Raw genomic sequence first — 54,543 nt, 5'->3', positions numbered from 1 at the left:
GCGAGGAGCAGGCCGACCACGGCGTGCGTGGTGCCGGGCCCGCCGGACCCCTCGGCGTCCTCGGCCGCGAGGTCGACGGCGGAACCACCGCCGCCGGCCTTCACCGGGGCGACCGGTGAGGCGGGCGTGGACGGGGTGTGGCCGACCGGCATCGACACGGTGTGCCGGGCGTCCCCGCAGGTGACGGTGACGTCGTAGGCGCCGATCTCCAGCGAGGACCGGACGCGGCTCTCGCCGACGAGGGTGCCCTCGCCGTCGGTGACCGTGAGCTTGACGTCGCTGACGAACGCGGCCGAGACGGCGCTCGCCGTCTTCTCCGAGCAGCCCGTCATCCGCAGCGCCACGTCGCCGCCGGGGGCCGGCGAGGCGGGGTTGACCGAGAGGCCGCCCCCGTCCGCCGCGTGTGCGGCCGGTCCGAGCGCCGTGAAGGCGACCACCAGCCCTGTACAGAGAGTGACTTTCAGTGAGCCCATCGTGAACCTCCAGTTACCTGGAGCGTCCTCCTGGGTGACGGACCCCGCATCCTCAGCGGGGTCCCACTGCTCCGTCCGGGTTGTGTTCGCCTCCCGGGGGTTTTCAGATCCGCTCGACCAGGTCGGCGATGGAGTCGACGATCCGGGAGGGCCGGTACGGGAAGTTCTCCACCTGCTCGGGCCGGGTCAGGCCGGTGAGCACGAGGTACGTCTGCATCCCGGCCTCGATGCCGGCCAGGACGTCGGTGTCCATCCGGTCGCCGATCATGGCGCTGGTCTCGGAGTGGGCGCCGATCGCGTTCAGACCGGTGCGCATCATCAGGGGGTTGGGCTTGCCCGCGAAGTAGGGCTGCTTGCCGGTCGCCTTGGTGATGAGGGCGGCCACCGCGCCGGTGGCGGGGAGCGGGCCCTCGGTGGAGGGGCCGGTCTCGTCGGGGTTGGTGGCGATGAAGCGGGCGCCTTCGTTGATCAGCCGGACGGCCTTGGTCATCGCCTCGAAGGAGTAGGTGCGGGTCTCGCCGAGGACGACGTAGTCGGGCTCGTGGTCGGTGAGGATGTAGCCGATGTCGTGCAGGGCCGTGGTCAGACCGGCCTCGCCGATCACGTACGCCGAGCCGCCGGGACGCTGGTCGTCGAGGAACTGGGCGGTGGCCAGCGCCGAGGTCCAGATCGCCTCGATCGGCACCTCAAGGCCCATGCGCCGGAGCCGGGCGTGCAGGTCGCGCGGGGTGTAGATGGAGTTGTTGGTCAGTACCAGGAACGGCTTTCCCGATTCGCGCAGCTTCTTCAGGAAGGCGTCGGCGCCGGGAATCGGAACACCCTCGTGGATCAGGACACCGTCCATGTCGGTGAGCCACGACTCGATGGGCTTGCGGTCTGCCATGTGCGGACTCCAGGCGTACGTGCGGGATGAGCTGGGGCGCCGGAACCACGGCGTACCGACGCCCTCAGCCTAGTCAGGAAGTACTGACCTTGACCCCGTCGATCACCCGGTACCGGTTGTCGGCACCGGTGCTGACGAGAGACGCGTTCACCGGGCGTACCCGGGAGGGCGCGGTGTCGCCGGGTCAGTTGCCGGTGGCGGACTTCCAGTGGTCGACGTAGTCGGTGAGGTTCTTCTCTATGTCGTCCCAGTCGGGCTCGAAGACCTCGACGTCCTTGATCAGGGCGTTCAGGGCGATGGCGTCGGCGTCGACCGCCTTGACGTCCTGGCGGGCTGCGAAGCCGCCGCCGATCTCGCTGACCTGCTGCTGTGCCGTGCGGCTGAGCATGTAGTCCAGAAGCTTCCTGGCGTTCTCGGAATGCGGGGCGTCGGTGACCAGACCGGCCGCGTACGGCAGCGCGAACGTCGTCGGCTCGCCGCCCTCCTTCGCGGGGAACCAGATCCCGAGGTTGGGCATGTCCTTGGACTGTGCGTAGTTCATCTGCACATCGCCGTTGGCGACGAGCAGTTCGCCCTTGTCGACCTTGGGGGCGAGCTTGCCGGTGGAGGCGGAGGGGCCGACGTTGTTGGACTGGAGTGCGCCGAGGTAGTCCAGCGCGGCCTGTTCGCCGCCGAAGTCGTGCATCGCCTTGATGAGGACGGCGGTTCCGTCACCGGCGACACCGGGGGTGGAGTACTGGAGCCTGTCCTCGTACCGGGAGTCGAGCAGTTCCTCCCAGGTCGCCGGGGCCCGGTCCAGCTCCTTCTTGTTGTAGACGAACCCGAAGTAGTTGTTGACCACGGAGGTCCAGGTCCCGTCGGGGGACTTGTCGGCGCCGCCGACCTGGTCGGCGCCGGCGGGCACGTACTTCTGGAGCAGCCCCTTGGCGTCGGCCTGCTGGATGAACGGGGGCAGGGTGACCAGTACGTCGGCCTGCGGGTTGCTCTTCTCGCGGGCGGCGCGCTGCACCATCTCGCCGGAGCCGCCCTCCACGTACTCGACCTCGATGCCCGTCTCCTTCTCGAAGTCGGCGAAGATCCGGTCGTACCAGCCGTCGCCGTTCTCCCCCTTCAGGCCGTCAGCGCTGTAGACGGTGACGGTCTTCGCGTCGGCGGCGGAGTCTCCGCCGCAGGCGGTCAGCGTGGGAGCGGCGAGCAGCGCGAGGGCTACGGCGAGCGTGCGGCGGTGTCCGGGCGGGACGCTGCCGGACAGGACGCTGCCGGACGGGACGTTTCTGGGCATGGCGAGGCGAACTCCTTGCACGGTTGGGGTGGGCGGCCGGCCGGTGTGCCGGTCGGTCAGCGGTAGGAGGCTTGGGTGCGCACGCGGGACACGGCGAGCAGGACCAGCAGCGTCGCCGTCATCAGGACCACGGCGACGGCGGACCCGGTGAACAGGGCGCCGCGGTCGGTGGCCGCGTGGATCAGGACCGGAAGCGGGGTCCAGTCCGGCGGATAGAGCATCATCGTGGCGCTCAACTCCCCCATGGACAGGGCGAAGCAGAGGCCGGCGGCGGCGGACAGGGACGGCAGCAGCAGCGGAAGCCGTACCCGCCGCAGCACGTAGGAGGGGCTCGCCCCGAGGGAGGCGGCGGCCTGCTCGTAGGCGGGGTCGAGCCGGGTCAGCGCGGCCGACACCGACTGGTGGGCGAAGGCGGTGACCAGCACGGTGTGGGTGACGATCACGATCCACCGGGTGCCGTTGAGCAGCATCGGCGGCTGGGAGAAGGCGACCAGGACGGCCAGTCCGACGACCACGGAGGGCACCGCGAGCGGCAGCACGAACAGCGCGTCGAGCAGGCGGCGGCCGCGGCGGCCCAGGGCCTGTGCGCTCAGCGCGGCCCAGGTTCCGGCGGCGAGCGCGATCAGGCTCGCGGTGGCGGCCGTGACCAGGCTGGTGGTCAGCGCCTGGAGGGCCTCGCCTCGGGTAGCGGCCGCGTAGTGCTCGGTGGTGGGGCCGGAGGGCAGGACGCCGGACCAGTGGGTGGCGAAGGAGGCGGCGAGGACCACCAGCAGCGGCAGCGCGAACAGGGGCAGGAAGAGCAGGCCGAACAGCGCCCACACGGCCCACCTGGCTCCGCGGCTATGCACCAGCACGACGGCTCACCACCCGGTACAGGCCGTACAGGCCGACGGAGATCAGGACGTTGACGACGGCGACCACGCAGGCGCCCGGGTAGTCGGACTCCAGGATCGCCTTGCCGTAGACGAGGGCGGGCAGGGTCGTGACGCCCTTGGCGCCGGTGAAGAGCACGATGCCGAACTCGTTGAGGCAGAGCACCAGGACCAGTCCGGCGCCGGCCGCGAGGGAGGGCAGCGCCTCGGGCAGGATGATCCGCCGCACGATCCTGGGCGCCCGCGCGCCGAGGGAGGACGCCGCCTCCAGTTGCGCGGTGTCGAGCTGGGCGAACGCGGCGAGCAGCGGGCGCATCACGAACGGCGTGAAGTAGGTGATCTCGGCGAGCAGGACGCCCCAGGGCGTGGCCAGGAACCGGAAGGGCCCCTCGGCGGCGCCGGTGACGGACGTCCACGCCCCGTTCGCCATGCCGACGGTGCCGTAGACGAACAGCAGGGCGAGGGTGATGAGGAAGGAGGGGAAGGAGAGGAAGACGTCCACGAACCGGGAGACCGTCCGGGCCCCGGGGAACGGGACGAAGGCGATCACCAGGGCCAGCAGGAAGCCGAGGACCACGCATCCGGCGGTGGCGGCGAGCGCCAGCCAGACCGTGGTCCACAGTGCCTCACGGAAGGACTCGGAGGCGAGGACCTCGGTGTAGGGCGCGAGGGAGGTGCCGCCGGTGTCGGGCCGGAAGGACTGCCGGACGACGAGGGCGAGCGGGTAGAGGAAGAAGAGGGCGAGGAGCCCGACCGGGGGCAGCGCCCACAGCCAGGGCCGCATCCGGGCGGGGAGCGGGCGCACCCGGAGCGGGCGGTGCGGGGCGGGCCGCACCGCCGCGGGTTCAGCCGTCATCGCCGCGGGTTCAGCCGTCATCGCCGCTCACCCCCGCGGGCAGCAGTACGGCGTCCTCCGGGGCGAAGTGCACGGTGACCGGGTCGCCGAGGGCGGGCGGGTCGCGCAGTTCGCGCAGGTCGGCCATGACCCGGTGCCCGTCGACGTCGACGTGGAGGCGGTGCGTGGGGCCGCGCCACTGGAGTTCGGCGAGGGTGCCGCGCAGCCGGTTGGGGCCCTCCCCCAGCCCCACCAGGTGGGGCCGTACGCACAGGGTGGCCGCCGCTCCGGGCGCGATCCGCGCGGTGTCGACGTCGATCCCGGTCCCCGCGAAGGAGGCGCCGCCCGAAGTCACCTTCACCGGAAGCAGGTTGGCGTTGCCGACGAAGGAGGCGGTGAACTCGTCGGCCGGCGCCCGGTACAACTCCCGCGGGGTGCCGCAGGACTGGAGCCGGGCGCTGTCCATGACGGCGATCCGGTCGGCGAGGGTGAGCGCCTCGACCTGGTCGTGGGTGACGTACAGGAAGGAGACGTCGGGGAGTTCGCGGTGCAGGCGGGCCAGTTCGGCGAGCATGCCGGAGCGCAGGCGGGCGTCGAGCGCGGAGAGCGGTTCGTCCAGGAGCAGGACGGAGGGCCGCACGGCGAGGGCCCGCGCGATGGCGACGCGCTGCTGCTGGCCGCCGGACAGCTCCCGGGGGTGGCGGCGGGTGTAGGCGGCCATGCCGGTCATCTCCAGCGCCTCGGCGACCCGTTCGCGGAGCTCGGCGCGGGGCACCCGGCGGGCCTTGAGGCCGAAGGCGACGTTCTCCTCGACGCGCAGGTGCGGGAAGAGCGCGTACTGCTGGACGACCATGCCGATGCCGCGCCGGTGCGGGGGCAGGCCGGTGACGTCCCGGTCGCCGAGGAGGACCCGCCCCGCGGTGGGCCGTACGAATCCGGCGACCGCCCGCAGCGCGGTGGTCTTGCCGGATCCGGACGGCCCGAGCAGGGCCATCACCTCGCCGGGCGCGACGGTGAGGTCCAGGGAGTCGAGGACGACCTGGCCGTCGTAGGCGACGGTGACGCCGTCGAAGCGGATGCCGCTGTTCATGCGAGGAGGTCCGGCAACTGCGCGACGGAGTCGAGGACTTGGCCGGCGCCGGCCGCGCGGAGCGCCGCGCGGTCGTGGGCGCCGGTGAGGACACCGGCGACCAGGCCGGCGCCCGCGCGGACGCCGCTGAGCATGTCGTAGGAGGTGTCGCCGACAACGGCGGTCTGCCGGACGTCGTCCGCGGCGGCCGTGCGCAGGAAGGCGCTGAGCACCATGTCCGGGTACGGGCGTCCGCGGCCCCCCGCGTCGGCCGGGCACAGCGTCAGCGGGACCAGGTCCCGCCAGCCGAGCGCGTCGAGGATGGCGTCCTGGGTGGGGCGGGCGAATCCGGTGCTCAGGACCACGGTCCGGCCCTGGGCGGTGAGCTTCTCGATGGCCTCGCGGGCTCCGGGTACGGGCGCGATCCGGCCCTCGTCGACGAGGTGGGCGTAGGCCGCCTCGAAGGCGGTGTTGGCCGCCCGCGCCTTCGCCTCGTCGCCGAACAGGTGCCGGAAGACGGAGATCTTGGACTCGCCCATGGTGGCGCGGACGTGGTCGAGCATCGGGGCGGGGTCGGCGCCGAGGTGCCGCGCGGCGGCGGCGAACGCCTGCTCTACGAGGCCGCCGTCGGCGACGGTGGTACCGGCCATGTCGAGGACGACGAGCCGGATGTCGTGGGGGTCGTCGGGGTCGTGGGCGCGGTCTGGTTCGCGCGCGCGGTCTGGTTCGCGGATGCGCTGGGTGTCGTGGGTGTGGTTGGTCATGTCTGTCACCAGCCCAGTTCGTTCGCGGTGGTCTCGGCTATCGCGGGCGAGCAGGTCATGCCGCGCCCGCCGGGCCCGGTGACCAGCCACACCCCGTCGCGCACCTGCCGGCGGTGGACGACACGGGCGGGGTCGGTGCACTGGGCGTACACGCCCGCCCAGCGGCGCCGCACCTTGGGCAGCGGGCGGCCGAGGAAGGATTCGACGACCTCGGTGAGGTGGTCGTAGGGGTCTTCGAGGGTGTCGAAGGCGAAGGGGTGCTCGTACTCGTGGGTGTCCCCGATGGTCAGTCCGCCGTCGGCGCGCTGGACCATGAGCAGCTGCATCCGGTGCCGGGCGGCGGTCTCGGTCTGCGGCTGCCCGGCGCCGAGCGCGTCGAGGGCGCCGCCGCCGTAGGCCGGGTAGTAGCGGAAGCTGTCGGCGTCGGCGACCGAGGTGGTGAGCGGTTCGCCCAGCGGGTCGGTCTGCATCATCTGGAGGCGGACCCGGCGCACCGGCAGTCCGGGGCCGGCCAGTTCGCGGACGAGTCCGCCGAGCCAGGCGCCGGTGCACAGCACGACGACGTCGCCGCGGTGCACGTCGCCGTGGTCGTCGCGGACCGCGCCGGGGCCGGTGACCTCGCGGACCTCGCGGCCGGGCAGGAAGGTGTACCTCGGCGACCTCAGCAGCTCCTCGCGCAGGGCGAGTTGGGCGGTGCGGGGCTCCACGGCGGCGTCCCGCTCGCAGTACAGGGCGGCGGTGAACGTGCCGCGCAGGGCGGGGTTCAGGGCGCGGGCCTCGGCCGGGGTGAGCAGCTTGTGGCCGCGGGCGGCGGCGTCCGGCGCGGCGACCGCCGCCTCGGCGACGGCGAGTTCGAGGTCGCCGCGGACGGGCGTGAGGGAGCCGTTGGCCCGGAAGCCCAGCCCCGGCACCCGGGCGCCGATCTCCTCCCACAGTTCGCGGGCGCGCAGGGCGGTCCGCAGCTCCTCGCCCGCGGCACGGCCGCTGACCCAGATCTGGCCGAAGTTGCGCAGTGAGGCACCGCGGGCCTCCGCCTCGCGCTCGATCTGTACGACCTCATGGCCGCGTTCCACTGCCTGCCGGGCGTGCAGGGTGCCCACCACGCCCGCTCCGACGACTATCACTCTCACGACGGCAACGCTCCTCGGACTCGGGGAACCGGAATGGTCCGGCTACCAACGGGAGCGTGAACGACCCATCACGTTTGGGCTAGACCCGTTATCGTTTCGTGATTCTACAAGGCGGGTCAGAAGGGTGCTTTTCAGCCGATTGTCAGCCGCTCAGATGGGCGCTGAAGGAGAAGCGGTCGCCTCGGTAGAGGGTGCGGACGCGCTCCAGGGGCTCACCGGAGGTGTCCCGGGAGATCCGGTGGATCAGCAGCATCGGCAGGGCGGGCGGGGTGCCGATGAGCAGGGCCTCGCGGGGGGTCGCGAGCACGGTCTCGATGCGCTCGTCGGCGTCCCCGAAGGCGATGCCCTCGGAGTGGAGGTAGGCGTAGAAGGAGGAGTCGGGGTCGAAGGCGGTGTCCAGACGGGGCACCCGGGCGACCGCCACGTAGGTGCTCTCCAGGCCGACCCGCTCCTCGTCGGCGAGCAGGACGCGCTCCAGGTGCCAGACCGGTTCACCGCGGGTCAGCCCGGTCTCCGCGGCGAGCGCCTCGGGGCAGGGGAAGCGGTCGAGGGTGACGAGGGTACGGCCGGGGGTGCGGCCCTGCCTGCGGACGCCCTCGGTGTAGCTGGCGAGCGACAGCGGCTGCTCCAGCTTCGGCCCGGCCACCACGGTGCCGCGGCCCTGCCGGCGCAGCCTGCCCTCCAGCACCAGTTCGCGCAGCGCCTGCCGTACGGTCTCGCGGGCGACGTCGTACTCCTCGGAGAGGTCCCGCTCGGTGGGGATGGCGCTGCCCTCGGGAAGGTCCGCCAGCAGCCGGTCGATGCGCGCCTTGACCGCGTAGTACTTCGGGATGCGTCCGTGCTCGGGGATGCCGGAGCGGACGGGGGCGCCGGGAGCCTGGTCGTTCGGGTAGTCCACGCAAGGGATCGTCGCAGACCGGCCCGCCCGGTTCGGCGGCGCCTCCGCGGGAGCAGCGGCCGGTTCGGCGGCGCCTCCCCGGGGAGCAGCGCCCCGTTCAGCGGCGCCTCGGCAGAAGCAGCACCCGAGTCAACGACGCCTCCGCAGAAACAGCACCCGAGTCAACGACGCCTCCGCAGGAACAGCAGCGCGGAACCGGCGGCGACGAGCAGCGCGGCGACGGTCCCGGCGACGGCGGTGGGGGTACCGGTGCTGGCCAGTTCCTCCCCGGCGAAGTCCAGGGGCGGCGGGGTCGCCCCGGCGGAGGTACCCGGGTCCGCTCCCCCGGTGGCCTCGCCGTCCGGGGAGGTGGGCCGGGGTGCGGAGGTGGCGGCGGGTCCGGTGGCGGCGGGCTCGGTGGCCACGGGGTCCGTTCCGATGCCGAAGCGGTAGTCGCCGCTCTGACCGATCCACTCCCCGTCGTCGTCGTGGCGCTGCACCACGGCGGCGTTGACGGTGACGCGGTTGGGCGCGGCCTCGGAGGTCAGCGCGAGCCGGACCTTCACGCTGACGGTCTCTCGGGGACCCACGGTGAATCCGGGGAACCCCTCGAAGGGGCCGACGAGTTCGTCCTCGTCGGTGGTCTCGAAGCGGACCGGGTGGGCCCGGCCGCCGGCGTAGAACTCCAGTTGGGGCTGGTCGGGCTCCAGGGCGCGCCGCTCGTCGACGAGGACCACGACGGGGTGGACATCACGACAGGTCAGGCCGGTCTTGTTGGTGAGGTCGAGATACCAGGTGCCGTAACCGCCGCCGGGTTCGTAGCGGTCGGGGCCCCCGCGGATCTCGGTGCTTAACGGGAAGGTCCGGCCGTCGGAGCCGGTACAGGTGTCCCCCGGGTCGGCGGCGTGCGCCACGCCCGGCGCGCCGAGCAGGGCGAGGCCGAGGAGCAGAGGGGCGGCGGAATCAGACAGTCGCATGAACACATGACCATGCCGGAGGGGGTGGCCCCTCCGGGTCAGCCACCCCGTACGGCCCCGCAAGTCCCCTCGATCAGAGCAGCGGCAGCACCAGCAGGGGGCGCCGCCCCGTCACCCCTCGCCCCGCCCGAACAGCGGCGCCAGCAGCAACTGCGCCGCCCCCTCGGCGACCTCCCGCCCATCGCCCGGCGCCAGCCGTACCGGCACCGCGGCCTCCCCCGTCCGCCGGCCCCGTTCCGCCAGCACCGACGCCGCCCCGCCCACGAAGCACTCCGGCCGGGCCGCGACCGTACGGCCGCCCAGCAGCACCACGTCGATGTCCAGCAGCGCCACCAGGTTCGCGGCGCCGGTGCCCAGCACCCGGGCGGCCTCCTCGAAGTCCTCCCGGCCCACGGCGGCCAGGCACAGGGCCTCCACGCAGCCCCGGTTGCCGCAGTCGCAGACGGGACCGTCGAGCTGGAGGATCTGGTGCCCGAACTCCCCCGCCCCGGTCCGCGCCCCGCGGTGCACGACACCGCCGAGCACCAGCCCCCCGCCGAGCCCCGCCCCGAAGTGCAGATAGGCGAAGGACTCACCGACCCCGCCGACCGCGAGCCCGAGAGCGGCGGCGTTGGTGTCCTTGTCGACCACCACCGGCACCGCGAGGGCCCGCTCCAGCTCCGCGCGGAGCGGAAAGCCGTCCCAGTCGGGGAAACCGGTGACCCGGTGCAGCACCCCGCGGGCGTGGTCCAGCGGGCCGGGCAGGCCGACGCCGACCCCGAGCAGGGTGCCCAGCGGCCGGCCCGCGACCAGCGCGGTGACCTCGCGCACCACCCCCGCCACCACCGCGGGCTGGCCCGCGCCCAGGTCCAGCGGGGCGGACCGCTCGGCCACCACCGTCCCGGTCAGGTCCACCAGCACCGCCCGCAGCGCGTCCCGGTCCAGGTGCACGCCCACCGCGTGTCCGGCCCCGGGCACCAGGCGCAGGGCCGTGCGCGGCTTGCCGCCGGTGGACGCCCGCCGGCCCGCCTCGGCCGCGAGTCCGTCCGCCCGCAGCCGCGCGGTGATCTTGCTGACGGCCTGCGGGGTCAGCCCGATCCGCTCGGCCACCTCCAGCCGGCTGATCCCGTCCGGACCGGCCGCCCGCAGCAGGTCGAGGACGAGCGCGTCGTTGTGCCCGCGCAGCACCGGAAGGTTCACCCCCGCCGCGCCACTGATTCCCTTTGTACTGCTCACGCCCCCCATTCTGCCCTCCGCTTGCACTTTCGCAACAGCGTTGCGAAAGTAGGGGCATGACTGGCACTCCCCTCCGCACCGGCCTGATCGGCTACGGCCTCGCCGGCTCCGTCTTCCACGCCCCGCTGATCGCCGCCGCCGAGGGCCTCGTCCTCGACACGGTCGTCACCGCCAACCCGGAACGGCAGGAGCAGGCCCGCGCCGCGCACCCGGGCGTCCGGGTCGCCGCGACCGCCGACGAGCTGTTCGCCCGCGCCGACGAGCTCGACCTGGTCGTCATCGCGTCCCCGAACAAGACGCACGTCCCGCTGGCCACCGCCGCCCTCAAGGCCGGCCTGCCGGTCGTCGTGGACAAGCCGGTCGCCGGCACCGCCGCCGAGGCCCGTGACCTCGCCGCCCTCGCCGAGGAACGCGGACTGCTGCTGTCGGTCTTCCAGAACCGCCGCTGGGACAACGACTTCCTCACCCTGCGCAAGCTGATCGACGAGGGCGAGCTGGGCGACGTGTACCGGTTCGAGTCCCGCTTCGAGCGCTGGCGGCCCCAGCTCAAGGGCGGCTGGCGCGAGTCCGGCGACCCGGCCGAGATCGGCGGCCTCCTCTACGACCTCGGCAGCCACGTCGTCGACCAGGCGCTGGTCCTCTTCGGCCCCGCCGCCTCCGTCTACGCCGAGTCCGACGTCCGCCGCCCCGGCGCCGAGACCGACGACGACACCTTCATCGCGATCACGCACGCGAGCGGGGTCCGCTCCCACCTCTACGTCTCCGCCACCACCGCGCAGCTCGGCCCCCGCTTCCGGGTGCTCGGCTCGAAGGCGGGCTACGTCAAGCACGGCCTCGACCCCCAGGAGGCGGCCCTGCGCGAGGGCGAGCTGCCCGGCGACGGCTGGGGCACCGAGCCGGAGTCCCTGTGGGGCCGCGTCGGCGCCGGTGAGTCTCCGCTGACCGGCGAAGGCCGCGCCGAACCGACCCTGCCGGGCGACTACCCCGCGTACTATGCGGCCGTGGCCAGGGCCATCACCAGCGGCGGCGCCAACCCGGTGCCCGCCACTGAGGCGGCCGCCGCCCTCGACGTCCTGGAGGCGGCCCGCCGTTCGGCCCGCGACGGAGTGGTGGTGGCACTGTGACGCACAACACCGGGATCACCCCGAAGTTCACCCCGGAGATCACCCCGACCATCGAGGAGCTCCAGGCGCAGGAACACCGCCTGGTCTTCCGGGAGTTCACCCCCGACGACGCCTGGCGGCTCGGCTCGCTGCTGGTGGAGATGGCCCGCGAGCGCCAGGCCCCGGTCGCCGTCGACATCCACCGCGCCGGTCAGCAGCTCTTCCACGCCGCGCTGCCGGGCGCCACGCCCGACAACGACGCCTGGATCGCCCGCAAGCGCCGGGTCGTCGAGCGCTACCAGTCCTCGTCCTACCTGGTCGGTGCCCGTGCCCGTGCCAAGGGCACGACCTTCGAGGAGTCCGCCCGCCTCGATCCCGACACCTACGCGGCGCACGGCGGCTCCTTCCCGCTCACCGTGGAGGGCGTCGGCGTGATCGGCGCGATCACGGTCAGCGGGCTGCCGCAGCTGGAGGACCACCGGTTCGTGGTGGCGGCGCTGGAGGAGTACCTGGCGAAGGACGACCGGGCCTGACCGGGTCGTCGTCCGGAGCGGTGTGAGGTCCCCGGCCGTACGCCGGGGACCTCACCACACCCCTCTCACGCGTCCTTGAACTCCTGGCGCTGGCGCCCGAGTCCGTCGATCTCCAGCTCCACCACGTCCCCGGCCCGCAGGAACGGCTTGGGCTCCGGCTGCCCGAGCGCCACGCCCGCCGGCGTACCGGTGTTGATCACGTCCCCCGGGTACAGGGTCATGAACTGGCTGACGTAGCGGACGACTTCACCCACCGGGAAGATCTGCTCGGCGGTCGTGCCGTCCTGCTTCAACTCCCCGTTGACCCACAGCCGCAGCCGCAGGTCCTGCGGGTCGGGCACCTCGTCCGCGGTCACCAGCCAGGGGCCCAGCGGGTTGAACGTCTCGCAGTTCTTCCCCTTGTCCCAGGTCCCGCCCCGCTCGATCTGGAACTCCCGCTCCGACACGTCGTGCGCGACCGCGTACCCGGCGACATGCCCGAGCGCCGCCTCGGCCGACTCGACGTAGCGGGCCGTACGCCCGATGACGACGGCCAGCTCGACCTCCCAGTCGGTCTTCACCGAGCCGCGCGGGACGAGCACCGTGTCGTGCGGACCCACGACCGTGTCCGGTGCCTTGAAGAAGACGACCGGCTCGCCGGGCGGCTCGGCCCCCGTCTCGCGGGCGTGGTCGTGGTAGTTCAGCCCGATGCACACGATCTTGCCGATCCGCGCCAGCGGCGGCCCGACGCGCAGCCCCGCCGCGTCCAGGACCGGCAGCCCACCGGCCGTGGCACGGATCCGGGCGAGCGCCTCGTCGTCGGCGAGCAGCCCTCCGTCGATGTCCGGCACGACGCCCGACAGATCGCGCAGGACGCCCTCGGCGTCGAGCAGCGCGGGCCGCTCCGCTCCGGCCGTACCGACTCGCAGCAGCTTCATGGTCACAATCTCCCTCGATCGCGGGGGCGCCCGCCGACGGGTGCAGCCATCGGCGGACTTGGCCGATCCTCCAAGTTCGAGGTCCAGTCCGCAATACCCGGTTCACGTACTGGACCGCGGGTCACCGGTAGAACGCGGGTCACGGCAAGACCGCGGGTCGCCGATACAGCGCGGGTCACCGGTAGAACGCGGGGCACGGACGGCACGCGGGTCACCGGTAGAACGCGGGCACGGACGGCACGCGGGTCACCGATAGAGCGCGGCCCGTTCCACCGCGCTCCAGGTCGAGCTGGTGACCACGTACAGCGCGGCGGCGAGCGGTACGACGGCCACGGTGACCAGCGTGAAGAAGGAGATGAACGGCATCACCTTGGCGACCGCGCCGGCCCCCGGGGTGTCCAGGGGCGCGGAGCCGGCCAGGACCACCTTGCTGCGGCGGAAGTTGAACAGGGCGACCCCGAGGACGAGGAGGAACAGCGCCGGATACACGAACCCGGCCGCCCCGCCCAGGGCCAGGGCGTCGGTGAAACGGCCGCCGAGGGGCGCGGTGAACAGCTCGTGGGCGAGGAGTTCATTGGCACGGCCGCCGATCTCCTGGCTGGAGAAGAGGTGATACAGCAGGATGAAGGCGGGCGCCTGAAGCAGTCCGGGCAGGCACCCGGCGAGCGGCGACACCTTGTGCTCGGTGTGCAGTTCCAGCACGGCCCGCTGGAGCCGCTCGGGGTTCTTGGCGTGCTTGCGGCGCAGTTCGGCGAGTTGCGGCTGGAGCGCGGTGCGGGCCTTCTGCCCGCGGGCGGCGGCACGGGACAGCGGGTGCACGAGCAGCCGGACGAGCGCGGTGAACAGGACGATCGCGGCGGCGGCCGCCGAGCCGTGGAAGAGGGGCTGGAGCAGCTCGGCGAGCTGCTCGACAAGGCGCGCGAAAACGGACATGGGTGAGCCCTCCGGGGGTCCCGTCGTGCCGGATGAGGAAACAGCGGCATGACGACCCGCGCGAGGTCGGACAACGTGGAAGCGGTGCTTGCCCTGCTGTACGGCCCTACGCGGCGGTCGCCGGGAGGGCGCGTCCGGGGGCCCGGGGACGGGTGCGGCCCCTGGCGTCGGGGTCGCGCTGCGGGAGGAACGCGGTACGGCGGGCCCGGTCACGGATGGCCGTACGGACCCGGGTGGGCGGCACGGCGGGCGCGGAGCGCGCGGCGATCAGCGAACAGACGGCGAGCGCGGAACCGGCCGCGGCGGTGGCGGCCAGGGCGACGGTCGCGAAGAGGCCGCCGGATTCGAGCAGCAGGACGTCGAGGAGGACGGCGAGGAGGACGAGGACGGGCCGCAGTGCGGGCCAGCGCGCGAGGGTCACCATCGTGCCACCCCCTCCCCGTCCCGCATGTCGACTCGACCGTGGGTCCGTTATACCTCAACGCGGCCGCATGGAGCTGAGCGTCCCCCACACCACGAGGCGGTACCGGGAGGTGTACTCGGGCGTGCACGTGGTGAGGGTGATGTAGTACCCGGGCTCGCGGTAGCCGCGCCCGGGATGGACGAGACTGCGGGGCACGGCCCGGATGACCCCGGTGTCCCGCGCGGAGGTCTGCGCCAGCACCTGGTCGACGGTGTACGTGTACACGGCGGCCCCCGTCTCGACGACGATCTCGTCCCCCTCCCCGAGCCGGTCGAGCCGCCGGAAGGGCTCGCCGTGGGTGTTGCGGTGCCCGGCGAGGGCGAAGTTGCCGGGCCGGCCGGGCTGTTGGGTGCGCGGGTAGTGGCCGACGTACCCCTGGTCGAGGACCCCGCCCCTGCTGACTCCCTCGGCGACCGGGACGCGCAGGCCGAGGGCGGGGACGGAGAGGATGGCGTAGGCGAGGGAGCGGTCGGGCGGGGTGTCCGGGGCCGTGGGCCGACCGGCCGGACGCCGGGAGGGTTCCGGGGCGGGGTCCGGCCGATCCGGCTGCGGCCCCGGCTCCTCGGAAGGGCCGGTGGCCGCCCACTCCCGTTCCAGCGCGGCGACCCCGCGGCCGGCCTCCGCCCTGGCCTCGCGGTTGGTCCACCACAGCTGGTGGACGACGAGGAGCAGCAGGACGAGCCCGACGGTGACGAGCAGTTCGCCGCCGGTCCACAGCACCCGCCGGCCGAGGGCGCGCCGCCGCCGGGTCCCGTACCGGACGACGCGGGCTCGGCGCATCACGGACGCCTCCTTCACGGACGCCTCCTTCACGGTCGCCCCGGCGCTCCGCGGGAGCCCGAACGATAGGCGGAAGTCCTCCAAGTCACCAGAGCCATGGCGCCCGTTCGAGACTTCGTACACCGGTTTTAGAAAGGGCTGTCGAAACCCTCGACAAGCCCCCGACCGCCCCCCGATGCTTCCTGATGGCATGTACGGGACAGGCCATCCAGAGCGGAGAAGTCATGATCCGACGCAGAACTCTGCTGGCGGCGACGGGCGGAGCGGTCCTGGGCGGCGCCCTGGCCACGGGCGCCGCGCACGCGGACGCGACCATCGCGGTCAACCCCGGTACCCGGTACGGCACCTGGGAGGGCTGGGGCACCTCCCTGGCCTGGTGGGGCAATGTCTTCGGCACCCGCGACGACTTCGCCGACCTGTTCTTCACGACCAAGTCCGTCACCTACAACGGCACTTCGCTCCCCGGCCTCGGCCTGAACATCGCCCGCCACAACCTCGGCGCGTGCAGCTGGAACAGCGTCAACGGCGAGACGATGACCGTGTCGCCGAACATCCCCGCCTTCAAGCAGATCGAGGGCCACTGGCAGGACTGGTCCAACGAGGACCCGGCGTCCTCGGCCTGGGACTGGACCGCGGACGCGACCCAGCGCGCGATGCTCCAGAAGGCCGTACAGCGCGGAGCCGTCACCGAACTCTTCGCCAACTCCCCCATGTGGTGGATGTGTTACAACCACAACCCGTCCGGCGCCGCGGACGGCGGCAACAACCTCCAGACCTGGAACTACCGCCAGCACGCCTCCCACCTGGCCGCGGTCGCCCTGTACGCGCGAACGAACTGGGGCGTGAACTTCGCGACCGTCGACCCCTTCAACGAACCGGCGTCCAGCTGGTGGACCGCCACCGGCACCCAGGAGGGCTGCCACCTCGACCCGGCCGTCCAGGCGGCCGTACTGCCCTACATGCGCAGCGAGTTGGACAAGCGCGGCCTGACCGGCGTACGGATCTCGGCCTCGGACGAGACCAACTACGACACCGCGCGCAGCACCTGGGCCGCCTTCGGCGCCTCGACGAAGGCACTGGTCGCGCAGGTCAACGTGCACGGCTACCAGGGCACGGGCGGGCGCCGGGACCTGCTGTACACGGACGTGGTGACGACCTCCGGCAAGAAGCTCTGGAACTCCGAGACCGGCGACAGCGACGGCACCGGCCTGAGCATGGCCCGCAACCTCTGCTACGACTTCCGCTGGCTGCACCCGACCGCCTGGTGCTATTGGCAAGTGATGGATCCCTCGACGGGCTGGGCGATGATCGCGTACGACGCGAACACCCTCCAGCCGACCACCGTCCAGCCCAAGTACTACGTCATGGCCCAGTTCAGCCGTCACATCCGCCCCGGCATGACCGTCCTCGACACCGGCGTCAGCTACGCGGCCGCGGCCTACGACGCGACCGCCCGCCGCCTCGTCCTGGTCGCCGTGAACACCGCGACCACCGCCCAGACCCTCACCTTCGACCTCTCCCGCTTCACCACGGTCACCGGCGGCTCCGGCGGCCTGGTCCCGCGCTGGAACACGGTCACCGGAGGCGGGGACATGTACCGCGCGTACAACGACACCTACCTGAGCGGAAAATCGGTGAGCGTGCCGTTCGCGGCGGGCGCGGTGCAGACCCTGCACGTGGACGGGGTGACGATCTAGGAACGGGCACCCCTGCCGGACGGTGACGCCCCGGCGACGGGCAGCTGTACGAGGCGGGCCTGGCCTGCGGGTATCTCACGCTCGCCGGGCCCCCGCAGTACGGTGTCACCCATGCGCCCCGACACGCCTGCCGAGAACGTCGACCACACCGCCGAAGCGGCACGCCTGGAGCGGACCGCCGGACTGTATCCCGAGGACGCCGAAGCCCTGCTGCTCCAGGCCGCGGCCCATCTGGAACTCTCCGGCGACCGCCCCGCCGCGTCCACCCTCTACGACCGCCTGCTCTCCTCGGCGGGTGCGCTGGAGAGCCCCTACCTGGTGCGCGCCCTGAAGGCCGCGAACCTGTGGGAGTACGGCCACGAGGCGGAGGCCCGCGCGATCATCGACGGCGTCCGCGCGGCGGCGCCCCGCGATCCGGCCCCCTGGGTGATCGTGGCCGAGGCCCTGGAGTCGCACGACGAGCTCCAGGCGGCGCAGGAGACGTTCACGGAAGGCGTCCGACTGCTCCTGACGGACGTCCAGGAACCCCCGTACCCGACCCACCCGCTCCTCTACGGACGGCACCGGGTGCGCCGTATGCAGGGCGCGGCCCACGACGACTGGGACACCCTGGCGGACACGCTCCACCTCGCCCAGTCCTCCCCCACCTCGGGCGTCTCCCTCGACGAACTCCACGACCCCAAGCGGATCTGGTCCCTCGGCTCGGACAACCCGGCGGAACTCCAGGCGGAGATCTCCCGTCTGCGCGCGGAACTGGGCGCGTACCGCGAGGCGCTCTCCCGGCCCTTCCCGGTGGCGGTCCTGCACTGGCCGGCGACCGAGCTGGCGGAACTGCTGGAGGCGTACCCGCCGCTGGCCGAGGAGTACCCGTCCCACGACTCCCACCTCGCGACGATAGAGGCGTCGCTGCGCGAGCTGGCCGGCTCCGGCACCCCGAACCTGGGCATCGTCACGGGCACGGTCCCCTCGTACGAGGCGTTCGCGGCCTCGGAGGGCACGTCCCCGAGCGACAGCTCCCTCCTCCCCCAGTACGCGACCACCCTCGCGGCCCGCGGCCGGGCCACGGAGTGGCCGCCCCAGCGGGGGACGACCTGCTGGTGCGGGTCGGGCCGGGCGTACGGGGAGTGCCACGGGGCGGAGTGAGGCGAGGAGGGGGCCGGCCCCGGCCCCCTCTCCACCCGGGCTCAGCCCTTACCGCGCCCGGCCCTCCAGGGCCGCCGCCACGTCGTCGAGATCCTTCTCGATGGCCTTGCGGACGGCACGGGCGCCCACGGGCCCCATCACCTTGGCGAGCACGTTCATGATCCCGCCCCCGGTGGACGACGCGCCGAACGTCATCCGCACGGTGGTCGTCTCCGGCCCGTCCGCCCGCAGCTCCCACTCCGACACATAGTGGGACCCGTGCGACTCGGCCTCGACGACGTACCCCTCGGGCGCCTCGCACCGGGTCACCCACATCTCCTCGGTGGCGTCCTTCCCGAACATCCGCCGAGTCTCCCGCCACCGCGTCCCGACCCCGAACGCCCCGTCGGACAACACCTCGACCTTGGTGACCCCACTCAGGACGCGCTCCATCCCCACCAGATCGGTGAGCGCGGCCCACACGGTCTCGCGGGGCACGGCGATACGACGCTCGACTGTGACGCTTTTGCTGGTCATGGGTCCATGAAAGCAGTGGGGGTGCGTGACCGCGCGACGGCGGGGAGAGCCCGTACCGACCTTGTCGGTCGACTTCTCGCGCTCAAGACACCCGCGCCCCGCGCGCCGGCAGAATTGCCCTCGTGCCCCATGCCGTCCCGTCCTCCCCCGCCGTCTCCGCCCGGATGAGCAAGCAGAGTTCCCGCGACACGGCGCCCGAGGTCGCGGTCCGACGCCTGTTGCACGCGGCGGGCCTGCGATACCGGGTGAACGTGCCGGTACCCGGGATGCCTCGCCGCACGATCGACATCGTGTTCACCAGGGCCAGAATCGCGGTCTTCCTGGACGGTTGCTTCTGGCACGGCTGCCCTCAACACGCCACGCAACCCAAGGCGAACGCGGAGTGGTGGCGGAACAAGCTGGACAGGAACATGGCGCGCGACAGCGAGACGACCCGGCACCTGGAGGCGGCGGGCTGGACGGTGCTGCGCTACTGGGAGCACGAGAGCCCCGACGCGGTCGCCCGCTCCGTGGCCGCGGCGCGCAGGCTCGCCGTCGACGACCGGGACGGGCCGAACACCCCCGGCTGACCTCCCTGTCGGGCCAGACCCGGACCGACCACCCATTGTCCGACCCGCGCAATAGGGTCACCATTGATCGCATTATCGGCTGCACCTCGAGGCGAGTACATGACCACCGACTGGCAATTCGACGTTCCCACCGCCGGCAGCAAGCGTCTTCCCCCCGACGCGCGCTACATGGAGGCCCTGAGCAGTCAGGGCTACGGCTTCGAGGTGGCCGTCGCCGACCTGGTCGACAATTCGATCGACGCCGGAGCGAAGGACGTGGTGATCCACTTCCTTCGGGACGGCGACCAACTCGTCAGTCTCCTCGTGGTCGACGACGGCAAGGGCATGACGGACGAGGAACTGGACATCGCGATGACCGTCGGTGGTCGGCGCGACTACGCCGAGAACGCCCTCGGTATGTTCGGCACCGGCCTGAAGTCCGCCTCCCTCAGTCATGCCTCCTCCGTGACCGTCGTCAGCACCACCAAGCGCACCCGTGCCACGGGGCGCCGCTGGCTGATGGAGCGCGCCGTCGCCGGATTCGAATGCGACATCGTGGAGCCGTCGTACGCCCAGGCGCTCGTCGATCGGTACGCGGAGCGTCCCATCGTCTGGCAGGGCACCGTCATCCGATGGGACGGCGTGAAGGACTTCCCCAAGCACGGTGGGGGCGGTCAGACCGACCGCTACCTGCAACGCACCATCAACAAGCTCGGCCTTCACCTGGGTCTGTACCTGCACCGGTTCCTGGCACGGCCCGACTTCAACATCACGATCGCCGTCGAGGACGTACGAACGGGCACCGTCTACCTGGACTTCGGTGTCGAGCCCCTCGACCCCTTCGGCTACCCGGTGAGCGGTCACCCCGAGTACCCCCGCCGGTTCCGCGCGGCCCTGACCTCGGCCGGGGAGGTGTCGCTCTCGGCGCACGTGTGGACGCCGAAATCGAATCTCGACGAGTACAAGGCCGTCGGCTCCGTCACCGAACGGCAGGGCTTCTACTTCTACCGGCACGACCGTCTGGTCCAAGCGGGAGGGTGGAACAACTTCCGACAGCCCGAGCAGCATCTCTCCCTCGCCCGCGTCGCCATCGATCTGCCCGGCACCGCCAACGACGTCTTCCGGCTCACGGTGAAGAAGGCGGGTGTGGAGACCTCGCCCGAGTTCTCGGCCGCTCTGGAGAGCGCCGCCGACGCCGACGGCCGCACGTTCCTCGACTACTTGACCGAGGCGGACGGGGTCTATCGCGACGCGCGCAAGCGGGCAGGCACCACCCGCAGGGCCGTCATCCCTCCGGGCAAGGGGTTCGACCCCACCGTGCGCGAGACGATCGCCGACGAACTCCCCACGATCCCGCACGAGGAGCCGATCTCCATTCGTTGGCAGAAACTGGACAACAGCCTCTTCTTCGACATCGACCGCGGCATCCGCACCATCACGCTGAACCAGCACTACCGGACGGCCATCCTGGGCGGTCGCCGCGGCGGCCTCAACGACGCGCCCCTGCTGAAGTCCCTGCTCTACATCCTCCTGAACCAGGTCTTCGAGAAGGAGTACAGCGGCAGCCGCGAGAAGGACAACCTCCAGTTGTGGCAGTCCATCCTGGTCTCTGCGGCCCGTGCCGAACTCGACAAGGTGGTGGACGATGACTGACGGCCCTCACGTCGCGTGGACGGAGGTCGAGTACTTCCTCGGCCAGGGGCAGGCCACCACCTTCCCGCTCTCGCCTCCCTCGGCCCGTCCCCAGGTCTCCTACGTCGTCGGCCGCGGCGGACGGGACATAGCCCTGCTTGTGGAGCTCGATCGACGCCACCGCCCGCCACGCTCCTCGTTGCCCACGATCCAGATCGACCAGATCAAGGATCGGGCCGGCATGAGGCTGGCACGCATCAGCACGACCCAGGTCACGCTGATGCGCGACTTCCACGACCTGTTGACCGCGGTCGCGGACCGCATCGTGACGCACGGCCGTACCCTCGACCAGGCATTCGAGGAGACGGTACGGGCCTGGAGCGCGTTGCTCAGCCGCCCTCGTGGCCTGAGTACGCAGAAACGTCTCGGCCTGATGGGGGAACTGGCCACCATGCGCTGTGTCGCCGGCAAGCACGGTTGGGAGACCGCCGTCGAGGCATGGACCGGCCCCGAGGGCGAGGAGCACGACTTCGGCCTGCCGGACTACGACCTGGAGGTGAAGACGACGGCGGCGGAACGGCGACGCCACACGATCCACGGCATCGGCCAGCTCGACTCCGCCCCAGGACGTCCGCTGTGGTTCGTCTCCGTTCAACTCACGCGGGGCGGAGCCAACGGTCGGACTCTGTCCGACTGCGTCCGAGCCGTGCGTGCGGCCGTGGCGGAGCAGGCGCCCGCTTCACTGAATCGTCTGGACCGGCAGCTGGCGGCGTCGGGTTGGGCGGAGGACGTCCCCGACGACGAACGCTGGACGCCCCGGTCGGAGCCGAGGGTGCTCGACGCCCCGTCGTTGCCGCGCCTCGACACGTCGTCGTTCTCGGACTCGGCACGGGATCGCGTCACCGACGTCCAGTACACGATCGACGTCACCGGCCTCGACCCGACCCTCGAACCCCCCTCCGTAATGGCTGACTTCCGCCTCCCCTAAGAAGCTTCGAGGAACCCTCTCCATGAACAACGACGACGTCGTGCGCATCACGCTCCACAAATCGGCCCTCGGAGGGATGCAGGCCAACCGTCCCAAGAACCTTCAGCGCGCGCTCGCCTACCAGGCGGAGGACGAGGGCCCCGAGGCCGAACGCCTCGCCGACGAGGCGGACTTCCAGCACGCGCTCCGCGCCTCGCACTCCACGGACCAGTTGGTGGAGCTGTGGCGCAAGCAACTGACCCAGTGGGACTACGCGGAAGGCCCTGCCTGGTCCCACACCGACCCGCGCACCGATCAACGTCGAAGCGAGGTGTTCGACCTCCTGGGACTGCGGGAGGAGACCCGCCAACTGCTGTCCTCCTTGGTGCCGGTGCCGCACGCGTCGGGTGATGTGGTCATCAGCGATGACTTCACACCCTGGTACACGCCTCAGTCCCAGCAGGGGCGCAGTTGGTACTGGCCCGCCTACCGGCGCCTGCTGGAGGACAAGGGTTGGCCCGAGACCGCGGTGGCCGCGCTGGACACCGCCTCGGACCATGTCGTCGAGCGGCTGGCGAATCCGACCGACGAGGCCGCGTACCAGTCCAAGGGACTGGTCGTCGGATACGTACAGTCCGGAAAGACCGCCAACTTCACCGGCGTCATCGCCAAGGCGGTGGACGCCGGCTATCGCCTGGTCATCGTGCTCGGCGGCACGCTCAACCTGCTTCGTGCCCAGACGCAACGCCGCCTGGACATGGAACTGGTGGGACGCGAGAACATCCTGCGCGGAGCCGCCGAGTACGAGTCCGACTACGCGGACGACCCTGCCTGGTCCCAGGGGAAGTTCCTCTCCCACAAGGGACTTCCGTCGACTCTCGGCGCCTTCGACATCGTCCGCATGACGACCAGGGACAACGACTACAAGAGCCTCCTCCAGGGGATCGTCGCTCTCGAGTTCGAGAAGCGGGAGCCCGCGCTCCCGCTCCACCACCCGCAGAACCTGCACCGTTCCTCGGCACGTCTGATGGTCGTCAAGAAGAACAAGACGGTCCTCACCAAGCTCGTCCAGGACCTCAACAAGATCAAGACACCGCTCTCCGAGATCCCGGTCCTCATCATCGACGACGAGTCCGACGAGGCTTCGGTGAACACGGCCAACCTGAGCAAGCCCGACTCCGAGCGCACGGCCATCAACCAGAAGATCTCGGAACTCCTGCACATGCTGCCGCGGGCCCAGTACGTCGGGTACACCGCCACACCCTTCGCGAACGTCTTCGTCGACCCCGGCGACACCGAGGACATCTTCCCGAAGGACTTCATCGTGTCGCTGCCGCGCCCAGACGGGTACATGGGTGTGCAGGACTTCCACGACCTGGACTCCGTGATCCCGTACGCGGAGCGAACGTTCGCCAACTCGAACGAGAAGGCGCACGTACGCGACGTCGTCCTCGCGGACGACGAGGACGACACCGCCCTGCAGAAGGCCATGGACATGTTCGTCCTGTCCGCCGCGATGAAGCTCTATCGCGAGGAGAACGGCCTGGGTCACCGGTACTTCCAGCACCACACGATGCTCATCCACGAATCCGTCCGCACCCTGGCGCACCGCGAACTGCTGGGCCGGGTCACCAAGCTGTGGTGGGACGCCGGTTACACGGGAGCGGCAGGCCACGAGAGGCTGCGGAAGCTGTTCGAGACCGACCTCCTGCCGGTCTCCCTCGAGCGTGCCGACGGACACGCCGTCCCCGACACGTACGACGACCTCGCACGGCACATCGGAGCCGCCGCGATGCGGATCGGCGGGGACGATCAGCCGATCATCGTCGTCAACGGTGACAAGGACATCGAGACGGGCGAGGCGGACTTCGACAAGCGGTCCATCTGGAAGATCCTCATCGGCGGCCAGAAGCTCGCCCGCGGCTTCACCGTCGAGGGACTCACCGTCACCTACTACCGTCGCCGCACGAACAACGCCTCGACTCTGATGCAGATGGGCCGCTGGTTCGGCTTCCGCAACGGCTACCGGGACCTGGTGCGCCTGTACCTCGGGCGCGAGGAGACCATGGGCGCCAAGGAGGTCGACCTCTACGAGGCGTTCGAGGCGATCTGCCGTGACGAGGAGACCTTCCGCGGAGAACTCAAGCAGTACGCGGAACTCGTGGACGGCAGACCGCAGGTGACGCCCGCCCAGGTTCCGCCTCTCGTCTCGCAACACTTGTCGTGGCTGCCGCCGGCCAGCCGCAACAAGATGTTCAACGCGCAACTCGTCAAGAAGAGGTCTCCCGGGCAGTGGGAGGAACCCACCGCCTACCCCGAGAACGCTCCCGCTCTCCGTCACAACACCGGCCTGTGGTTGCCCGTGCTCGAATCCCTGTCGTCGACCCCGACCGACTTCGCCTACACGTACTCCGATGCGAGCCATCGGTTCAGTGCGCTGACCGGCCGTCTCACCGCGGACGAGTTCCTTTCCCTGGTCCGGTCCCTGATGTGGGGGGCGCCGTCGCAGTTCGCCCCCCATCTCGGCTACTTGGAGGAGATCTGCGGAACGGCGCACCCGGCCGTGGACGACTGGATCGTCCTCGCCCCTCAGCACGCGACGGGGAACAAGCGGGTCACGATCGGCACGTCGAGCCGGTCCTTCTCGTGGTTCGCACGAGAACGGCGGCGGGGCCCTCTCTTCGGAGCCATTCGGGACCCCAAGCACACGTCGGCCGCGTACCGCATCGCGGGCGCTCTCCCCGAGAGTGGCGACGCCGCCACCGAGGGGTACGTAGCGGAACGACGAGGGGCTGTGGTGCTCTATCCGATCGTCGAACCGCGGTATCGGGACGAGGCGGCGGGCTCCGGTGCGATCGACCCGAGCAAGCTGGTGATGGCCTTCTCCTTCGTGGCTCCGGCCTCCGCCCACGGCCGTGACGGCAAGGCCGTGGTCTTCACCACGATCAACTCCTCCGACGCCCCGATCATCACCAGGACGGAGAACTGATCTCCTGGCCTGATTCGTTCGTCCTGCGGGGCGCAGCACACCTGGTTGTGCCCGCAGGACGTCACGCACCGGTCCCGCGCCCTAACCTGGGAATCGCGCGATCGGTCGCGCGCGGCGGGTAGGGGGACGCACACGCATGCAGGAACACCGATTCACCGTGATCGAACTCTGCGCGGGAGTCGGAGGCCAGGCCCTCGGCCTCGAACAAGCCGGCTTCGACGTTTCGGCGGCGATCGACATCGACGCCGACAGCTGCGAGACGATCTCCCGCAACCGGCCCCACTGGTACACCGTGCACCGCGACCTGAAGCGCCTGGACCCTTTGGACCACGCGCCGCTGGACCACGCCGACGTGCTTAGCTGTGGTCTGCCGCGTTCTCCGTACACGATCGCGGGCAAGCAACTCGCCACGGTGGACAAGCGGGACACCTTGCAGGCGGTCCTCGACATGGCTTCCTTCGTGCGTCCGCGCGTGCTCCTCATCGAGAACATCCCGACCTTCGTCCGGGCCGACAAGTTCGAGGCCGAGCGGCAGAAGGTGGAGGAGGCGGTGGAGGACCTCGGCTATCGAATGACCTGGGGCGTGCTCACGGCAACGGACTTCGGTGTGCCGCAGCATCGAGCCCACGGCTTCATGATCGCGATGCATCCGGAGGATCTGGCCTGCTTCGCCTGGCCCGACCCGACCGAGGCTCGATGCCCGACCCTCGGGGAGACCTTGCTGGAGTCCATGGCCTCCCGAGGGTGGCCCGAGGCGGCGGAGTGGGCCGCCCGCGCCTGCGAGCCCGCACCGCTGATCATGGGCGGCGCCACCGGGCGCGGGGGAGCCGATCTGGGCGCCAGTCGGGCGAAGTCCATCTGGGCCCGGTGGGGCGTCTACGGCGGAAGCATCGGTGACGCCGTACCCGGACCGGACTTCCGGCTGAACCACGGGATCGAGCCTCGCTTCGGCCTCCCGCGCCTCACGGTCGACCAGGTGGCCCTGCTCCAGGGCTTCGCCCCGGACTGGAAGATCGTCGGCCGGAAGACCTCCGCCTACCGGCAGATCAGCCAGACGACACCACCACCCGTCGCGGCCGCCCTGGGTCACCGCATCGCGCTGGCACTGCGCAGGTCGCCGCGCACGTGATCGAGGGACGGTCGCCCCGACGGCCGCCGATCGTCCCGCTCACGGGCTGCTGGAGTGCCGTCCGCCCTCCGCTTGATCGCCTAAACTCTCCTCCCATGGCCAGCCTCTCGTCCGACCCCGCAGCCGGTGCCGTCCCGGCCGAATCGTCGATCACCGTGGTCGATCTGTTCTCCGGGGCCGGCGGATTCTCGGCGGGTTTTCGCGCCTACGAGCCCGACGGCCCTGGTTCCTCGCCGTTCCGGTCCATCGCCGCGGTCGAGTTCGACGAGGCGGCGGCGGCCACGTACGCGGCCAATTTCGGTGGCTCGCACGTCGCCAATATGGACATCGCGCTGTGGGACGCGAGGCCCTACGCGGGCAAGGTCGACGTGATCATGGGTGGGCCGCCCTGCCAGGGCTTCTCCGGCCTCCACCGGAACAACCCCGAGAAGCCGAAGGCCGACGATCCTCGTAACCGCCTCTGGGTGGAGTACGTACGCGTGGTCAAGGACATACAGCCCAAGATCTTCGTTCTGGAGAACGTGGACCGCTTTCTGAGCTCCCAGGAGTTCGACGGCCTCAAGGCGGCCACCGCGGAGGGCGGTCCGCTGGCCAACTACACGCTCCGTTGGAAGGTGCTGAACTCCGCCGACTACGGCGTCCCCCAGGCGCGCAGGCGGGCCATCGTCATCGCGACCCGCAACGACGTCGGGGAACCCCTGGAGCATCCGCGGCCCTCGCACTCCCGTGAGGGCGGCCCCGCCCAACCCGGCCTCGACGAGCCTGAGGACACGTCCGGCGAACTCCTCCGCTGGGTCCCGGTCGGCCCGACCGTCTTCGCCCGCACGCCCAAGGACGCACCGGACCTGGACCTCCCCCCCGACCGCGCCAAAGACCCGCTGGGCGTCTTGCTGCCCGGCCCGTTCAAGACCACCGAACTTCACATCGGGCGCAGTCCCACGGCGCTGTCAAAAGCGCGCTACAGGGCCATTCCCCCGGGTGGAAACCGACACGACCTGAGAAACAAGTGGGAAGTGATCGAGGGCGTCGACACCTATCTGTCGACCCCGAGCTGGGACCGGCACAACAGCGGTTCCGGCGATGTCATGGGACGCATGCACTTCGACCGCCCGTCCGTGACGATCCGCACCGAGTTCTACAAGCCCGAGAAAGGGCGCTACCTCCACCCGAGGAGCAACCGGCCGATCACTCACTACGAAGCCGCGTTGATCCAAGGCTTTCCAGCCGATTTCGAGTGGTTCGGAAGCAAGATCCAGATTGCTCGCCAGATCGGCAACGCGGTCCCGGTCGGCCTGGGCCGTTCGTTGGCCCAGGCCATCCACGAGCGCCTAAAAGGGTGAGTACGCCTTGTCGAGGCTGACGCCCTGGCTCGGCACGGCCGGCACCGGCTGCTCCTTCTCCCGCCCTCGAATCGGAGCCTCGGTGAAGAGCGCCGCGAAACGACGGACCAGGACGTCCACCGATTCGGACGGAATCCGGCCGTCGTCAGGACCGGTGGGCAGGTGGTCCAGGGGTACCGGGCCCGCGTTCTCGGCCTCGTCCGTCCAGTAGCGGTGTGCCCTTGCGTCCGGACCCTCGTCGGGAGCGAGCACGTCGTACAGGAGCGTGCTCGCCGCGGTGTTGATCGCCGTGGCCAGCCCGTTCACCTCACGGCCCGTGCCGACCACGCCCTTCTCCAGCAGGCGCACCACGGCCCGGGCCGTCGGCCGGTGATCGATGATCTCCAGGCGGAGAATCGTGTTCAGGACGTCCTGGTTTCCGCAGGCGACCCGAGCCGGCTCGTAGTCGTCTCCGTCCCTGAACATCTCGGCGGCCCACCACAGACGGGCGAAGGTCTGCTTGTAGTGCACACCGACGAAACGGTCGGCCGTCGCCCGCTCGCCTTCCTTGGTGTGCCCCTTGTGCCGCCACAGAACGTAGTCGGGGGCCACGACCAGGGCGAGGAAGTTCCAGAGCCCTGAGTCCGCCGCCTCGCGCCGCGTCATCCTGAGGGTCGCGTGCAGCCTGGGAGCCAGCCAGGCATCGGCCGCCGCACGATCGCCCTCGTGCCGCCGCGTCGCCGCGTCGATCAGCTGCCGCACGGGAAGGACGTTCCAGCGCGCCGCGGCCGGCTCTATCGACCGACTCGCTCGTACGAGGGCCACCCGGGGTGGGGGCTCGTTCCCCGAGAGAACCCCGTGAGTGAGGTGCTTGGAGGCGGCGATGTCCGACAGCCGAGCCATCTGCTCGGGGAGGTCCGTGGAAGAACGGTTCACAGTTGGTCGCCCTCCACGGCCCGGCTCATCGCCCGCAGCCCGTTGCCGATGTTCCTGGGTGCCTTCGCACGTTTGGCGGCCGCGTACTGGATGCGGGGCTGCAACTCCTGCCAGCCCCCTTCCGTGCGGCGCAGGTGGATCTCCACGAGGGCGTCGCCCGCCGACAGTTCGGGCAGGACGTCGGCCAGCATGGAGCGCAGCACTCCGTCCTTCCACCCCGTGGGCCACTGCGGCGATCCGTCGTCGTCCCACTCCAGGTCGCCGACGGCGGCGTGGAACATGGCCGTCCACGCCTCGGTGGCGATCTGCGCCGCCAACATGCCGCGCACGCCCTTCTCCACAGCGCTCCCGCCACCGCCCAGGAATTCGGTGAGTCCCTCGAATCCGGTGTTCAGATGGACGGTGGGCATGTCACCACTCGTCTCCACGACCCACGGAGCGTCCTGGAACTGATGCAGCCATTCGAGGGGTCCGGATCGGAAGTCCACCTCGTGAATGTTCAGTTCCTGCTTACGGGCGGGCGCACGCTCGTTGAGTTCGACGGACCACGTCTCCTCCGCGGTACCGATCACCCTGCCCGCTTCTCCGTCCACCGTGGCGACCACGACGACCGTGAGCGCGGCCCTCGTGTGGTGCGCGTCCCGGGCGAACTCTAGGCTGCCGCCCCAACCGCCTCCGCCCGTGGGCGCCAGCCTCCCCACGGTCCGCGCGTTGGTCGCGGCCTCGGTCAGCACGGCGAGGCAGACGACGTCCGTCCAGGGTCCTCCCGCCAGTTCTCGCTCCGGCAGCGTCGCCCGGATGTCCAGGCGTGCCTCGTCCCACGTGGACCGCTCCGCCTCGTGCAGAGCTACGACTCTCTGGTCCCGCGAGATCATCGTCAGCGGAAGGGCCCGGCCGTCGAGTCGGGCGGACGTGACCTCGAGGACGACGTCTCCGGCCAGGGTGCTGTAGGGGAAGACGATGTTCACGCCGTAGTTCCCTTCGCCTTCTGCAGATCCACGATCAGTCGGGCCATCCGTCCGGTCACGGGGTGGCCGGTCACGTCCGTCACTCCGCTGAAGGAGGCGCTGCCGGCTCCCGGCTCGAAGTACAGCGTCCCGTCCTCGACGCGACAGTTCTCGCCGGCGAGCAGCTCGGCCCAGGCGACGACGGGTCTGCCCCCCGATCGCACGTCGAACTTGGCCACGGGGGTCAGCGACCAGGGGTCCGCCCGCCTCGGCAACTTCACCTCGACCCTCACGTTCCAAGCGCCGCGCGCGTCGACCTCGCCTTCCACATGACGTACGACGGGATGCCTTTCCGGCCGACGTGCGCCCGTGCCGGGGGCGTCGATACGCAACAGTTCCCTGAGTACCGCGGGCCCACCCGTGTTCCGCACCTGGGGACGACCGACGAGTGTCCGGACCGCGGCGGTCATGTCCTTGCGGAAGTCCTCTATGCGCTGACGGGCGCCGCGGGCGTACGTGGTGACGAGATCCTCCGTCCTGGTCCAGTCGTTGTGCTCCGGTGGCTCCGCGGCTCGCAGGAATCCCTCCGCCAGTTCGGCGTCCCTGCCGCCCGATCCTGTCGCCCGGCCCGCGAGGAGGACCGCCTGAAAGGCGTCCGTGCTCAGGGGCAGGTCGGTCACACGACGCGTCATGACGGTCATGCGGTTCCCCCGCATGCAGACCAGCCGATTCGGCTCGCGGTCGTTGTCGTCCGCCGCCGTCACGAGCAGAACCGCTCCGTGCTCCGTGCTCGTTGCGCCGCGGCCCGCGCCCTTCTCCGGCGGCACGAGGAGCGGAACGCGCGCCATGGCGACCTGTGTGGTGTCGGTCCGCTCCTCGACCGCCTCACCGTTGAGGAAGGCTCTGAGCGCGCGGGTTCGCGCGGGTTGGTGATCGGCGGGATCGACCCGCTGCTCGGGGATGACGACCTGTCCGTTGCGGAGTGTGGTGACCGATGCCTCCAGCACCGGGATGCTGTCCCGTCCGGAGGTCATCGCGGCCCAGAAGTTGTCCGCGAGCGCTTTGACGAGCTTCTCGTGCATCTCCTGAAGGTTCTGGGCGTCGCCCGCGGCATCATGGGCACCGACGATCAGGAAGGACGTGCCGGGGTCGCGGTTCTCGCGTTTCAGGCGGAGGGACGCGACGGTCTCCTCGTCGGCCCACCACGATCGAGCCGTGCCCTGGCGTCCCGGCTGCGTCTCCGTCTCGCCGAACGCGGCGAGGCCGGCGCAGGCTCCCTCCGGTCCTTCGTGCCAGGGCAGTTCGAGACGACCGTAGAGACGACGCTCGGTGCGGCCCTCGTGGGGGGTGGACAGGGTGCTGTTGACCAGGACCAGCCCGAGGCGACTCGTGGCCCAGAGCGTGATCTTGCCCAGCCCGTACGAGCCGCCCGCTGTTCCCGTGCCCTTGTGGCTGTTGAGCTGATCGCGCAGCACGGCGGCGAATTTGCTGTCGTCACCGTGGTCGGCGCCGGTCAGCCCCGTGCAGTTGTAGTCGTCCACCCTCAGGAGCAGCAGCGAGTCGGACTCACGCATCTCGCGCAGTCCCTCGGCGATGACCCTGCCCACCTTGTGGCGCTGACTGGCGGCAGCCTCGAAGTGGGGTTCGATCGCTTCCCATTGGAGGGCGTCCAGAAAGGCTCTGCGGTACTCGCCCGAGAGTTCGTCGAGCGTGTACCGAACGCGCACGGGCCGATTCCGGTCGTACTGCTCGTCGAGGCTGTTCTGCGTGGCCTCGCGGGCGAGCACGGCGACATCGGCGTCGAAGGCGAAGGCGGCCGCGTTGCCGAACTCCCGGCCGCCGTCCGCGTGCGCGGGTCGGTGATGCCATCTCAGGGACGACGCGCCGGTGACTCCCGCGGCACGACGCAGAGCGGCCTCCTCGTCCAGACCGAGCACGGCCGCCACCGCCCTCTTCCTGTCCTCGCGCGGCTCGGCCCGCCCCGTGATCCAGGCGGACACCGCCGCAGGGGTGACGTCGAGGGCGTCCGCGAGCGCCGTCTGCGTCATCTGCCGAATTTGGAGCTGTCGCTCCAACCAGACGCCGAAGTCCTCTCTCCGATCGACCACGTTCCCGCCCCCTTGATCAATTGATCAATCAACCCAGGGAGCGATCATACTCAGGGATATTTGAAGACGGACGGGATCAACAAAAGCGATTGCCGAGCCACTTGAAAGGCAAAGTCCGCATTACTCGGTGGACTTGCTCTCCGGCCGGCTGAGCACTGTGCCAGCACCCGCTTCCGCCTCGAAGTGAGTCTGCGCCCGATCCAATACGTCGTCCACGTCATGTCCGTGCGCGCGAAGCCAGTGGAGAAGGTCGGCGATGGCCTTCACCACTGCGCCCTCCTCCACACGTGAGTCGAGTCGGTGCGATCGCGTCCGAGGGGGCCGATTCTCCTCCGCATGGGCCCGAAGAAGGGCGTCGGCTCGTGCCACCCCAGGGGTGTCCACGTGGCCGGTCGACGCGGAGAGCCCTGTCGCCAGCTCGCACCACGTGATCTTCCGGTCGGGGCGCAGCAGGACACCCCAGCGGTCGGCGACCGCGTTCACCAGTGCCATCCCTCTGCCGCACTCCGCCTCGGGGGCCGCGTCGAGGAGGGTCGGAAGCGCACGCGTGTCGGGGTCGTGCACCTCGATGCGGAGGTACGTGCCGCTCATCGAGACGGCCAGGGTGGCCGGGGTGCCGTGACCGGCGTGGGTGAGGACATTGGTGACCAGTTCACTCATGCACAACTGGGCCGCGTCGAGCGTGCCGTGCAGCCCCCAGATGCCCAGGTGGAGCCGTAAGACACGGCGCAGTGCGGCGACTTCCGCCGGTTCGGCGGTGAAGGCCAACTCCCAGGGCCTTCGCGACATGCACCCTTCATGAGTCACGAGGACTCCTCTCGTCGCAGCGACTCCAGACGGCAACCACGCGGCACCGAGTGCTCTCACGATGAAGTGCCGCGCACACCCAGAGTGACGAAGGCGTATCCCGTCCTGCAATGTGCAGGTCGGGATTCCCACTTATGAGTGATTGGCATCGACCACCCTCGGCGCGAGACTGAACGTCCGCTATGTGAAAGAGGGTTGGGATGGCCGAGTCACCGACGGCCCGTCGCCGGCGTCTGTCGATCGAGCTCAAGAAGCTCCGCGAGGGGAGTTCACTGACGTGCGCGCAGGTGGGTGAAGCCCTGGACTGGAGTGGCTCGAAGGTGAACCGGATGGAGACCGGCAGCGGCCGGGTCCAGCCCTCGGACATCGACGCGCTCTGCCGCTTCTACGACACCGGCGACGAGTTGCGCGAGTTCCTCAAGTCACTGGCGCGCCAGGCCAAGATGCGCGGCTGGTGGCAGGTCCACGGCACCGGTGTGCCCGAGTGGTTCAACGTCTACGTCGGCCTGGAACAGGACGCCACCACGCTCCGCCAGTACCAGTGCGAGGTGATTCCCGGCCTGTTGCAGACGGAGTCATACGCCAGCGAGTTGCACACGGCCGGTGCCCACATGCGCGCGGAGGACATCGCCCGCGCGGTGCACGTGCGCATGGAGCGCCAGACCATGCTCGGGCGCCCCGACGCCCCGGACGCCTGGTTCATCGTGAGCGAAGGCGCGCTGCGCCATGTCATCGGCGACCGCGCGGTCATGCGGGACCAGTTGGACCGCGTCCTTCGGTGCGCCGAGTTGCCCGGGGTGACCTTGCAGGTCCTGCCCTTCGACTCGGGCACCTACCCGGTCACCGGCTCGTTCACCATGCTGGGATTCCCCGCCCCGGAGGACCCGGACATCGTCTACCGGGACGGCATCACCGACGCCGTCTACCTGGAGGGCGAGCATCATGTCCGTGAGTACACCCGGGCGTTCGACGGGCTCAGGGCAGCGGCCCTCAGCCCCCAGCGCTCCCCCCGGCTGATCGAATCGATCTTGGAGGAATACTCAAGGTGAGCAGTGCAGTGTCCGGCGAACGCAACGCCCGCAACGCCCCCGAGTGGTTCACCTCGTCGTACAGCAACGGCGCCGGAGGTGAGTGCGTCGAGTGTGCGCTGAGCGACGACCACGTACTCGTGCGCGATTCCAAGACAGCCGGCGGTCCGGTGCTCACTTCGCAACGCGGGCCCTGGCAGACCTTTATACGCGGGGTCGCGCGGGGACCCTTCCGAATACCGGTGGGGCAAGGTCACTGCCCGGAGTGAAGAAGGCCGGGGTGCTCGTGCGCACCCCGGCCGTCGGCGTCACGTACCGTCCGTCAGAGCTGGCCCGACTCCGAGATCGTGATCTTCGCCGCAGTGCGGCCGCTGTCCGAGCCGAGCGCCTCGATCTTCTTGACGAGCTTCATGCTGTCCTCGTCGGCGACCTCGCCGAAGACGACGTGCTTGCCGTCCAGCCAGCCCGTCACGATCGTCGTGATGAAGAACTGGGAGCCGTTGGTGTTCGGGCCCGCGTTCGCCATGGAGAGCAGACCCGGGCGGTCGTGCTTGAGCTTGAAGTTCTCGTCCGCGAACTTCTCGCCGTAGATGCTCTTGCCGCCGGTGCCGTTGCCGGCGGTGAAGTCGCCGCCCTGGAGCATGAAGGCGGGGATGACACGGTGGAAGGAGGACCCGGCGTAGCCGAAGCCCTTCTCGCCCGTGGCGAGGGCGCGGAAGTTCTCCGCCGTCTTCGGGACGACGTCCTCGAAGAGGTTGAAGTTGATGCGCCCGGCGGGCTCGTCGTTGATGGTGATGTCGAAGTAGACCTTGGTAGTCATACCCCCCATCCTGCACCCTCCGGCGGGGTGCCACCGTCGCAGGGCCTCGGGAAGGGGTGCGGAGCACCCTCGCAGCCCGCCTTCGCACGGAACGACTCGCACGCGCATTCGAGAGCGCCGAAAGGGCACAGGCAGCCCTGTGGGGGCCTGCCGGGCCCCTCGACCCGTTGTCGAGCGTGCCGACTAGCCTCGTACACCGTAGTCACGGGTAGTCACACCAGCGCGCGCCCCCGCGGCGCGCGACGGCAGGAGGCAGGCGGACATGGCGAGGATTCCCAGCGCGGTCATCGCGGCCGGCGGGCTGGTCGGCGGGTACGGCGTGGCCCGGTGGACGAAGAAGCGGCCGCTCGGCGGTGCCGTGCTCGCCGCCGCCGGGGCGGCCGCGGCGCAGCAGTGGCGGCAGCGGGCCGGCGGCCCGGCCGCGGGCGCGCTGACCGCGGCCTACGTGGCGGCCTTCGCCGGGTCCCACCCGCTGGCCAAGAAGGTCGGCGCCTGGCCGGCCGTCGTCGGCGTGGCCGGTGCCGTCGCCCTCGCGTCCTGGGCCGTCGCCGACCGCAACGCGGGCTGAGGCCGACCACCCTCATCAGGGGGCAGGGGCGAACACAGAACGCCCCCGCCCCCGCCCCTGCCCGACGCCCGGGGCGACCCGGGCGACCCGGGCGCCCCCCGGCAACCCCGGCGACCCCGGCAACCCCGACGCCCCCGGCGACCCGCCTCAGCCGAACATGCCCACCTTGTAGTCCCCGGCCGGCTGCTGAAGCATCACGTTCACACGGTTGTACGTGTTCATCAGCGCGATGATCCCCACCAGCGCCCCGAGCTGCTCCTCGTCGTAGTGCTTGGCCGCGTTCTCCCAGACCGCGTCCGGGACGCCGCCCGCCGCGTCGGCGATGCGGGTGCCCTGCTCGGTCAGCTCCAGCGCGGCGCGCTCCGCCTCCGTGAAGACCGTCGCCTCGCGCCAGGCCGCGACCAGGTGGAGCCGCTGGGCGGTCTCCCCGGCGGCCGCCGCGTCCTTGGTGTGCATGTCGGTGCAGTAGCCGCAGGCGTTGATCTGACTGGCGCGGATCTTGACCAGTTCCAGCGTGGCGGGCGGCAGCGTCGAGTCGCCGACGACCTTCCCGGCGGAGTTGATGTGCCGGAGGAACTTACCGAGGACGGCGTTCTCGAAGAGGTTCATACGGGCTTCCATGGCGGGCTCCTCTGCCGTGCCGGGTGCCCGCGCCGTCGTGGGCGCCGACACCGTCGTAGGTGCTTACACCCCTATGACGAGGCGGCCCGGCGCCCTGTGACACGAGCGGATGTGGCCTGCATCACCATCACGGAAGGCCTCAAACGCCCCCTAAACCCCCCTAAGACCCCCCTCTCCCCCCTACGCCCCCAGCGCCCGCGAAACCGTGTAGATCACCAGCCCCGCCAGCGCCCCCACCACCGTGCCGTTGATCCGGATGAACTGGAGGTCGCGGCCGATGTGGGCCTCGATCTTCTTCGTGGTGTGCTCGGCGTCCCAGCCCGCCACGGTGTCCGTGATCAGGGAGGTGATCTCCTTGCGGTAGGTCGTCACGACGTAGACCGCCGCGCCCTCCACCCAGCTGTCGACCTTGCCCTGGAGCTTGGGGTCGACGGCCATCCGGGCGCCCAGCGACAGCAGCGAGGCCCGCACCCGCAGACGCAGCTCGCTGCGCTCGTCCTCCGCCGCCGAGACGATCATGGATCGTACGGCCGTCCACGCGGAGGCGATCAGGTCCTGGACCTCGCCCCGGCCGAGCACCTCGCCCTTGAGCCGCTCCACACGCGCGCGGGTCTCGGTGTCGGACTGGAGGTCGGAGGCGAAGTCGCCGAGGAAGCGGTCTAGGGCGCCGCGGGCCGGGTGCGAGGGCATGTCGCGCATCTCGGTGACGAAGCGCAGCAGCTCCTTGTAGACGCGCTCGCCGACCCGTTTGTCGACGAAGCGGGGGGTCCAGCCGGGCGCCCCGCCCTGGACGGCGTCCATGACCTGCTCGTCGTGGAGGACGAGCCAGTCGTGGGCGCGGGAGACGACGAGGTCGACGACGCGCTTGTGGCCGCCGTCGGCCACCACCCGCTCCAGCATCTTGCCGATGCCGGGGGCGATCTCCTGGGCGTCCGCGCGCCGGGTGATCGCCTCGCCGACCACGGCCTGCACGTCGGAGTCGCGCAGCACGGTCAGCGCGCCGCGCAGCGCGGCCGACAGCTCCGCCGTCACCCGGTCGGCGTGTTCCGGTTCGGCCAGCCAGGCGCCGAGCCTGCTGCCGATGCCGACGGACCGCAGGCGCTGCCGTACGACGTCCTCGGAGAGGAAGTTCTCGCCGACGAACTCGCCCAGCGAGACACCGAGCTGGTCCTTCTTGGTGGGGATGATCGCGGTGTGCGGGATGGGGATGCCGAGCGGGTGGCGGAAGAGGGCGGTGACGGCGAACCAGTCGGCCAGCGCGCCGACCATGCCGGCCTCGGCGGCCGCGGCGACGTAGCCCGCCCAGGCTCCGGCGCCCTCGTTGGAGGCCCATTTGGCGAGCACGTAGACCACGGCGACGAAGAGCAGCAGGCCGGTCGCGGTGAGCTTCATCCGGCGTACGCCGCGCTGCTTCTCCTCGTCGGCCGCGCTGAAGGTCGTCATCGCACGGACGGCCGACGCCGGGGCGCCGGTCTGATTGGCCGGTGCGCCGGGTCGGGAAGGCTCCCCGACGTCCGACGGACCCGAAGATCCCGTTTCATCAGTTTTCGATCGTTCCATCCGCTCCACCCGTTCACGATCCCCGTACACATTGTCCCTTCCTGACCGACTCCTGGAACGAAACGAGAGTTCCCGGCGTCTGACCGGGCGGGGGAGGACACTGGGGAACTCCACGGCCCAATGGGGGGTCTGTTCAAGTCCTCCTGTCCTCATGACGCATCATGAGGTGATCACATCGGAGCCTCGGGGCTCCCATCGCCCGAGGAGACACGCACCGCATGACCAGGCGTCACGGTTATGCCCTGCTTTCCGCCATCGTCGCTCTCGTCCTGGGTCTGTCCGCCGCGATCTACGTGGGGGTCGCCGCGGACGACGGCAGCCGCGGCGGGACCGCGGTACGCGAAGGCACCACCCCACGGAACCAGGCGGCACCGGTGTCCACCGGCACCTGGGTCGGCGCCTGGTCGGCCTCGCCGGCCGCGGCCGAGCCCGGTACGGAGACGGACGGCCTGGCGGGCCGCTCGATCCGCAACGTCGTGCACACCTGGGTCGGTGGTACGAGTGCCCGGATCACGCTGTCCAATCTCTACGGCCAGTCCCCGCTGACCGTCACACACGCCTCGGTGGCCGTCGCCGCCGGGGACGGCACCGCGGCCGCGGTGACGCAGACCATGCGCCGGCTCACCTTCGACGGCGGCAACACCACCGTGGTCGTCCCGCCCGGCGGGCAGACCATGAGCGACGCCATACGGATCACCGTCCCGGCCGACTCGGACCTGCTCGTCACGACGTACTCCCCGACCCCTTCCGGGCCGGTCACGTACCACCCGCACGCCCGCCAGATCTCCTACCTCGCCCGCGGCGACCGGACGGAGGACGCGACGGGGACCGCGTACACCGAGGAGGTCGCGTACTGGCGCTACCTCACCGCGCTGGACGTGCTGAGCAAGGACTCCGACGGCACCGTGGTCGCGCTCGGCGACTCGCTCACCGACGGCATCTCCTCCACCGAGGGCGCCAACCTCCGCTGGACGGACGTCCTTTCGCAGCGGCTGCGCCGGGCGGTGGAGTCCGGCGAGAACCTGCCCCGCTACAGCGTGGTGAACCAGGGCATCAGCGGCAACCGCATCCTCACCGGAGGACTCGGCCGCCCGGCGGACAACCCCAGCGGGCTCGACCGCTTCCGGCGCGACGTACTGAGCCGCCCCAACGTCAAGGTCGTCGTCATCGACCTCGGCGTCAACGACATCCTGCGCAGCACCGAACTCGCCGACCCCGAGCGCATCCTCGACGGCCTGCGCACCCTCGTCGACCAGGCGCACGCACGCGGGGTGAAGGTGATCGGCGCGACGCTGATGCCGTTCCAGGGCCACCGCGGCTACACCGCGGAGCGCGAGGCGGTGCGCCAGCGGATCAACGCCGAGATCCGGGGCGGCACGGTCTTCGACGCGGTCGCCGACTTCGACGAGGCCCTGCGCGACCCGTACAACCCCCGCAAGTTCCGGGCCGAGTACGACTCCGGCGACCATCTGCACCCCAGTGACCTCGGCTACGAGGAGATGGCGAACGCCTTCGACCTGAAGACCCTGAAGGGCGCCGCACCCGCCGAGCTGTGACCTCGGCGTGCCACGACGACCGGTCCTCGGCGGGCCACGACGACCGGTCCTCCGCAACCGGCGGACCTTCGCGACCGTCAGTCCTCCGAGGAGGGCCGGTGGTGGAGGCCGTGCCCGTCCAGGGCCCGGCGGGCCTTGCGGTCCAGCTTCTCCTGGCGGCGCTCCTCGCGCAGCCGCTGCCGCTCCGCCCTGGTGACCTTGCGCTCCACGCCCACCCCGCCCCAGAAGGCGAAGCCGGTCACGATCACCCGAGGCGCCCCGGGATCCCCCGGAACGCCCTCCTCGCTGTGGTCGAAGCCGCCCATGATCCCGATACCGCGGACCACGACCTCGACCCCGGGCGGCACGATCACGTCCAGACCGCCCATGATCGCCACGCAGTTGATCACGACCTCGCGGTCCGCGAAGTTCGCCTCCCGCAGATCGAGCTGCCCGCCGCCCCAGAACGCGACCCCGTTGAAGCGACGCGGCACGGTCCAGCGGCCCTTGCGCTCGAAGCCCGACATCACGGCCACGCCCCACTGCGAGGACCCCTCGCCGCCCGTGATGCGCCCGGCCCAACTACCCTCCGGCTCGGCGCCCTTGACCAGGTTCACGGACGAGGCGGCGGGCAGGTCGCGGGTGAGGGGGGCCAACTCGCCGTAGGTGCGCGCCTGGTACGTCGCGTCCAGCCGCTCCCCGAACTCCTCCATGTCCAGACGCCCCTCGGCCAGGGCGTCCCGGAGGATCTCGGCGACTCGCTCACGATCGGCGTCGGAGGCCCGGAGGTCGGGCAGTTCGGGGAGTTCGTCCGTCATGCGATCAGCCTACGAGGTCTCCCCGCCCGGCACTACGCGACGGCCCGGCCGGCGTACATCCGCGCGATCACCGTCTCGATGTCCGGCTCCCTCACCGACAGGTCCACCAAGGGGTACCGCTCCGCGATCCGCGCCACCAGCCCCGCCGCCGGCTCCCCCGCCGGGAACGCCAGCCACTGACGCGGACCCTCCACCTTCACCACCCTCGCCGCCGGACCCGCGTCGACCGGCGGCAGCTCCCGCTCCAGGTCCACCACCAGGATCCGCTCGCTGCCGCCCGCCTCGTGCAGCCCCGCCAGCGCGCCGTCGTACACCATGCGCCCGTGGTCGATGACCATCACCCGGGAACAGAGCTGCTCGATGTCCTGGAGATCGTGGGTGGTCAGCAGGACCGTCGTACCGCGGTCGGCGTTCAGCTCCGCCAGGAACTCCCGCACCTTCGCCTTCGAGATCACGTCCAGGCCGATCGTCGGCTCGTCCAGGTACAGCACCTCCGGATCGTGCAGCAGCGCCGCCGCGATGTCCCCGCGCATCCGCTGCCCCAACGACAACTGCCGGACCGGCACGTCCAACAGGTCCTGGAGTTCGAGCAGTTCGACGCAGCGGTCGAGGTTCTCCCGGTAACGGACCTGCGGGATGCGGTACATGCGGTGCATCAGCCGGTAGGAGTCGATCAGCGGCAGGTCCCACCAGAGCGTGGTCCGCTGCCCGAACACCACCCCGATCCGGTGCGCCAGCCGCTTGCGCTCCCGCGTCGGATCGATGCCCGCCACCCGCAGCCGCCCACCGCTGGGCGTCAGGATCCCGGTCAGCATCTTGATCGTCGTCGACTTGCCCGCGCCGTTCGGACCGATGTACCCGACCATCTCGCCGCGCGCGACCGAGAAGGAGATCGAGTCGACCGCCCGCACCTGCCGCCGCTCCCGCCTCATGAAACCCGTCCGGCGCCGCACGTCGAAGACCTTCTCGACCCCGTCCACCTCGATGAACCCGTCCACCTCAGTGACCATGCGCCCTCCCGTCACATCCACGGCCATCCGCCCTCAGCTCCCCGTGCTCCGATACGCCCGCAGCCCCGACCGCCAGGCCAGCCCCGCCAGCAGGCAGAACCCGGCCGCCACCAACGGCGGCGCGAACGCCGCCCACTCGGGCAGCCCCAGCGGATACGGCCGCCCCAACACATGAGCGGCCGGCACCCAGTTGACGAAGGCCAGCGGCAGTACGTACGTCACCCCGCGCACCAGATCCGACCCGAACACCGTCGGCGGGTACTGCAGCAGCGTGTTGCCGCCGTACGTGAACGCGTTCTGCACCTCCGCCGCGTCCTGCGCCACGAACTGGAACGCCGCCCCCGCCACGAACACCGCCCCGAAGATCAGCCCGCCGCACACCACCATCACCGGCACCAGCAGCACCTTCGCCGGAGTCCAGTCGACGTCCACCGCCCACAGCGCCCACCCCAGCACCAGCAGCCCCTGCGTGATCCGGCCCAGCCGGCGCAACGCGAACTGGTCCGCGCCGACCTGCGCCAGCACCGGCGCGGGCCGCACCAGCAGCACGTCGAAGGAACCGTCCCTGATCCGGCCGCCCAGCACGTCCATCGAACCGAGCAGCAGATCCGCCAGCCCGAACGAGGTCGCGGACAGCCCGTACAGCAGGGCGACCTCGGGCAGCGTCCAGCCGCCGAGCGAGTCGACCTGCGAGAACATCAGCAGGATCGCCGCGAAGTCCAGCCCGGTGATCACCAGGTTGCCCACCACGGTCAGCACGAACGACGTGCGGTACGCCGTCGTCGAGCGGATCCACATACCCGCGATCAGCCCGTACGCGCGCACCCCCTCGGCGACCCGAAAGCCCTCGCCGGGCCCGGCACCCTCACGGAACCCGACGCCCTCACGAAGCCCGACGCCCTCGCCCGACCCGGCACCCTCGCCAAGCCCGGAGCCCTCACCCAACCCTGAGCCCTCAGCCACCCTGCACCACCACCCGCCGGGTCGCCGCGCCCTGCACCATCCGCCCCGCCACCAGCAGCACGACCGCCCAGGCCGCCTGGAAGGCGAACGCCCGCCACACGGAGATCTCCCCCATCAGCACATCCGCCGGCATCTGCAACTGCGCCGCCCACGGCAGCACCCCCACGATGTCCCCGAAGGGCTCCGGGAACGCGTTCAACGGCAGCACCATGCCCGAGCAGAAGATCCCCAGGATCATCAGCGTCTGGTTGGCACCCCGGTCGTCCATCAGCCAGAACATGCTCAACGCGACCAGGTACCGGATACCGAAACTGACCGCCATCGCCAGCACCACCGCGATCAGGAAGGCCGCCCAGGTCATCACCTCACCCGGCAACGCCATCGTGAAGAACACCGCACCGAAGGTGAAGGGAACCACTCCACGGCCCAGCAGTTGGAACAGCGAACGCCCCAAGTCCTGTGACAGCCACCACAGTTGCAGATCCACCGGCCGGTACAGATCCACCGCGATCTCCCCCGTGCGGATCCGGCCCATCAGCTCCTTCTCCACCCCGCCGCCCTGGATCGCCAGCGTCGAGTACAACGCCTGCCCCAGCCACGCATAGGTGACGGCCTGCGTCTGGTCGTACCCCCCGAGGTGTGGTCTCTCGTCCCACAAGGCCAGGTACGTGTACACCAGGATCACCCCGAACACGGTGTTGGTGAACACACCGGCGGCGGTGGCCACCCGATACGTCGCGTACCGTCTGAATCCCCCCGCCGCGACGGCCGCGTACAACCGTCCGGAACCCAAAGCCTCAGCCCTCCTCGGCCCGCCACACACCAAAGCGCAGGAGCCTACGCGCAGGTGGTGACGCACGCCACGCATTTTCCGCACCCGACGCGTGCCGCGATCCGGGAACGGAACGCATGGTGCGAGAGTCTTCAACAGGGGGCGCAGAACGCGTACGAGGTCGTACGGGAACGTATGACGCGAAACAGGAGTCCGTGCACGAGATGAGTGACGAGCCGCAGCCGCAGCAGCCGACCGAGGGCTGGGCACCGGGAACCGAGGACCAGGGAGGGAAGAAGCCCAAGCGGCCCAAGCGAACCGGCTGGCGCCGGCTGATCCCCACCTGGCGCATGGTGCTCGGCACCTTCGTGATCGGCGCACTGCTCCTCGCGGGCCTGTTCTTCCTCGGCTACTCCATGGTCAAGATCCCGCCGGCCAACGCGCTCGCCACCAAGCAGAGCAACGTCTACCTGTACGCCGACGGCACCGTCCTCGCCCGCGACGGCGAGGTCAACCGCGAGAACGTCAACCTCGCGCAGATCTCCAAGGACGCCCGCAACGCCGTACTGGCCGCCGAGGACCGCGACTTCTACAGCGAGTCCGCGATCGACCCCAAGGCGATGCTGCGCGCCGGCTGGAACACCGCCACCGGCAAGGGCAAGCAGTCCGGGTCCACGATCACCCAGCAGTACGTGAAGAACTACTACCTCGCCCAGGAACAGACCGTCACCCGCAAGGTGAAGGAGTTCTTCATCTCCATCAAGCTGGACCGCACGGAGTCCAAGGACCAGATCCTGGAGGGCTACCTCAACACCAGCTACTTCGGCCGCAACGCCTACGGCATCCAGGCCGCCGCCCAGGCCTACTACGGCATCGACGCCACCGAACTCACCGCCGCCCAGGGCGCCTACCTCGCCGCGCTGCTCAACGCGCCCAGCGAGTACGACGTCGTCGCCCACCCCGAGAACAAGGCCGCGGCACAGGCCCGTTGGAACTACGTCCTGGACGGCATGGTCACGGAGGGCTGGCTCGACCAGTCCGAGCGGGCGGGCCTGAAGTTCCCGATGCCGAAGGAGGGCACGGTCTCCACCGGCCTGTCCGGGCAGCGCGGATACATCGTGCGGATCGTCAAGGACTACCTCATCTCGAACAGGATCGTCGACGAGGAGCAGTTGGAGGCCGGCGGCTACCGCATCACCACCACCCTCGACCGCGACCGGCAGAACGCCTTCGTCAAGGCCGTCGACGAGAAGCTGATGGACAAGCTCGACCCGAAGTCCCGCAAGGTCGACTCCTACGTCCGCGCCGGCGGCGCCTCCGTCGACCCGAGGACCGGCAAGGTCGTCGCGATGTACAACGGCATCGACTACGTCAAGCAGTACACCCCCAACGCCACCCGCCGCGACTTCCAGGTCGGCTCCACCTTCAAGCCGTTCGTCTTCACCGCCGCCGTCGAGAACGACTCCACCACCCAGGACGGCCGCCCCATCACCCCGAACACGATCTACGACGGCACCAACGAGCGCCCCGTACAGGGCTGGCCGGGCGAGACCTACGCACCCGAGAACGAGGACTACGTCTCCTACGGCGACATCACCGTCCGCGAGGCCACCGACAAGTCGGTGAACTCGGTGTACGCGCAGATGGCCGTCGACGTCGGCCCCGAGAAGGTCAAGGACACCGCCGTCGAACTGGGCCTGCCCACCGACACCCCCGACCTCAACCCGTACCCGTCGATCGCGCTGGGCACCGCCACCGCCAGCGTCCTGGACATGGCCGAGGCGTACGCCACGCTCGCCAACCACGGCAAGCACGGCACGTACACCATGATCGAACGCATCACCAAGGACGGCGCCGACGTCATCGACCTGCCCAAGCGCAAGACCTCCCAGCTCATCAGCAGGGAAGCCGCCGACACCACCACCTCGGTGCTCCGGAGCGTCGTGGAGTCCGGCACCGCCACCGCCGCCCAGGCCGCGGGCCGACCCGTCGCCGGCAAGACGGGCACCGCGGAGAAGGACCAGGCCGCCTGGTTCGCCGGCTACACACCCGAACTCGCCACCGTCGTCGCGGTGATGGGCCAGGACCCGGTCACGGCGGCCCACAAGTCGCTGTACGGGGTGATGGGCCTGCCCCGCATCAACGGCGGCGGAGCGCCGACGGAGATCTGGGCGCAGTACACCGAGGACGCCCTCAAGGGCGAACCCGTCACCGACTTCGACCTGGAGATCCAGGAGGGCGCCGACATCGTCCGGCAGCCGCCCGTCGAACCGACCACCGACCCCGGCACCGACCAGGAGACCGAGAGCCCGACGCCCGGCGACGAGGAGACCGGCAACCCCACCCCGGGCAGCGACGAGGGCCAGACCCAGGGCCAGACGGGTGGCACCACCACCGGCGGCACCACCGACGGCGGGACCACGACCGACGGGGGCACCACGGACGGCGGCACCACCGGCGACACCACCACGGGCGGTACGGCCGACGGCGGCACCACCGGCGACACCACCACCGACGGCGGCACGACCGGGGGCACCGTCGTCGGCACGACGGCGGGCCCCCTCGCCGGCACCCGCAGAACCGACTGACGCCCCTCCGGGGGCCTGCGGGGGCGGCTCAGTGCCCGCTGGTCGCCTTCAGACCCACCACGGCGACCAGCAGCAGACAGACGAAGAAGATCCGGGCGGCGGTCGCCGGCTCCCCCAGCGCCACCATGCCGACCACCGCCGCGCCGGCCGCGCCGATGCCGACCCACACGCCGTAGGCGGTACCGATGGGCAGGGAACGGGCCGCGTACGACAGCAGCAGCATGCTGGCGACGATTCCGGCACCGGTGAACAGACTGGGAACCAGACGGGTGAACCCGTCGGTGTACTTCATCCCGATCGACCAGCCGACTTCCAGAACACCGGCGATCACAAGCAGCACCCAGGCCATGACAGACACCTCCGAGAGACGGAACTGACGGTGGTGCGTCGTCTTGTCCTTGTCCCGGTACGGCGCGTCTCGTCGGGGATGCCTTCAAAGCTAGCAAAGAAACAGGAAAAGGGGCCGGTGACGATGGTCACCAGCCCCTCTACACCTCTGATCCAGAGGCAACCGCAGCCCTACAGGTACAGCCCCGTCGAGTCCTCGGACCCCTCGAACCGGTCCGCGGCCACGGCGTGCAGATCCCGCTCACGCATCAGCACGTAGGCGGTGCCCCGCACCTCCACCTCGGCCCGGTCCTCCGGGTCGAACAGGACCCGGTCCCCCGGCTCGACCGTCCGCACGTTCTGACCCACCGCGACCACCTCAGCCCAGGCCAGCCTCCGGCCGACCGCCGCGGTCGCCGGAATCAGGATCCCGCCGCCGGAACGCCGCTCGCCCTCACTGGTGTCCTGCCGCACGAGAACCCGGTCGTGCAGCATCCGAATGGGGAGCTTGTCGTGGTGGGTGGTGTCGTTTCTGTTGGCGCTCACGCCTCGAACCTACCTGCCTTCGCCCCGCGCGTCCGCCGCCGGGTCAGCGCTTGCGGCGCCGGGACCCGACCGCCAGCAGCCCGACCACGCCGACGACGAGCAGCGCCACCGGCACCACCCGCTCCAGACGCGGCGCGCCCTCCTCGTCGACGAACTGCGCCTTGACGTCGCTGACGACCCGGTTGGCCTGCACGTAGGCACGGCCGAGCGTGTGGTCGACATTGGAGGCGACCTTGGCCTTCACATCACCGACGATGGTCTTCGGGTGGACCCGCACCCCGATCTCGTCGAGCGTCTCGGCCAGCGCCTCGCGGCGGCGCTTGATGTCCGCCTCGATCTGCGCCGGGGTTCTGGTGTCCGACGTTTCCGCCACCGTACGGCCTCCGTAGTCCACTGATGCTGTTCCGGACAGTCTGTCAGCTCTCCGCGCCGCCGCACTGTCAGGACCCCCGGTTACGCTTGTCGGATGAGCGAGCGACTCCAGCCCGGGGACGTGGCCCCCGCCTTCACCCTCCCCGACGCCGACGGCAACGACGTCTCCCTCGCGGACCACAAGGGCCGCAAGGTGATCGTCTACTTCTACCCCGCGGCGCTTACCTCCGGCTGCACCAAGCAGGCCTGCGACTTCACCGACAACCTGGACCTGCTGGCCGACGCCGGGTACGACGTCATCGGCATCTCCCCGGACGCCTCCGAGAAGCTGGCGAAGTTCCGGGAGAAGGAGTCCCTGAAGGTCACCCTGCTGGCCGACCCCGAGAAGACGGTCACCGAGTCCTACGGCGCGTACGGCGAGAAGAAGAACTACGGCAAGACCTACATGGGCGTGATCCGCTCCACGATCGTCGTGGACGAGGACGGCAAGGTCGAACGAGCCCTGTACAACGTCCGAGCAACAGGCCACGTAGCCAAAATCATCAAGGACCTGGCCATCTGACCCACCCCTCCCCAACAGGACTGTCCGTCAGGCCATGGCCTGACGGACAGTTACGCGTACCGCAGCGGCACCGATATCGCTGTACGACAACCGAATCGGGCACAGTAAAGTAGGCCGCCTGGGCCCGTACCCCAGCTGGCCAGAGGGCGCCGGTTTAGGTCCGGTGTGTCGTGGGTTCGAGTCCCACCGGGCCCACGGGTCGAAGGGCGCCGCACCCTCTGGTGAGGCGCCCTTCGGCGTCAGCCCAACAGCTCCCGCACCACCGGTACCAGCGCCCGGAATGCCTTGCCTCGGTGGCTGATGGCGTTCTTCTCCTCCGGGGACAGTTCCGCGCAGGTGCGGGACTCGCCGTCCGGCTGGAGGATCGGGTCGTAGCCGAAGCCGTTCGTGCCGGACGGGGACATCCTCAGCACACCTCGGAGCTGGCCCTCCACCACGCGTTCCGTGCCGTCCGGCAGGGCCAGCGCGGCCGCGCAGGCGAAGTGCGCGGCGCGGTGCTCCTCGGCGATGTCGGAGAGCTGGGCCAGGAGGAGTTCGAGGTTGGCCTTGTCGTCGCCGTGGCGGCCGGCCCAGCGGGCGGAGAAGATGCCGGGGGCGCCGTTGAGGACGTCGACGCAGAGGCCGGAGTCGTCGGCGACGGCGGGCAGGCCGGTGGCCCGGGCGAGGGCATGGGCCTTGAGGAGGGCGTTCTCGGCGAACGTCACTCCCGTTTCCCGGACATCGGGGATGTCGGGGTAGGCGTCCGCGCCGACGAGGTCGTGGGGCAGACCTGCGTCGGCGAGGATCGCGTGCAGCTCGGTGATCTTTCCGGCGTTGCGGGTGGCGAGGATCAGGCGGGTCATGCCACCAGTATCAGGGGGTGCAGACCTTGGTCAGTTCGCCGGCCGCGTCGGTGACGGGGCTGAGGTCGGGGGTCTCGTCGCCGTTCTCGATGGAGGTGCGGACGTTTTCCACGGCCGCGGCGAGGTCGTCGACGGCCTTGTCGACGTCGGCGTTGTCGGTCTTGTCGCCGATCTCGTCGAGGTTCTGGTCGATGGAGGCGAGGGATTCGTCGACCTGGGTCCAGTCGTTGCCGGCGTTCTCGACGGCCTGCTGGAGGTCGGTGACGCTGTCCGCGACGGCTTCGGCGGTCTGGACGCAGTCCAGTGCCTTGCTGACGGCGTCGCAGCCGGTGGTCAGTCCGGTGGTCAGCGCCGCGGCTGCCACCGCGGCGACGATGGCGGTACGGCTCCGACGGCGTCGGCTCGCGCCCATGCTGGTGTCCCTCCCGTGCTCAGGCCTTCCACAGGCCCCCGTGCCTGGCCGGGCGTACGGCGGTGTGCCGTACGCCCGTACCCCTAGTGACGCGGGGGCGGTCGGCGTGGTTGCCCGTGCCGGACGCCTTTCTTGGTGCGTCCTTTACTTTTCGAGGACGGTATCAAGAGCGGTGCGCTGGATGACAGCGAGTTCGGTGCAGCCCGAAACGGCAAGGTCGAGAAGGGAGTTGAGCTCGTCGCGGGCGAAGGGTTCGGCTTCGGCGGTGCCCTGGACCTCGACGAAGCGGCCGTCGCCGGTGCAGACGACGTTCATGTCGGTGTCGGCCTTGACGTCCTCCTCGTAGCAGAGGTCGAGGAGGGGGACTCCGCCGACGATGCCGACGGAGACGGCGGAGACGGTTCCGGTGAGGGGCTGGCGTCCGGCCCTGATCAGCTTCCTGCCCTGGGCCCAGGTGATGGCGTCGGCGAGGGCGACGTAGGCGCCGGTGATGGCGGCGGTGCGGGTGCCGCCGTCGGCCTGGAGGACGTCGCAGTCGAGGACGATCGTGTTCTCGCCGAGCGCCTTGTAGTCGATGACCGCGCGCAGGGAGCGGCCGATGAGGCGGCTGATCTCATGGGTGCGTCCGCCGATCTTGCCCCTGACGGACTCGCGGTCGCCGCGGGTGTTGGTGGCGCGGGGCAGCATGGAGTACTCCGCGGTGACCCAGCCCTCGCCGCTGCCCTTGCGCCAGCGGGGGACGCCTTCGGTGACGGAGGCGGTGCAGAAGACCTTCGTGTCGCCGAAGGAGACGAGGACGGAGCCCTCGGCGTGCTTGCTCCAGCCGCGTTCGATGGTGACGGGGCGGAGCTGTTCGGGGGTGCGGCCGTCGATTCGAGACATGGCCCTGAGCGTAGCGGGATATGGAAGGGGCCCCTCCCCGGTGGGGGAAGGGGCCCGTTCACGTGAACCGGGTGGGGTTCACATCATGTCTTCGATCTCGCCCGCGATGGGGTCGGCGTCGGTGCCGATGACGACCTGGACGGCGGTGCCCATCTTGACGACGCCGTGGGCGCCGGCGGCCTTCAGGGCGGCGTCGTCGACCAGGGCGGGGTCCTTGACCTCGGTGCGGAGGCGGGTGATGCAGCCCTCGACCTCTTCGATGTTCTCGATGCCACCGAGTCCGGCGACGATCTTCTCAGCCTTGCTGGCCATGTTCTTTCTCCCTGATCCGAACCGCTTTGTCGCAGTAACCCACAGTTGGCCCATCTTTGCGAGCGGTCACGCCGTGGGTGCCGAATGATGGCGATCACGACAGCGGAACCGTCGCCGACTGGTCTACACCACCTGACGGACGGTCGCCAAACCCGCTTCCAGCAGAGGGGTCCGGATGAGTGCCGACGGTGCGGTGAGCCCGGCGCGGATGCGCTGGAACAGTCTGTTCCAGGGCCTTCAGAAGATGGGGCGCAGCCTTCAGCTGCCGATCGCGGTCCTGCCGGCCGCGGGCATCCTCAACCGGCTGGGCCAGCCCGATGTGTTCGGTGACGACGGGCTGGGCTGGACGGACGTGTCCAAGGTCATGGCGGGCGCCGGCGGCGCGCTGCTGGACGGTTCGCTCGGGTTGCCGCTGCTGTTCTGCATCGGTGTGGCGATCGGCATGGCGAAGAAGGCGGACGGCTCGACGGCGCTCGCGGCGGTCGCGGGCTTCCTCGTCTACTACAACGTGCTGCGCCAGTTCCCGGAGGACTGTCCGCCCGACTCGGTGGCGATCATCAACGTGGGCTGTCTGGCTCCGGCCGAGGACACGGCGGCGGGGTTCACGTACCAGAACCCCGGGGTGTTCGGCGGCATCGTGATCGGGCTGCTGGCCGCGTTCTTCTGGCAGCGGTACCACCGCACCAAGCTGGTGGACTGGCTCGGCTTCTTCAACGGTCGCCGTCTGGTGCCGATCATCATGGCGTTCGTCGCCATCGCCTTCGCGGCGCTGTGCCTGTGGATCTGGCCGCCGATCGGCGACGGTCTGGAGAACTTCAGCGACTGGCTGAGCGACGCCGGCTCCTGGGGTGCGGGCATCTTCGGTGTGGCCAACCGGGCGTTGCTGGTGATCGGTCTGCATCAGTTCCTGAACGTGCCCATCTGGTTCCAGTTCGGCACGTACGTGAAGCCGGACGGGACCGAGGTGCACGGTGACATCAACATGTTCCTGGCGGGCGACCCGGACGCGGGTCAGTTCACCTCGGGCTTCTTCCCGATCATGATGTTCGCGCTGCCTGCGGCCGCGCTGGCGATCACGCACTGCGCGAAGCCGCACCGCCGCAAGGAGGTCGGCGGTCTGATGCTGTCGGTGGCGCTGACGTCGTTCGTCACCGGTATCACGGAGCCGATCGAGTACTCGTTCCTGTTCATCGCGCCGCTGCTGTACGCGGTGCACGCGGTGCTGACGGGTGTGTCGATGGCGGTGACGTGGGGGCTCGGGGTGCACGACGGCTTCAGCTTCTCCGCCGGGCTCATCGACTACGTCATCAACTGGAACCTGGCGACGAAACCGTGGCTGATCATTCCGATCGGTCTGGTCTTCGCGGTCGTGTACTACGTCATCTTCCGGTTCGCGATCACGAAGTTCGACCTGAAGACCCCGGGCCGGGAGCCGGAGGACGAGGTCGAGGACGTGACAAAGGTCTGACCTTTCAGGCCCCGAATAACGGTTGGGCAACCCGCGGTTTCCGTAAGGGAATCGCGGGTTCCTTATGCGCCCTTCATCGTGCTACAACAGGTCTACACCACTGAGTGGTGTAGACCACCACCCGATGGAGGAAGTCTATGAGCACCGCCACCGCATCGGCGGCCCCCACGAAGAAGTGGGGATCCGGCCTGTTCCAGGGCCTGCAGAAGGTCGGCCGCAGCCTCCAGCTGCCGATCGCCGTCCTGCCGGCGGCAGGCATCCTGCTCCGTCTCGGCCAGGATGACGTCTTCGGCAAGGACGGACTCGGCTGGAACAAGGTCGCCTCGGTCTTCGCGACCGCGGGCGACGCCGTCTTCGCCAATCTGCCGCTGCTGTTCTGCGTCGGCATCGCGATCGGCTTCGCCAAGAAGGCCGACGGCTCCACCGCGCTGGCCGCGCTGGTCGGCTTCCTCGTCTACAAGAACGTCCTGACCGCGTTCCCGATCACCGAAGCAAAGGTCACCGAGGGGGCGGACGTCGCCGCCACCTACAACGACCCCAAGGTGCTCGGCGGCATCGTCATGGGCCTCATAGCCGCGGTGACCTGGCAGCGGTTCCACCGCACCAAGCTCCCCGACTGGCTGGGCTTCTTCAACGGACGTCGCCTCGTCCCGATCCTGATGGCCTTCATCGGCACCGCTGTCGGCGTCTTCTTCGGCCTGGTCTGGGAGCCCGTCGGTGAGGTCATCACCAACTTCGGCGAGTGGATGACCGGCCTCGGCGCCGTCGGCGCGGGCATCTTCGGTGCCATCAACCGCGCTCTTCTCCCGGTCGGCATGCACCAGTTCGTCAACACGGTGGCCTGGCAGGAGATCGGCAGCTTCAAGGACTCCGCCGGGGCCGTCTGGCACGGCGACCTGCCGCGCTTCTTCCACGGTGACCCGACCGCGGGCCAGTTCATGACCGGCTTCTTCCCGATCATGATGTTCGCGCTCCCGGCCGCCGCCCTGGCCATCACGCACACCGCCCGCCCGGAGCGCCGCAAGGCCGTCGGCGGCATGATGCTCTCGCTGGCGCTGACCTCGTTCGTCACCGGTATCACCGAGCCGATCGAGTTCGCGTTCATGTTCATCGCGCCGCTGCTCTATGTCATCCACGCGGTGCTGACCGCCATCTCGCTGGCCGTCACCTGGGCCCTCGGGGTGCACCACGGCTTCAGTTTCTCGGCCGGCGCGATCGACTACTTCCTCAACTGGAACCTGGCCACCAAGCCCTGGATGATCATCCCGATCGGCCTGGTCTTCGCGGCGATCTACTACGTCGTCTTCCGCTTCGCCATCACCAAGTACAACCTGACCACCCCGGGCCGTGAGCCCGAGGAGGAGGTCGAGGACCTCACCAAGGCGTGAGCCTCTCCTGAACCCGACGACGAGGCCCCCCGGACACACGTCCGGGGGGCCTCGTAGTGTCCTGCGGCGGACTCAGATCTCGTACGTGGTGCGCGGCGCGGCGAGTTCCACCGGGCCGTCGTAGACCTCCCGCGCGTCGGCCAGGTTGACCTGCGGGTCGGTCCACGGCGGGATGTGGGTCAGCACCAGCCTGCGGGCCCCTGCCCGGGTCGCCGTCTGACCCGCCTCACGGCCGTTGAGGTGCAGGTCGGGGATGTTCTCCTTGCCGTGCGTGAAGGCCGCCTCGCACAGGAACAGGTCGCTGTCGCGGGCGAGTTCGTCGAGCGCGGGGGTCACGCCGGTGTCCCCGGAGTACGTCAGGACCCGGCCGCCGTGCTCGATGCGGATGCCGTACGCCTCCACCGGGTGGGCCACCCGCTCGGTGTGCACGGTGAAGGGGCCGATCTCGAAGGTGGAGGGCTTGACCGTGTGGAAGTCGAAGACCTCGCTCATCGAGGAGGCGGAGGGGGTGTCGGCGTAGGCCGTGGTCAGCCGGTGCTCGGCACCCTCGGGGCCGTGGACCGGGATGGGGGCGCAGCGGCCGCCGTCGTGCCGGTAGTAGCGGGCGACGAAGTACGCGCACATGTCGATGCAGTGGTCGGCGTGCAGATGACTCAGGAAGATCGCGTCGAGGTCGTAGAGACCGCAGTGGCGCTGCAACTCGCCAAGGGCACCGTTGCCCATGTCGAGAAGCAACCGGAAGCCGTCGGCCTCGACGAGGTAGCTCGAGCAGGCCGATTCCGCGGACGGGAACGACCCCGAGCAGCCGACGACGGTGAGCTTCATGAAGCAGAAACCTCCGCTGGCGGGAAATCCGGATGGGGGGCGACGGGGGTCGTGCGGTTTGTCGAGCGTAAGGCGCGAAACGCCGGGTCGCTCCTCCGCCAAGGGCTGTTGTGGGCGAACTCACCTGTGGTGTCACCGGTTCGGCTGGTAGCGGGGTGTGTGAGGCGCGCGAGAGGGCGCGCGCCGACGACCGCACGCCGGTAACGTCATCGTATGGACACGTCCTGGTGGCTGGCGCTCGCGGCGGTGGTGCTGTTGGCGCTGGTCGCCGCGCTCGTGGACGGCTGGGGGCGCAGGTCCTACGGGCGGTGGACCCGGCACCGGTCGGGGGCGCGGCCCCGGCCCACGGAGATCTGGTGGGCGAGCGTGCCGTTCGAGGACCGGCCCGGTGCGAAGGACCGGCCGTGTCTGGTGCTGGCGGTGCGCGGGAGGCGGGTGCGCGTCGCGAAGATCACCAGCCGCTATCACGACGAGCGGGCCGGGGTGATCCCGCTGCCGCCGGGTGCGGTGGGTGACGCGCAGGGGCGGGCGAGCTTCCTGGAGACGGACGAGCTGCGCGAGGTCCCGGTGTGGGACTTCCGCCGGAAGGTCGGCGTGGTGGACCCGGTCCTGTGGGACCAGGTCCGACACCTCACCGGATAGGACGCCGGGCCGGGCGGGCCGGCGCGGGGCGGTTCAGGCCCAGAGCTGGCCGTGCAGGGTCTCGATCGCTTCCTCCGTGGTGGCGGCGGTGTAGACGCCCGTCGAGAGGTACTTCCAGCCGCCGTCGGCGACGACGAAGACGATGTCGGCGCTCTCGCCCGCGGTGACGGCCTTGCGGCCGACGCCGATCGCGGCGTGCAGGGCGGCGCCGGTGGAGACGCCCGCGAAGATGCCCTCCTGCTGGAGCAGCTCACGGGTGCGGGTGACCGCGTCCGCCGAGCCGACGGAGAAGCGGGTGGTGAGGACGGAGGCGTCGTACAGCTCGGGTACGAAGCCCTCGTCGAGGTTGCGCAGGCCGTAGACCAGGTCGTCGTAGCGCGGCTCGGCGGCGACGATCTTGACGTCCGGCTTGTGCTCGCGCAGGTAGCGGCCGACGCCCATCAGGGTGCCGGTGGTGCCGAGGCCCGCCACGAAGTGGGTGACGGAGGGGAGGTCGGCGAGGATCTCCGGGCCGGTGGTCGCGTAGTGGGCGCCGGCGTTGTCGGGGTTGCCGTACTGGTAGAGCATCACCCAGTCGGGGTGCTCGGCGGACAGCTCCTTGGCGACGCGTACGGCGGTGTTGGAGCCGCCGGCGGCCGGGGAGGAGATGATCTCCGCGCCCCACATGGCGAGCAGGTCCCGGCGTTCCTGGGAGGTGTTCTCGGGCATGACGCACACGATGCGGTAGCCCTTGAGCTTGGCCGCCATGGCGAGCGAGATGCCGGTGTTGCCGGAGGTGGGCTCCAGGATGGTGCAGCCCGGGGTCAGCCGGCCGTCCTTCTCCGCCTGCTCGATCATGTGCAGGGCCGGCCGGTCCTTGACCGAGCCGGTGGGGTTGCGGTCCTCCAGCTTGGCCCAGATGCGGACGTCGGCGGACGGCGACAGCCGCGGCAGGCGCACCAGAGGGGTGTTGCCCACCGCGGCCAGCGGGGAGTCGTAGCGCATTCGGATCAGACCATGCCGCCGGCCACGGCCGGCAGGATCGTGACGCTGTCGCCGTCGGTGAGCTTGGTGTTGATGCCGTCGAGGAAGCGGACGTCCTCGTCGTTCAGGTAGACGTTGACGAAGCGGCGCAGCTGCTCGCCGTCCACGATGCGGGCCTGGATGCCCGCATGCCGGGTCTCCAGGTCGGTGAACAGCTCGGCGAGGGTCTCCCCGGATCCCTCCACCGCCTTCTGACCGTCGGTGTACGTGCGGAGGATGGTGGGGATGCGGACCTCGATGGCCATGGCAAGGGGCTCCTGTCGGAAAAAGTGGTCTGGTCTCGGTGGGCGCGCGGCGACGGCGCGCGCCGCGGCAGCGCGGCCGTACGGCTACAGCGGGACGGTCAACAGATGGCGCTGTTCAGCCTGCACAGGTCGACGTGCAGCCGCGCAACGAGCATCGTGCCCGGCGCCCTGTCGCTCACGTCGAGAAGAACCATGGGCTCATCGTATCGATTCCCGGACCGGCTCCTGGAGTGTGATCTCATCCTTCGGACGGAATCCGTCCAGGTCGCGAGAAGGGCAGCTCAGTAGGCCTCCACGACCTTGACCTCCTCCTCCGTGACCTCGCCCTCCAGGATCCGGAACGAGCGGAACTGGAACTCGCCGAGGCCGTCGGTGTCGGCGGTGGAGACCAGGACGTAGTGCGCGCCCGGCTCGTTGGCGTAGGAGATGTCGGTGCGGGAGGGGTAGGCCTCGGTCGCCGTGTGCGAGTGGTAGATCACCACCGGCTCCTCGTCCCGGTCGTCCAGCTCGCGGTACAGCTTCAGCAGGTCGCCGGAGTCGAACTCGTAGAACGTGGGCGACATGGCCGCG

General features: G+C 70.3%; 58 protein-coding genes, 1 tRNA gene and 1 riboswitch (2 of these 60 only partly in view). Of the genes, 20 read left to right on the top strand and 39 right to left on the bottom strand.

All coding sequences use genetic code 11. The annotated features are described in order from the left end of the window. The 11 genes from AB0E07_RS11355 to AB0E07_RS11305 form a co-directional block, all read right to left on the bottom strand. Positions 1–473: the 5' portion of a hypothetical protein gene (locus AB0E07_RS11355; RefSeq protein WP_362248674.1), read on the bottom strand. 61 nt of this gene lie to the left of the window's left edge; only the first 473 of its 534 coding nucleotides appear in the window; its start codon is at positions 471–473; its stop codon lies beyond the left edge, outside the window. A gap of 103 nt (positions 474–576) precedes the next feature. Further along, positions 577–1,356 carry an HAD-IIA family hydrolase gene (locus AB0E07_RS11350; RefSeq protein ID WP_362248671.1) on the bottom strand — a complete coding sequence of 260 codons (780 nt, stop codon included), beginning with the start codon at positions 1,354–1,356 and terminating at the stop codon, positions 577–579. 184 nt (positions 1,357–1,540) lie between these two features. Next, a complete protein-coding gene (locus AB0E07_RS11345) occupies positions 1,541–2,638 on the bottom strand; it encodes a 2-aminoethylphosphonate ABC transporter substrate-binding protein (RefSeq protein ID WP_362248668.1) in 1,098 nt (365 codons plus the stop codon). A 56-nt stretch (positions 2,639–2,694) separates the two neighbouring features. Then, on the bottom strand, positions 2,695–3,492 hold the full coding sequence (locus tag AB0E07_RS11340) for an ABC transporter permease subunit (protein WP_362248665.1): 798 nt from the start codon (positions 3,490–3,492) through the stop codon (positions 2,695–2,697). Continuing rightward, positions 3,479–4,387: a 2-aminoethylphosphonate ABC transporter permease subunit gene (locus tag AB0E07_RS11335; RefSeq protein WP_362248662.1), complete on the bottom strand. Its 909-nt coding sequence runs from the start codon at positions 4,385–4,387 to the stop codon at positions 3,479–3,481. Before AB0E07_RS11335 ends, AB0E07_RS11340 begins: the two co-directional genes overlap by 14 nt. Further along, positions 4,377–5,435 carry an ABC transporter ATP-binding protein gene (locus AB0E07_RS11330; protein WP_362248660.1) on the bottom strand — a complete coding sequence of 353 codons (1,059 nt, stop codon included), beginning with the start codon at positions 5,433–5,435 and terminating at the stop codon, positions 4,377–4,379. Before AB0E07_RS11330 ends, AB0E07_RS11335 begins: the two co-directional genes overlap by 11 nt. Further along, entirely contained in the window at positions 5,432–6,064 is a 633-nt protein-coding gene (locus tag AB0E07_RS11325) for an HAD family hydrolase (RefSeq protein WP_362249067.1), read from the bottom strand. The genes AB0E07_RS11330 and AB0E07_RS11325 overlap by 4 nt, the downstream gene beginning before the upstream one ends. Before the next feature lie 119 nt (positions 6,065–6,183). Beyond that, positions 6,184–7,308: a TIGR03364 family FAD-dependent oxidoreductase gene (locus tag AB0E07_RS11320; RefSeq protein ID WP_362248657.1), complete on the bottom strand. Its 1,125-nt coding sequence runs from the start codon at positions 7,306–7,308 to the stop codon at positions 6,184–6,186. Positions 7,309–7,450: 142 nt separating this feature from the next. Beyond that, positions 7,451–8,206, bottom strand: a complete 756-nt coding sequence (locus AB0E07_RS11315) for a GntR family transcriptional regulator (protein WP_362248654.1) — start codon at positions 8,204–8,206, stop codon at positions 7,451–7,453. Between the two features lie 161 nt (positions 8,207–8,367). Then, positions 8,368–9,162 (bottom strand): LPXTG cell wall anchor domain-containing protein, encoded by a 795-nt coding sequence (locus AB0E07_RS11310; protein ID WP_362248651.1) that lies wholly within the window; start codon positions 9,160–9,162, stop codon positions 8,368–8,370. Positions 9,163–9,273: 111 nt separating this feature from the next. Next, positions 9,274–10,386, bottom strand: coding sequence for an ROK family transcriptional regulator (locus AB0E07_RS11305; protein WP_362248647.1), 1,113 nt, complete (start codon positions 10,384–10,386; stop codon positions 9,274–9,276). A 47-nt stretch (positions 10,387–10,433) separates the two neighbouring features. Here AB0E07_RS11305 and AB0E07_RS11300 point away from each other — a divergent pair, with 47 nt between their 5' ends. Both AB0E07_RS11300 and AB0E07_RS11295 read left to right on the top strand, forming a co-directional pair. Then, on the top strand, positions 10,434–11,501 hold the full coding sequence (locus AB0E07_RS11300; protein WP_362248644.1) for a Gfo/Idh/MocA family oxidoreductase: 1,068 nt from the start codon (positions 10,434–10,436) through the stop codon (positions 11,499–11,501). Further along, complete coding sequence (locus tag AB0E07_RS11295; RefSeq protein WP_362248641.1) at positions 11,498–12,013, top strand: heme-degrading domain-containing protein; 516 nt, start codon at positions 11,498–11,500, stop codon at positions 12,011–12,013. Before AB0E07_RS11300 ends, AB0E07_RS11295 begins: the two co-directional genes overlap by 4 nt. Positions 12,014–12,078: 65 nt before the next feature. Here the strand turns inward: AB0E07_RS11295 and AB0E07_RS11290 are convergent, their stop codons facing one another. The 4 genes from AB0E07_RS11290 to AB0E07_RS11275 all read right to left on the bottom strand — a co-directional run bounded on the left by AB0E07_RS11290 (position 12,079) and on the right by AB0E07_RS11275 (position 15,106). Then, entirely contained in the window at positions 12,079–12,930 is an 852-nt protein-coding gene (locus AB0E07_RS11290) for a fumarylacetoacetate hydrolase family protein (protein ID WP_362248638.1), read from the bottom strand. 246 nt (positions 12,931–13,176) lie between these two features. Next, on the bottom strand, positions 13,177–13,863 hold the full coding sequence (locus tag AB0E07_RS11285) for a YidC/Oxa1 family membrane protein insertase (RefSeq protein WP_362248636.1): 687 nt from the start codon (positions 13,861–13,863) through the stop codon (positions 13,177–13,179). Positions 13,864–13,969: 106 nt separating this feature from the next. Beyond that, complete coding sequence (locus AB0E07_RS11280; RefSeq protein ID WP_362248633.1) at positions 13,970–14,287, bottom strand: DUF6412 domain-containing protein; 318 nt, start codon at positions 14,285–14,287, stop codon at positions 13,970–13,972. A 54-nt stretch (positions 14,288–14,341) separates the two neighbouring features. Then, positions 14,342–15,106 (bottom strand): class E sortase, encoded by a 765-nt coding sequence (locus AB0E07_RS11275; RefSeq protein ID WP_362249065.1) that lies wholly within the window; start codon positions 15,104–15,106, stop codon positions 14,342–14,344. A gap of 224 nt (positions 15,107–15,330) precedes the next feature. On the opposite strand from AB0E07_RS11275, the gene AB0E07_RS11270 reads away from it, so the two are divergent. Both AB0E07_RS11270 and AB0E07_RS11265 read left to right on the top strand, forming a co-directional pair. Next, a complete protein-coding gene (locus tag AB0E07_RS11270; protein ID WP_362248630.1) occupies positions 15,331–16,803 on the top strand; it encodes a glycoside hydrolase in 1,473 nt (490 codons plus the stop codon). 111 nt (positions 16,804–16,914) lie between these two features. After that, positions 16,915–17,946, top strand: a complete 1,032-nt coding sequence (locus tag AB0E07_RS11265; protein WP_362248626.1) for an SEC-C domain-containing protein — start codon at positions 16,915–16,917, stop codon at positions 17,944–17,946. 48 nt (positions 17,947–17,994) lie between these two features. On the opposite strand, the gene AB0E07_RS11260 is transcribed toward AB0E07_RS11265, so the two are convergent. After that, positions 17,995–18,462: an SRPBCC family protein gene (locus AB0E07_RS11260; protein WP_362248623.1), complete on the bottom strand. Its 468-nt coding sequence runs from the start codon at positions 18,460–18,462 to the stop codon at positions 17,995–17,997. Between the two features lie 164 nt (positions 18,463–18,626). Between AB0E07_RS11260 and AB0E07_RS11255 the strand changes: the two genes are divergently transcribed. The 6 genes from AB0E07_RS11255 (at position 18,627) to AB0E07_RS11230 (ending at position 27,067) form a co-directional block, all read left to right on the top strand. Then, complete coding sequence (locus AB0E07_RS11255) at positions 18,627–19,031, top strand: very short patch repair endonuclease (protein ID WP_362249062.1); 405 nt, start codon at positions 18,627–18,629, stop codon at positions 19,029–19,031. 99 nt (positions 19,032–19,130) lie between these two features. After that, positions 19,131–20,663: an ATP-binding protein gene (locus AB0E07_RS11250; RefSeq protein WP_362248620.1), complete on the top strand. Its 1,533-nt coding sequence runs from the start codon at positions 19,131–19,133 to the stop codon at positions 20,661–20,663. Beyond that, positions 20,656–21,630: a PD-(D/E)XK motif protein gene (locus AB0E07_RS11245; protein WP_362248617.1), complete on the top strand. Its 975-nt coding sequence runs from the start codon at positions 20,656–20,658 to the stop codon at positions 21,628–21,630. The genes AB0E07_RS11250 and AB0E07_RS11245 overlap by 8 nt, the downstream gene beginning before the upstream one ends. 22 nt (positions 21,631–21,652) lie before the next feature. Then, a complete protein-coding gene (locus tag AB0E07_RS11240; protein ID WP_362248613.1) occupies positions 21,653–24,598 on the top strand; it encodes a Z1 domain-containing protein in 2,946 nt (981 codons plus the stop codon). Positions 24,599–24,734: 136 nt separating this feature from the next. Next, complete coding sequence (locus tag AB0E07_RS11235) at positions 24,735–25,727, top strand: DNA cytosine methyltransferase (RefSeq protein ID WP_362248610.1); 993 nt, start codon at positions 24,735–24,737, stop codon at positions 25,725–25,727. A 95-nt stretch (positions 25,728–25,822) separates the two neighbouring features. Further along, on the top strand, positions 25,823–27,067 hold the full coding sequence (locus tag AB0E07_RS11230; RefSeq protein ID WP_362248607.1) for a DNA cytosine methyltransferase: 1,245 nt from the start codon (positions 25,823–25,825) through the stop codon (positions 27,065–27,067). Here AB0E07_RS11230 and AB0E07_RS11225 read toward each other — a convergent pair. From AB0E07_RS11225 to AB0E07_RS11210, 4 genes are all read right to left on the bottom strand, one after another. Beyond that, positions 27,056–27,982, bottom strand: a complete 927-nt coding sequence (locus AB0E07_RS11225; RefSeq protein WP_362248603.1) for a DUF6339 family protein — start codon at positions 27,980–27,982, stop codon at positions 27,056–27,058. The genes AB0E07_RS11230 and AB0E07_RS11225 overlap by 12 nt on opposite strands. Then, positions 27,979–28,950: a hypothetical protein gene (locus AB0E07_RS11220; RefSeq protein ID WP_362248600.1), complete on the bottom strand. Its 972-nt coding sequence runs from the start codon at positions 28,948–28,950 to the stop codon at positions 27,979–27,981. Before AB0E07_RS11220 ends, AB0E07_RS11225 begins: the two co-directional genes overlap by 4 nt. Next, positions 28,947–30,977, bottom strand: coding sequence for a helix-turn-helix transcriptional regulator (locus AB0E07_RS11215; protein WP_362248596.1), 2,031 nt, complete (start codon positions 30,975–30,977; stop codon positions 28,947–28,949). Before AB0E07_RS11215 ends, AB0E07_RS11220 begins: the two co-directional genes overlap by 4 nt. Positions 30,978–31,157: 180 nt before the next feature. Continuing rightward, entirely contained in the window at positions 31,158–31,826 is a 669-nt protein-coding gene (locus tag AB0E07_RS11210; protein WP_362248593.1) for an ATP-binding protein, read from the bottom strand. Positions 31,827–32,044: 218 nt separating this feature from the next. Here AB0E07_RS11210 and AB0E07_RS11205 point away from each other — a divergent pair, with 218 nt between their 5' ends. Both AB0E07_RS11205 and AB0E07_RS11200 read left to right on the top strand, forming a co-directional pair. Continuing rightward, the gene (locus AB0E07_RS11205; protein ID WP_362248591.1) at positions 32,045–32,893 is read left to right on the top strand and encodes a helix-turn-helix transcriptional regulator; all 849 of its coding nucleotides are present in this window, start codon (positions 32,045–32,047) and stop codon (positions 32,891–32,893) included. An 8-nt stretch (positions 32,894–32,901) separates the two neighbouring features. Then, entirely contained in the window at positions 32,902–33,141 is a 240-nt protein-coding gene (locus tag AB0E07_RS11200; protein ID WP_362249059.1) for a DUF397 domain-containing protein, read from the top strand. 53 nt (positions 33,142–33,194) lie between these two features. On the opposite strand, the gene AB0E07_RS11195 is transcribed toward AB0E07_RS11200, so the two are convergent. Further along, on the bottom strand, positions 33,195–33,692 hold the full coding sequence (locus tag AB0E07_RS11195) for a peptidylprolyl isomerase (protein ID WP_362248588.1): 498 nt from the start codon (positions 33,690–33,692) through the stop codon (positions 33,195–33,197). A gap of 262 nt (positions 33,693–33,954) precedes the next feature. Here AB0E07_RS11195 and AB0E07_RS11190 point away from each other — a divergent pair, with 262 nt between their 5' ends. Then, positions 33,955–34,260, top strand: a complete 306-nt coding sequence (locus AB0E07_RS11190; RefSeq protein WP_351924594.1) for a hypothetical protein — start codon at positions 33,955–33,957, stop codon at positions 34,258–34,260. A gap of 147 nt (positions 34,261–34,407) precedes the next feature. Here the strand turns inward: AB0E07_RS11190 and AB0E07_RS11185 are convergent, their stop codons facing one another. Together AB0E07_RS11185 and AB0E07_RS11180 are read right to left on the bottom strand one after the other, a co-directional pair. Continuing rightward, complete coding sequence (locus tag AB0E07_RS11185; protein WP_362248584.1) at positions 34,408–34,881, bottom strand: carboxymuconolactone decarboxylase family protein; 474 nt, start codon at positions 34,879–34,881, stop codon at positions 34,408–34,410. A 180-nt stretch (positions 34,882–35,061) separates the two neighbouring features. Further along, positions 35,062–36,471, bottom strand: a complete 1,410-nt coding sequence (locus AB0E07_RS11180; protein WP_362248581.1) for a DUF445 domain-containing protein — start codon at positions 36,469–36,471, stop codon at positions 35,062–35,064. A gap of 188 nt (positions 36,472–36,659) precedes the next feature. Here AB0E07_RS11180 and AB0E07_RS11175 point away from each other — a divergent pair, with 188 nt between their 5' ends. Continuing rightward, the gene (locus AB0E07_RS11175) at positions 36,660–37,997 is read left to right on the top strand and encodes a GDSL-type esterase/lipase family protein (RefSeq protein ID WP_362248578.1); all 1,338 of its coding nucleotides are present in this window, start codon (positions 36,660–36,662) and stop codon (positions 37,995–37,997) included. 77 nt (positions 37,998–38,074) lie between these two features. On the opposite strand, the gene AB0E07_RS11170 is transcribed toward AB0E07_RS11175, so the two are convergent. The 4 genes from AB0E07_RS11170 to AB0E07_RS11155 all read right to left on the bottom strand — a co-directional run bounded on the left by AB0E07_RS11170 (position 38,075) and on the right by AB0E07_RS11155 (position 41,560). Further along, on the bottom strand, positions 38,075–38,794 hold the full coding sequence (locus AB0E07_RS11170; RefSeq protein ID WP_362248575.1) for a DUF1707 domain-containing protein: 720 nt from the start codon (positions 38,792–38,794) through the stop codon (positions 38,075–38,077). A 32-nt stretch (positions 38,795–38,826) separates the two neighbouring features. Next, positions 38,827–39,804, bottom strand: coding sequence for an ATP-binding cassette domain-containing protein (locus tag AB0E07_RS11165; RefSeq protein WP_362248572.1), 978 nt, complete (start codon positions 39,802–39,804; stop codon positions 38,827–38,829). Between the two features lie 33 nt (positions 39,805–39,837). Beyond that, entirely contained in the window at positions 39,838–40,602 is a 765-nt protein-coding gene (locus AB0E07_RS11160; RefSeq protein ID WP_362249057.1) for an ABC transporter permease, read from the bottom strand. Positions 40,603–40,759: 157 nt separating this feature from the next. Continuing rightward, on the bottom strand, positions 40,760–41,560 hold the full coding sequence (locus AB0E07_RS11155) for an ABC-2 family transporter protein (RefSeq protein WP_362249054.1): 801 nt from the start codon (positions 41,558–41,560) through the stop codon (positions 40,760–40,762). A 203-nt stretch (positions 41,561–41,763) separates the two neighbouring features. Here AB0E07_RS11155 and AB0E07_RS11150 point away from each other — a divergent pair, with 203 nt between their 5' ends. Next, positions 41,764–44,127, top strand: coding sequence for a transglycosylase domain-containing protein (locus AB0E07_RS11150; RefSeq protein WP_362248569.1), 2,364 nt, complete (start codon positions 41,764–41,766; stop codon positions 44,125–44,127). A 28-nt stretch (positions 44,128–44,155) separates the two neighbouring features. Here the strand turns inward: AB0E07_RS11150 and AB0E07_RS11145 are convergent, their stop codons facing one another. From AB0E07_RS11145 to AB0E07_RS11135, 3 genes are all read right to left on the bottom strand, one after another. Continuing rightward, on the bottom strand, positions 44,156–44,476 hold the full coding sequence (locus tag AB0E07_RS11145; RefSeq protein WP_362248567.1) for an SMR family transporter: 321 nt from the start codon (positions 44,474–44,476) through the stop codon (positions 44,156–44,158). A 32-nt stretch (positions 44,477–44,508) separates the two neighbouring features. Beyond that, positions 44,509–44,572, bottom strand: a riboswitch (guanidine-III (ykkC-III) riboswitch). A gap of 74 nt (positions 44,573–44,646) precedes the next feature. Next, entirely contained in the window at positions 44,647–45,000 is a 354-nt protein-coding gene (locus tag AB0E07_RS11140; RefSeq protein ID WP_362248564.1) for a co-chaperone GroES, read from the bottom strand. A 43-nt stretch (positions 45,001–45,043) separates the two neighbouring features. Next, positions 45,044–45,373, bottom strand: a complete 330-nt coding sequence (locus tag AB0E07_RS11135) for a DUF3618 domain-containing protein (protein ID WP_362248561.1) — start codon at positions 45,371–45,373, stop codon at positions 45,044–45,046. Positions 45,374–45,466: 93 nt separating this feature from the next. On the opposite strand from AB0E07_RS11135, the gene bcp reads away from it, so the two are divergent. After that, positions 45,467–45,934 (top strand): thioredoxin-dependent thiol peroxidase, encoded by a 468-nt coding sequence (gene bcp, locus AB0E07_RS11130; protein ID WP_362248559.1) that lies wholly within the window; start codon positions 45,467–45,469, stop codon positions 45,932–45,934. A gap of 120 nt (positions 45,935–46,054) precedes the next feature. After that, a tRNA-Leu gene (locus AB0E07_RS11125) sits at positions 46,055–46,129 on the top strand. 44 nt (positions 46,130–46,173) lie between these two features. Here the strand turns inward: AB0E07_RS11125 and rdgB are convergent. The 4 genes from rdgB to AB0E07_RS11105 all read right to left on the bottom strand — a co-directional run bounded on the left by rdgB (position 46,174) and on the right by AB0E07_RS11105 (position 48,382). Further along, the gene (rdgB, locus tag AB0E07_RS11120) at positions 46,174–46,776 is read right to left on the bottom strand and encodes an RdgB/HAM1 family non-canonical purine NTP pyrophosphatase (protein WP_362248556.1); all 603 of its coding nucleotides are present in this window, start codon (positions 46,774–46,776) and stop codon (positions 46,174–46,176) included. A gap of 10 nt (positions 46,777–46,786) precedes the next feature. After that, the gene (locus AB0E07_RS11115) at positions 46,787–47,188 is read right to left on the bottom strand and encodes a hypothetical protein (protein ID WP_362248553.1); all 402 of its coding nucleotides are present in this window, start codon (positions 47,186–47,188) and stop codon (positions 46,787–46,789) included. Between the two features lie 144 nt (positions 47,189–47,332). Further along, positions 47,333–48,070 carry a ribonuclease PH gene (gene rph / locus AB0E07_RS11110; protein WP_362248550.1) on the bottom strand — a complete coding sequence of 246 codons (738 nt, stop codon included), beginning with the start codon at positions 48,068–48,070 and terminating at the stop codon, positions 47,333–47,335. Between the two features lie 78 nt (positions 48,071–48,148). Next, positions 48,149–48,382, bottom strand: coding sequence for a PTS glucose/sucrose transporter subunit IIB (locus AB0E07_RS11105; protein WP_362248547.1), 234 nt, complete (start codon positions 48,380–48,382; stop codon positions 48,149–48,151). Positions 48,383–48,557: 175 nt separating this feature from the next. On the opposite strand from AB0E07_RS11105, the gene AB0E07_RS11100 reads away from it, so the two are divergent. Together AB0E07_RS11100 and AB0E07_RS11095 are read left to right on the top strand one after the other, a co-directional pair. Further along, positions 48,558–49,850 carry a PTS transporter subunit EIIC gene (locus AB0E07_RS11100; protein ID WP_362248544.1) on the top strand — a complete coding sequence of 431 codons (1,293 nt, stop codon included), beginning with the start codon at positions 48,558–48,560 and terminating at the stop codon, positions 49,848–49,850. A gap of 137 nt (positions 49,851–49,987) precedes the next feature. After that, positions 49,988–51,238, top strand: a complete 1,251-nt coding sequence (locus tag AB0E07_RS11095) for a PTS transporter subunit EIIC (protein ID WP_362248541.1) — start codon at positions 49,988–49,990, stop codon at positions 51,236–51,238. 72 nt (positions 51,239–51,310) lie between these two features. On the opposite strand, the gene AB0E07_RS11090 is transcribed toward AB0E07_RS11095, so the two are convergent. Next, on the bottom strand, positions 51,311–52,063 hold the full coding sequence (locus AB0E07_RS11090; protein WP_362248538.1) for an MBL fold metallo-hydrolase: 753 nt from the start codon (positions 52,061–52,063) through the stop codon (positions 51,311–51,313). Between the two features lie 213 nt (positions 52,064–52,276). Between AB0E07_RS11090 and AB0E07_RS11085 the strand changes: the two genes are divergently transcribed. After that, entirely contained in the window at positions 52,277–52,705 is a 429-nt protein-coding gene (locus AB0E07_RS11085) for a type II toxin-antitoxin system PemK/MazF family toxin (protein WP_362248535.1), read from the top strand. A gap of 33 nt (positions 52,706–52,738) precedes the next feature. On the opposite strand, the gene AB0E07_RS11080 is transcribed toward AB0E07_RS11085, so the two are convergent. The 4 genes from AB0E07_RS11080 to AB0E07_RS11065 all read right to left on the bottom strand — a co-directional run. Continuing rightward, positions 52,739–53,689: a cysteine synthase gene (locus tag AB0E07_RS11080; protein ID WP_351924633.1), complete on the bottom strand. Its 951-nt coding sequence runs from the start codon at positions 53,687–53,689 to the stop codon at positions 52,739–52,741. Positions 53,690–53,694: 5 nt separating this feature from the next. Continuing rightward, positions 53,695–53,973 (bottom strand): MoaD/ThiS family protein, encoded by a 279-nt coding sequence (locus AB0E07_RS11075; protein WP_362248531.1) that lies wholly within the window; start codon positions 53,971–53,973, stop codon positions 53,695–53,697. 98 nt (positions 53,974–54,071) lie between these two features. Then, entirely contained in the window at positions 54,072–54,167 is a 96-nt protein-coding gene (locus tag AB0E07_RS11070; protein ID WP_362248528.1) for a putative leader peptide, read from the bottom strand. 87 nt (positions 54,168–54,254) lie between these two features. After that, a protein-coding gene (locus tag AB0E07_RS11065) for a M67 family metallopeptidase (protein WP_362248525.1) crosses the window boundary here: on the bottom strand, positions 54,255–54,543 show its 3' portion. 134 nt of this gene lie beyond the right edge of the window; only the last 289 of its 423 coding nucleotides appear in the window; its start codon lies beyond the right edge, outside the window — the gene reads right to left on this strand; the stop codon is at positions 54,255–54,257.

It is taken from the genome of Streptomyces sp. NPDC048002, assembly GCF_040653275.1.
Lineage (GTDB): Bacteria > Actinomycetota > Actinomycetes > Streptomycetales > Streptomycetaceae > Streptomyces.
This window is presented reverse-complemented; position numbering and strand designations above follow the sequence as displayed.

Coding starts and splice junctions, on each gene's coding strand:
- AB0E07_RS11095 (WP_362248541.1), top strand. CDS start 49,988: ATGAGCACCGCCACCGCATCGGCGGCCCCCACGAAGAAGTGGGGATCC.
- AB0E07_RS11160 (WP_362249057.1), bottom strand. CDS start 40,602: ATGTGGATCCGCTCGACGACGGCGTACCGCACGTCGTTCGTGCTGACC.
- AB0E07_RS11260 (WP_362248623.1), bottom strand. CDS start 18,462: ATGACCAGCAAAAGCGTCACAGTCGAGCGTCGTATCGCCGTGCCCCGC.
- AB0E07_RS11290 (WP_362248638.1), bottom strand. CDS start 12,930: ATGAAGCTGCTGCGAGTCGGTACGGCCGGAGCGGAGCGGCCCGCGCTG.
- AB0E07_RS11255 (WP_362249062.1), top strand. CDS start 18,627: ATGAGCAAGCAGAGTTCCCGCGACACGGCGCCCGAGGTCGCGGTCCGA.
- AB0E07_RS11310 (WP_362248651.1), bottom strand. CDS start 9,162: ATGCGACTGTCTGATTCCGCCGCCCCTCTGCTCCTCGGCCTCGCCCTG.
- AB0E07_RS11070 (WP_362248528.1), bottom strand. CDS start 54,167: ATGGTTCTTCTCGACGTGAGCGACAGGGCGCCGGGCACGATGCTCGTT.
- AB0E07_RS11350 (WP_362248671.1), bottom strand. CDS start 1,356: ATGGCAGACCGCAAGCCCATCGAGTCGTGGCTCACCGACATGGACGGT.
- AB0E07_RS11325 (WP_362249067.1), bottom strand. CDS start 6,064: ATGGCCGGTACCACCGTCGCCGACGGCGGCCTCGTAGAGCAGGCGTTC.
- AB0E07_RS11205 (WP_362248591.1), top strand. CDS start 32,045: ATGGCCGAGTCACCGACGGCCCGTCGCCGGCGTCTGTCGATCGAGCTC.
- AB0E07_RS11150 (WP_362248569.1), top strand. CDS start 41,764: ATGAGTGACGAGCCGCAGCCGCAGCAGCCGACCGAGGGCTGGGCACCG.
- AB0E07_RS11235 (WP_362248610.1), top strand. CDS start 24,735: ATGCAGGAACACCGATTCACCGTGATCGAACTCTGCGCGGGAGTCGGA.
- AB0E07_RS11145 (WP_362248567.1), bottom strand. CDS start 44,476: ATGGCCTGGGTGCTGCTTGTGATCGCCGGTGTTCTGGAAGTCGGCTGG.
- AB0E07_RS11215 (WP_362248596.1), bottom strand. CDS start 30,977: ATGACGCAGACGGCGCTCGCGGACGCCCTCGACGTCACCCCTGCGGCG.
- AB0E07_RS11285 (WP_362248636.1), bottom strand. CDS start 13,863: ATGTCCGTTTTCGCGCGCCTTGTCGAGCAGCTCGCCGAGCTGCTCCAG.
- AB0E07_RS11280 (WP_362248633.1), bottom strand. CDS start 14,287: ATGGTGACCCTCGCGCGCTGGCCCGCACTGCGGCCCGTCCTCGTCCTC.
- AB0E07_RS11105 (WP_362248547.1), bottom strand. CDS start 48,382: ATGGCCAGCAAGGCTGAGAAGATCGTCGCCGGACTCGGTGGCATCGAG.
- AB0E07_RS11190 (WP_351924594.1), top strand. CDS start 33,955: ATGGCGAGGATTCCCAGCGCGGTCATCGCGGCCGGCGGGCTGGTCGGC.
- AB0E07_RS11265 (WP_362248626.1), top strand. CDS start 16,915: ATGCGCCCCGACACGCCTGCCGAGAACGTCGACCACACCGCCGAAGCG.
- bcp (WP_362248559.1), top strand. CDS start 45,467: ATGAGCGAGCGACTCCAGCCCGGGGACGTGGCCCCCGCCTTCACCCTC.
- AB0E07_RS11185 (WP_362248584.1), bottom strand. CDS start 34,881: ATGGAAGCCCGTATGAACCTCTTCGAGAACGCCGTCCTCGGTAAGTTC.
- AB0E07_RS11345 (WP_362248668.1), bottom strand. CDS start 2,638: ATGCCCAGAAACGTCCCGTCCGGCAGCGTCCTGTCCGGCAGCGTCCCG.
- AB0E07_RS11090 (WP_362248538.1), bottom strand. CDS start 52,063: ATGAAGCTCACCGTCGTCGGCTGCTCGGGGTCGTTCCCGTCCGCGGAA.
- AB0E07_RS11300 (WP_362248644.1), top strand. CDS start 10,434: ATGACTGGCACTCCCCTCCGCACCGGCCTGATCGGCTACGGCCTCGCC.
- AB0E07_RS11085 (WP_362248535.1), top strand. CDS start 52,277: ATGGACACGTCCTGGTGGCTGGCGCTCGCGGCGGTGGTGCTGTTGGCG.
- AB0E07_RS11335 (WP_362248662.1), bottom strand. CDS start 4,387: ATGACGGCTGAACCCGCGGCGATGACGGCTGAACCCGCGGCGGTGCGG.
- AB0E07_RS11230 (WP_362248607.1), top strand. CDS start 25,823: ATGGCCAGCCTCTCGTCCGACCCCGCAGCCGGTGCCGTCCCGGCCGAA.
- AB0E07_RS11305 (WP_362248647.1), bottom strand. CDS start 10,386: ATGGGGGGCGTGAGCAGTACAAAGGGAATCAGTGGCGCGGCGGGGGTG.
- AB0E07_RS11275 (WP_362249065.1), bottom strand. CDS start 15,106: ATGCGCCGAGCCCGCGTCGTCCGGTACGGGACCCGGCGGCGGCGCGCC.
- AB0E07_RS11330 (WP_362248660.1), bottom strand. CDS start 5,435: ATGAACAGCGGCATCCGCTTCGACGGCGTCACCGTCGCCTACGACGGC.
- AB0E07_RS11270 (WP_362248630.1), top strand. CDS start 15,331: ATGATCCGACGCAGAACTCTGCTGGCGGCGACGGGCGGAGCGGTCCTG.
- AB0E07_RS11210 (WP_362248593.1), bottom strand. CDS start 31,826: ATGTCGCGAAGGCCCTGGGAGTTGGCCTTCACCGCCGAACCGGCGGAA.
- AB0E07_RS11075 (WP_362248531.1), bottom strand. CDS start 53,973: ATGGCCATCGAGGTCCGCATCCCCACCATCCTCCGCACGTACACCGAC.
- AB0E07_RS11165 (WP_362248572.1), bottom strand. CDS start 39,804: ATGGTCACTGAGGTGGACGGGTTCATCGAGGTGGACGGGGTCGAGAAG.
- AB0E07_RS11195 (WP_362248588.1), bottom strand. CDS start 33,692: ATGACTACCAAGGTCTACTTCGACATCACCATCAACGACGAGCCCGCC.
- AB0E07_RS11170 (WP_362248575.1), bottom strand. CDS start 38,794: ATGACGGACGAACTCCCCGAACTGCCCGACCTCCGGGCCTCCGACGCC.
- AB0E07_RS11245 (WP_362248617.1), top strand. CDS start 20,656: ATGACTGACGGCCCTCACGTCGCGTGGACGGAGGTCGAGTACTTCCTC.
- AB0E07_RS11250 (WP_362248620.1), top strand. CDS start 19,131: ATGACCACCGACTGGCAATTCGACGTTCCCACCGCCGGCAGCAAGCGT.
- AB0E07_RS11100 (WP_362248544.1), top strand. CDS start 48,558: ATGAGTGCCGACGGTGCGGTGAGCCCGGCGCGGATGCGCTGGAACAGT.
- rdgB (WP_362248556.1), bottom strand. CDS start 46,776: ATGACCCGCCTGATCCTCGCCACCCGCAACGCCGGAAAGATCACCGAG.
- AB0E07_RS11175 (WP_362248578.1), top strand. CDS start 36,660: ATGACCAGGCGTCACGGTTATGCCCTGCTTTCCGCCATCGTCGCTCTC.
- AB0E07_RS11115 (WP_362248553.1), bottom strand. CDS start 47,188: ATGGGCGCGAGCCGACGCCGTCGGAGCCGTACCGCCATCGTCGCCGCG.
- rph (WP_362248550.1), bottom strand. CDS start 48,070: ATGTCTCGAATCGACGGCCGCACCCCCGAACAGCTCCGCCCCGTCACC.
- AB0E07_RS11240 (WP_362248613.1), top strand. CDS start 21,653: ATGAACAACGACGACGTCGTGCGCATCACGCTCCACAAATCGGCCCTC.
- AB0E07_RS11080 (WP_351924633.1), bottom strand. CDS start 53,689: ATGCGCTACGACTCCCCGCTGGCCGCGGTGGGCAACACCCCTCTGGTG.